44 protein-coding genes and 1 pseudogene (2 of these 45 cut by a window edge) are annotated in these 57,671 nt (G+C 70.4%); 20 read left to right on the forward strand and 25 right to left on the reverse strand.

The window, feature by feature from the left end; genetic code table 11:
* The 4 genes from ACLJWH_RS09615 to ACLJWH_RS09630 all read right to left on the reverse strand — a co-directional run.
* Positions 1-66 carry the beginning of a hypothetical protein gene (locus ACLJWH_RS09615; RefSeq protein ID WP_411141168.1) on the reverse strand. 1,845 nt of this gene lie to the left of the window's left edge, so 66 of the gene's 1,911 nt are visible here — the first part of the coding sequence; the start codon lies at positions 64-66; its stop codon lies off the left edge, out of view.
* Positions 67-530: 464 nt separating this feature from the next.
* The gene (locus ACLJWH_RS09620) at positions 531-1,028 is read right to left on the reverse strand and encodes a DUF6113 family protein (protein ID WP_411141169.1); all 498 of its coding nucleotides are present in this window, start codon (positions 1,026-1,028) and stop codon (positions 531-533) included.
* Positions 1,025-1,969, reverse strand: coding sequence for an N-acetyl-1-D-myo-inositol-2-amino-2-deoxy-alpha-D-glucopyranoside deacetylase (mshB, locus tag ACLJWH_RS09625; RefSeq protein ID WP_411141170.1), 945 nt, complete (start codon positions 1,967-1,969; stop codon positions 1,025-1,027). The genes ACLJWH_RS09620 and mshB overlap by 4 nt, the downstream gene beginning before the upstream one ends.
* Before the next feature lie 128 nt (positions 1,970-2,097).
* Positions 2,098-2,292 carry a hypothetical protein gene (locus tag ACLJWH_RS09630; protein ID WP_052861700.1) on the reverse strand — a complete coding sequence of 65 codons (195 nt, stop codon included), beginning with the start codon at positions 2,290-2,292 and terminating at the stop codon, positions 2,098-2,100.
* Positions 2,293-2,554: 262 nt separating this feature from the next.
* Between ACLJWH_RS09630 and ACLJWH_RS09635 the strand changes: the two genes are divergently transcribed.
* From ACLJWH_RS09635 to ACLJWH_RS09660, 6 genes are all read left to right on the forward strand, one after another.
* Complete coding sequence (locus ACLJWH_RS09635) at positions 2,555-4,708, forward strand: prolyl oligopeptidase family serine peptidase (protein ID WP_411141171.1); 2,154 nt, start codon at positions 2,555-2,557, stop codon at positions 4,706-4,708.
* Positions 4,709-5,200: 492 nt separating this feature from the next.
* A complete protein-coding gene (locus ACLJWH_RS09640) occupies positions 5,201-6,235 on the forward strand; it encodes an ABC transporter permease (RefSeq protein WP_411141172.1) in 1,035 nt (344 codons plus the stop codon).
* A 104-nt stretch (positions 6,236-6,339) separates the two neighbouring features.
* Positions 6,340-8,142 (forward strand): ABC transporter substrate-binding protein, encoded by a 1,803-nt coding sequence (locus ACLJWH_RS09645; protein WP_411141173.1) that lies wholly within the window; start codon positions 6,340-6,342, stop codon positions 8,140-8,142.
* Between the two features lie 127 nt (positions 8,143-8,269).
* A complete protein-coding gene (locus ACLJWH_RS09650; RefSeq protein WP_411141174.1) occupies positions 8,270-9,241 on the forward strand; it encodes an ABC transporter permease in 972 nt (323 codons plus the stop codon).
* Positions 9,242-9,252: 11 nt separating this feature from the next.
* Positions 9,253-10,314 carry an ABC transporter ATP-binding protein gene (locus tag ACLJWH_RS09655; protein ID WP_411141175.1) on the forward strand — a complete coding sequence of 354 codons (1,062 nt, stop codon included), beginning with the start codon at positions 9,253-9,255 and terminating at the stop codon, positions 10,312-10,314.
* Between the two features lie 12 nt (positions 10,315-10,326).
* Positions 10,327-11,481: an ABC transporter ATP-binding protein gene (locus ACLJWH_RS09660; RefSeq protein ID WP_411141176.1), complete on the forward strand. Its 1,155-nt coding sequence runs from the start codon at positions 10,327-10,329 to the stop codon at positions 11,479-11,481.
* 93 nt (positions 11,482-11,574) lie between these two features.
* On the opposite strand, the gene ACLJWH_RS09665 is transcribed toward ACLJWH_RS09660, so the two are convergent.
* The 5 genes from ACLJWH_RS09665 to ACLJWH_RS09685 are packed head-to-tail and all read right to left on the reverse strand — an operon-like array spanning position 11,575 to position 17,254.
* On the reverse strand, positions 11,575-12,639 hold the full coding sequence (locus ACLJWH_RS09665) for an ABC transporter ATP-binding protein (protein WP_411141177.1): 1,065 nt from the start codon (positions 12,637-12,639) through the stop codon (positions 11,575-11,577).
* A complete protein-coding gene (locus tag ACLJWH_RS09670) occupies positions 12,632-13,672 on the reverse strand; it encodes an ABC transporter ATP-binding protein (protein ID WP_411141178.1) in 1,041 nt (346 codons plus the stop codon). Before ACLJWH_RS09670 ends, ACLJWH_RS09665 begins: the two co-directional genes overlap by 8 nt.
* Before the next feature lie 11 nt (positions 13,673-13,683).
* Positions 13,684-14,661 carry an ABC transporter permease gene (locus ACLJWH_RS09675; protein ID WP_411141179.1) on the reverse strand — a complete coding sequence of 326 codons (978 nt, stop codon included), beginning with the start codon at positions 14,659-14,661 and terminating at the stop codon, positions 13,684-13,686.
* Positions 14,654-15,577: an ABC transporter permease gene (locus tag ACLJWH_RS09680; protein ID WP_411141180.1), complete on the reverse strand. Its 924-nt coding sequence runs from the start codon at positions 15,575-15,577 to the stop codon at positions 14,654-14,656. The genes ACLJWH_RS09675 and ACLJWH_RS09680 overlap by 8 nt, the downstream gene beginning before the upstream one ends.
* A 51-nt stretch (positions 15,578-15,628) precedes the next feature.
* Positions 15,629-17,254 carry an ABC transporter substrate-binding protein gene (locus ACLJWH_RS09685; RefSeq protein ID WP_411141181.1) on the reverse strand — a complete coding sequence of 542 codons (1,626 nt, stop codon included), beginning with the start codon at positions 17,252-17,254 and terminating at the stop codon, positions 15,629-15,631.
* A gap of 269 nt (positions 17,255-17,523) precedes the next feature.
* Between ACLJWH_RS09685 and ACLJWH_RS09690 the strand changes: the two genes are divergently transcribed.
* Complete coding sequence (locus ACLJWH_RS09690) at positions 17,524-20,040, forward strand: ATP-dependent Clp protease ATP-binding subunit (protein ID WP_411141182.1); 2,517 nt, start codon at positions 17,524-17,526, stop codon at positions 20,038-20,040.
* A gap of 118 nt (positions 20,041-20,158) precedes the next feature.
* On the opposite strand, the gene ACLJWH_RS09695 is transcribed toward ACLJWH_RS09690, so the two are convergent.
* The 7 genes from ACLJWH_RS09695 to ACLJWH_RS09725 form a co-directional block, all read right to left on the reverse strand.
* A complete protein-coding gene (locus ACLJWH_RS09695) occupies positions 20,159-21,217 on the reverse strand; it encodes an ABC transporter ATP-binding protein (RefSeq protein WP_411141184.1) in 1,059 nt (352 codons plus the stop codon).
* Positions 21,210-22,247 (reverse strand): ABC transporter ATP-binding protein, encoded by a 1,038-nt coding sequence (locus tag ACLJWH_RS09700; RefSeq protein WP_411141185.1) that lies wholly within the window; start codon positions 22,245-22,247, stop codon positions 21,210-21,212. Before ACLJWH_RS09700 ends, ACLJWH_RS09695 begins: the two co-directional genes overlap by 8 nt.
* Positions 22,248-22,258: 11 nt before the next feature.
* Positions 22,259-23,203 (reverse strand): ABC transporter permease, encoded by a 945-nt coding sequence (locus ACLJWH_RS09705; RefSeq protein WP_411141186.1) that lies wholly within the window; start codon positions 23,201-23,203, stop codon positions 22,259-22,261.
* On the reverse strand, positions 23,196-24,119 hold the full coding sequence (locus tag ACLJWH_RS09710) for an ABC transporter permease (RefSeq protein ID WP_411141187.1): 924 nt from the start codon (positions 24,117-24,119) through the stop codon (positions 23,196-23,198). Before ACLJWH_RS09710 ends, ACLJWH_RS09705 begins: the two co-directional genes overlap by 8 nt.
* Before the next feature lie 167 nt (positions 24,120-24,286).
* On the reverse strand, positions 24,287-25,915 hold the full coding sequence (locus ACLJWH_RS09715) for an ABC transporter substrate-binding protein (protein WP_411141188.1): 1,629 nt from the start codon (positions 25,913-25,915) through the stop codon (positions 24,287-24,289).
* Positions 25,916-26,347: 432 nt separating this feature from the next.
* Entirely contained in the window at positions 26,348-28,219 is a 1,872-nt protein-coding gene (gene typA, locus ACLJWH_RS09720; RefSeq protein WP_411141189.1) for a translational GTPase TypA, read from the reverse strand.
* A gap of 231 nt (positions 28,220-28,450) precedes the next feature.
* Entirely contained in the window at positions 28,451-30,901 is a 2,451-nt protein-coding gene (locus ACLJWH_RS09725) for an ABC transporter substrate-binding protein (RefSeq protein ID WP_411141190.1), read from the reverse strand.
* Between the two features lie 385 nt (positions 30,902-31,286).
* On the opposite strand from ACLJWH_RS09725, the gene ACLJWH_RS09730 reads away from it, so the two are divergent.
* The 4 genes from ACLJWH_RS09730 (at position 31,287) to ACLJWH_RS09745 (ending at position 35,267) form a co-directional block, all read left to right on the forward strand.
* Positions 31,287-31,586, forward strand: coding sequence for a hypothetical protein (locus tag ACLJWH_RS09730; RefSeq protein WP_411141191.1), 300 nt, complete (start codon positions 31,287-31,289; stop codon positions 31,584-31,586).
* A 74-nt stretch (positions 31,587-31,660) separates the two neighbouring features.
* Positions 31,661-32,488, forward strand: coding sequence for a hypothetical protein (locus ACLJWH_RS09735; RefSeq protein ID WP_411141192.1), 828 nt, complete (start codon positions 31,661-31,663; stop codon positions 32,486-32,488).
* A gap of 26 nt (positions 32,489-32,514) precedes the next feature.
* On the forward strand, positions 32,515-34,476 hold the full coding sequence (locus ACLJWH_RS09740; protein ID WP_411141193.1) for a fumarate reductase/succinate dehydrogenase flavoprotein subunit: 1,962 nt from the start codon (positions 32,515-32,517) through the stop codon (positions 34,474-34,476).
* Positions 34,473-35,267 (forward strand): succinate dehydrogenase/fumarate reductase iron-sulfur subunit, encoded by a 795-nt coding sequence (locus ACLJWH_RS09745; protein ID WP_411141194.1) that lies wholly within the window; start codon positions 34,473-34,475, stop codon positions 35,265-35,267. The genes ACLJWH_RS09740 and ACLJWH_RS09745 overlap by 4 nt, the downstream gene beginning before the upstream one ends.
* A 53-nt stretch (positions 35,268-35,320) precedes the next feature.
* On the opposite strand, the gene ACLJWH_RS09750 is transcribed toward ACLJWH_RS09745, so the two are convergent.
* The 6 genes from ACLJWH_RS09750 to ACLJWH_RS09775 all read right to left on the reverse strand — a co-directional run bounded on the left by ACLJWH_RS09750 (position 35,321) and on the right by ACLJWH_RS09775 (position 43,014).
* Positions 35,321-37,987 (reverse strand): SpoIIE family protein phosphatase, encoded by a 2,667-nt coding sequence (locus ACLJWH_RS09750; RefSeq protein ID WP_411141368.1) that lies wholly within the window; start codon positions 37,985-37,987, stop codon positions 35,321-35,323.
* A 170-nt stretch (positions 37,988-38,157) separates the two neighbouring features.
* Positions 38,158-38,619 carry an ATP-binding protein gene (locus ACLJWH_RS09755; protein WP_411141369.1) on the reverse strand — a complete coding sequence of 154 codons (462 nt, stop codon included), beginning with the start codon at positions 38,617-38,619 and terminating at the stop codon, positions 38,158-38,160.
* A 679-nt stretch (positions 38,620-39,298) separates the two neighbouring features.
* Positions 39,299-39,721: a (deoxy)nucleoside triphosphate pyrophosphohydrolase gene (locus ACLJWH_RS09760; RefSeq protein WP_411141195.1), complete on the reverse strand. Its 423-nt coding sequence runs from the start codon at positions 39,719-39,721 to the stop codon at positions 39,299-39,301.
* Between the two features lie 71 nt (positions 39,722-39,792).
* A complete protein-coding gene (locus ACLJWH_RS09765; protein ID WP_131126407.1) occupies positions 39,793-39,972 on the reverse strand; it encodes an SPOR domain-containing protein in 180 nt (59 codons plus the stop codon).
* A 203-nt stretch (positions 39,973-40,175) separates the two neighbouring features.
* Positions 40,176-41,858, reverse strand: a complete 1,683-nt coding sequence (locus ACLJWH_RS09770; protein WP_411141196.1) for an APC family permease — start codon at positions 41,856-41,858, stop codon at positions 40,176-40,178.
* Between the two features lie 403 nt (positions 41,859-42,261).
* The gene (locus tag ACLJWH_RS09775; RefSeq protein WP_411141197.1) at positions 42,262-43,014 is read right to left on the reverse strand and encodes a GntR family transcriptional regulator; all 753 of its coding nucleotides are present in this window, start codon (positions 43,012-43,014) and stop codon (positions 42,262-42,264) included.
* A 491-nt stretch (positions 43,015-43,505) separates the two neighbouring features.
* On the opposite strand from ACLJWH_RS09775, the gene ACLJWH_RS09780 reads away from it, so the two are divergent.
* The 4 genes from ACLJWH_RS09780 to ACLJWH_RS09795 all read left to right on the forward strand — a co-directional run bounded on the left by ACLJWH_RS09780 (position 43,506) and on the right by ACLJWH_RS09795 (position 49,576).
* The gene (locus tag ACLJWH_RS09780; protein WP_411141198.1) at positions 43,506-44,732 is read left to right on the forward strand and encodes a cytochrome P450; all 1,227 of its coding nucleotides are present in this window, start codon (positions 43,506-43,508) and stop codon (positions 44,730-44,732) included.
* A 329-nt stretch (positions 44,733-45,061) separates the two neighbouring features.
* Entirely contained in the window at positions 45,062-48,202 is a 3,141-nt protein-coding gene (locus tag ACLJWH_RS09785; protein WP_411141199.1) for a BTAD domain-containing putative transcriptional regulator, read from the forward strand.
* A 214-nt stretch (positions 48,203-48,416) separates the two neighbouring features.
* The gene (locus tag ACLJWH_RS09790) at positions 48,417-49,277 is read left to right on the forward strand and encodes a hypothetical protein (protein ID WP_411141200.1); all 861 of its coding nucleotides are present in this window, start codon (positions 48,417-48,419) and stop codon (positions 49,275-49,277) included.
* The gene (locus tag ACLJWH_RS09795) at positions 49,274-49,576 is read left to right on the forward strand and encodes a hypothetical protein (protein WP_411141201.1); all 303 of its coding nucleotides are present in this window, start codon (positions 49,274-49,276) and stop codon (positions 49,574-49,576) included. Before ACLJWH_RS09790 ends, ACLJWH_RS09795 begins: the two co-directional genes overlap by 4 nt.
* A gap of 232 nt (positions 49,577-49,808) precedes the next feature.
* Here the strand turns inward: ACLJWH_RS09795 and ychF are convergent, their stop codons facing one another.
* Positions 49,809-50,897 carry a redox-regulated ATPase YchF gene (gene ychF, locus ACLJWH_RS09800; RefSeq protein ID WP_411141202.1) on the reverse strand — a complete coding sequence of 363 codons (1,089 nt, stop codon included), beginning with the start codon at positions 50,895-50,897 and terminating at the stop codon, positions 49,809-49,811.
* Between the two features lie 626 nt (positions 50,898-51,523).
* Between ychF and ACLJWH_RS09805 the strand changes: the two are divergent.
* Positions 51,524-51,862 (forward strand): annotated as a pseudogene (locus ACLJWH_RS09805) (DUF6542 domain-containing protein); the annotation flags it as partial.
* A gap of 13 nt (positions 51,863-51,875) precedes the next feature.
* On the opposite strand, the gene ppgK reads toward ACLJWH_RS09805, so the two are convergent.
* Together ppgK and ACLJWH_RS09815 are read right to left on the reverse strand one after the other, a co-directional pair.
* Positions 51,876-52,760 carry a polyphosphate--glucose phosphotransferase gene (gene ppgK, locus ACLJWH_RS09810; protein WP_411141203.1) on the reverse strand — a complete coding sequence of 295 codons (885 nt, stop codon included), beginning with the start codon at positions 52,758-52,760 and terminating at the stop codon, positions 51,876-51,878.
* Positions 52,761-52,857: 97 nt separating this feature from the next.
* Positions 52,858-53,880 carry a 4-hydroxy-3-methylbut-2-enyl diphosphate reductase gene (locus ACLJWH_RS09815; protein WP_411141370.1) on the reverse strand — a complete coding sequence of 341 codons (1,023 nt, stop codon included), beginning with the start codon at positions 53,878-53,880 and terminating at the stop codon, positions 52,858-52,860.
* 92 nt (positions 53,881-53,972) lie between these two features.
* On the opposite strand from ACLJWH_RS09815, the gene ACLJWH_RS09820 reads away from it, so the two are divergent.
* The 4 genes from ACLJWH_RS09820 to ACLJWH_RS09835 all read left to right on the forward strand — a co-directional run.
* The gene (locus ACLJWH_RS09820) at positions 53,973-55,478 is read left to right on the forward strand and encodes an APC family permease (RefSeq protein WP_411141204.1); all 1,506 of its coding nucleotides are present in this window, start codon (positions 53,973-53,975) and stop codon (positions 55,476-55,478) included.
* 125 nt (positions 55,479-55,603) lie between these two features.
* Positions 55,604-56,839 carry an exodeoxyribonuclease VII large subunit gene (xseA, locus tag ACLJWH_RS09825; RefSeq protein WP_411141205.1) on the forward strand — a complete coding sequence of 412 codons (1,236 nt, stop codon included), beginning with the start codon at positions 55,604-55,606 and terminating at the stop codon, positions 56,837-56,839.
* 10 nt (positions 56,840-56,849) lie between these two features.
* The gene (locus ACLJWH_RS09830) at positions 56,850-57,146 is read left to right on the forward strand and encodes an exodeoxyribonuclease VII small subunit (RefSeq protein WP_411141206.1); all 297 of its coding nucleotides are present in this window, start codon (positions 56,850-56,852) and stop codon (positions 57,144-57,146) included.
* Positions 57,147-57,512: 366 nt separating this feature from the next.
* Positions 57,513-57,671 carry the start of a malonic semialdehyde reductase gene (locus tag ACLJWH_RS09835; RefSeq protein WP_411141207.1) on the forward strand. It continues 435 nt past the right edge of the window, so the window shows 159 of its 594 coding nt (coding positions 1-159); its start codon is at positions 57,513-57,515; the stop codon falls past the right edge of the window.

A 57,671-nucleotide genomic window follows, 5' to 3' on the forward strand; every position in this document is an offset into this window, starting at 1 on the left:
TCCACGAGCGGGGCGCGGCGTACCTGCGGGACCGGCGGAACCGCCGGAACCAGCTGATCCGTTCATGCCGGACTCCTCACCGACGGGCTTGCGCACGACGACCGGCGGGATGGGGCGCGACCCCGGAATGTTGATCTTGATCCGCGTCGTCAGCGTGGTCTCGGTCTTCGGCTCCTCCGGCCGGGCCGCGGCACCGGGCGCCGGCGCCTCGTCGGCATCTCCCCGGGGCGTGCCGTACGGCGGCGTGCCCGAGGGGTACGCGGCTGCGCCACGGCCTGGGAGGCCGGAGGACGAACTGTCAGATTCACGACTCAAAGCAGGTTCTCCCGGTTGGCTCCGCCGCTCGTCAGAGATGATCCCCGGCCTGACGCCGGCAGGTGCCCCCAGGGCGGCGCGGCGGCGCGCACCACCATACTGTCCGCCGCAGGCCGGCACCCTGGGAGCGTCCGGGCACCCCCGGCCCGGACGGACCCCCGGCAGCGGCGCAGGTCACCCGGTCCGGCACACCTTGCGTCCTGGTATGGGCCACGTCATCCGCCAACTCGGCCGTGCGCTACACCCGTAGCGCGCATCTGGGCCGCGGTGGTACAGATCACAGCCACCACGATGCCGCCCACCAGGAAGACATACGAGCCGGTCCCCGCCCCGAAGAGGAAATCGCCCTCCGGCCGGGTGTCGCTGATCAGCAGGAACACCGTCACCAGCCAGGCCGCGCCGGGCACCAGCGCACCGGCCGTGGTGCCGGTCGCCAGGGCGCCGCCGTGGAAGAGTCCGCCGAGGGCGAGCAGCGCCAGCACCAACCCGCCCGGGAACCACGCCGCTTGAACGAGCGCCCCGGCGATCGCCACCAGCACGCCCGCGACCAGCAACAGCGCATGCGTGCCCACCCGGGCCGGGGTGCTCTGCGGGGCCGGTTCGGGCGCCGGCGCCGCCGAGGCACCCGGCAGTGGCCCGGAGGTACCGCCCGCGCCCGCCCGCGCCCGCCGGGCACCGTTGCCCGCCGCCGCGCCGCCCTTCGCTCCACTCATGTCGCCGCCTCCTCGTTCCGGGCACTGCCCGCCGTCGCCGTGCTCCCGGATGTCCCCGCGACCCCCGCAAACAGATCGTCCTCGCGCTCGCCGTCCGCCGCACCCCGGACGCCGTGCACGAGCTGGTAGTGCTCGGTGGTGAACAGCGGCTGGCCCAGGTCGTTGGAGAGCGCGAAGAACGGCCCGTCGACCGCGACCTGGGTGGCGTGGGCGCGCATCGCCGCGGACTTCGCCGCCGCGTGTTCCGCGCGTGCCGTGATCGACGCGGCGATCTCGGCGTCCGGCACCACGCCCGGCACATCGTCCACGGAGGCCACTCCGGGGAAGGCATGGCCGGCCGCGCGCAGCTGCGCGAAGCCCTCCTCGGCCTCCGACCGGGCGTTGCAGTTCCAGTAGATTTTCCCGATCGCATACGACGCGCCAAGATCTGGCCGGAAGTCGGCCCGCGCGGCGAGCTCGGCGCCGCGCATCGCGACGCGGTGCGCCTGGATGTGGTCGGGATGGCCGTATCCGCCGTTCGGGTCATAGGTGACCAGAACCTGCGGCCGGACCTCCCGGATGACCGCCACCAGATGGGCGGCCGCCTCGTCGAGGCCGGCCCGCCAGAAGGCGGTCGGCCGGTCGTTCTGCGGGGCGCCCATCATCCCGGAGTCGCGGTAGCGGCCCGCTCCGCCGAGGAAGCGGTGGTCGGTGACGCCCAGGGCCGCCATCGCGGCGGCCAGCTCGACGGCGCGGTGCGGGCCCAGGGTGTCGTCGCGGTCGGGGGCGAGATGCGCGAGCTCGGGCGGGATGACCTCGCCCTCCTCGCCCAGGGTGCAGGTCACGAGCGTGACCAGCGCGCCCTCGGCCGCGTACCTGGCCATGGTGACGCCGTTGTTGATCGACTCGTCATCCGGGTGGGCATGCACCAGCAGCAGACGGCGGGCGGGTAGATCGGTCATGCAGACAGCGTACGAGCCGACCGCACCGTGCCCGGCACCCGAGGGCGGGCACGGCACAGCCGCCCGGCCACGGGGCCGGGCGGGCGGTCACGGTGCGGCGGCGGACCGGGCGGGAGCGGACCCGTCCGTCAGAACTTGATGCCTCCGAGCATCCCGGCGACGTTCGTCGTCAGCTGCTTGATCGTCGGAGCGATGGACGAGCTGGCCAGGTAGAAGCCCAGCAGCATGCAGACGAATGCATGCCCGCCCTTCAGTCCGGACTTCCTGACGAGCAGGACGACGATGATCACCAGCAGCAGCACCACCGAAATCGAGAGTGCCACGGCGGCTCACCTCCAAGTACGCACGGACCGGACAGAGTTGACGGGGCACGGACCGTGTCGATGGTCCCGCGTCCCGGGTATGCCAAGGGCTCTTTACCCAGTACCCACTACGCGTTACTCCGTACCCACCTACGCGCATGGGATCATAACTTTCCGAGCGCGCGCATATGTCGGTGCACGGAAGCAGAGCGGGGGCGCACACCGGTTTCGCGAAGGGCGGACACCACCCCGGCGAACCGCGGCCCGCCGTAGGCTCGGCGGCATGACCGGACAGCTCTCGTTTCCTCGGCAGCACGCGCGTACCCAGCGCTTCACGCTCGGCGCGCCACGCGACTACGCCGTCTCCCCCGACGGCGCGCGCGTCGTCTTCCTCCGCTCGCCGTCGGGCACCGACCGCGCCCAGCGGCTGTGGGTCCTGAACCTGAACGAGGGACGGGAGTTCGCCGCCGCCGACCCGTCGGCCCTGCTCGCCGGCGCCGACGAGGAGCTCTCCCCGCAGGAGCGGGCCCGCCGCGAGCGGACCCGCGAGGGCTCGGCCGGCATCATCGGCTACGCGGTGGACTCCGCCGTCGAGTTGGCGGCCTTCACCCTCTCCGGCCGGCTGTTCGTCTCCGAGCTACGGGCCGGTACGACACACGAACTCCCGGCCCGGGGACCGGTGGTGGACCCCCGGCCGTCGCCGGACGGCCGGTATGTCGCCTACGCGGCCGAGGGCCGACTGCGGGTGATCGCGGTCGACGGCGCGGCGGACGGGCACGGGGACCGCGCGCTGGCGGAGCCGGACGGGCCCGATGTCACCTGGGGCCTGGCCGAGTTCATCGCGGCCGAGGAGATGGCCCGTCACCGGGGCTTCTGGTGGTCGCCGGAGAGCGACCGGGTGCTGGCCGCGCGGGTGGACGAATCGCCCGTGCGGCGCTGGTGGATCGCCGACCCCGCGCATCCGGACCGCGAGCCCGCGCGGATCGCCTATCCGGCGGCCGGTACCCCCAACGCCAAGGTCACGCTGGCGTTCCTCGGGCTGGACGGCTCGCGGACGGACGTCGTCTGGGACACCGAGCGCTACCCCTATCTGGCGCGGGTCCACTGGTCCGCGGCCGGGCCGCCGCTCCTCCTGGTCCAGTCCCGCGACCAGCGCGCCCAGCGCTATCTCACGGTCGACACCGGGACCGGCGCCACCAGCACGGTGCACGCCGAGGAGGACGCGGTGTGGCTGGAGCTGTTCCCCGGGTCGCCCGCCTGGACGCCGGACGGCCGGCTCGTGCGGATCGCGGACGAGGGCGGCGCCCGGAAGCTGTTCGTCGGGGACCGCCCGCTGACCGCGGCGCCGCTGCACGTCCGCGCCGTGCTGGACATCGGCGAGGACGATGTGCTCTTCGCCGCCAGCGGCACCGAGGCGCACGACATCGGCGTCTACCGCGCCTGGTTCCGCGGCAGCGGCGACCAGGGCGGCTGGGAACGGGTCGGCGAGCGGCCGCATCCGACGGTCTCCTCGGCGGTGCGCTCCGGCGCGGTGGCGGTGCTGTCCCAGGCGTCCCTGGAGCGGCCCGGTGTCCGGGCGGAGGTGGTACGGCTGGACGCGGACGGCAGCGAGAAGACGCTCGCCACGATCGGTTCGTACGCCGAGGAGCCGGTACTGACCGCGCGTCCCCGGCTGGTCCTGGCGGGCGAGCGGGAGATCCCGTGCGCGGTGCTGCTGCCGTCCGGCTACACGGAGGGCGACGGTCCGCTGCCGGTGCTGCTGGACCCGTACGGCGGTCCGCACGGCCAGCGGGTGGTCGCCGCGCACAACGCGCATCTGACGTCCCAGTGGTTCGCCGACCAGGGGTTCGCGGTGCTCGTCGCGGACGGCCGGGGCACCCCGGGCCGCTCCCCCGCCTGGGAGAAGGCGGTCTCCAGGACCATCGCGGAGGTCGCGCTGGCGGATCAGGTGGCCGCCCTCCACGCACTGGCCGGATCCTTGCCCCTGGACCTGACGCGGGTCGCCATCCGGGGCTGGTCCTTCGGCGGCTATCTGGCGGCGCTGGCGGCGCTGCGCCGCCCGGACGTCTTCCACGCGGCCGTGGTGGGCGCGCCGGTGAGCGATCTGCGGCTGTACGACACCCACTACCAGGAGCGCTACCTCGGCCACCCGGACGAGGAGCCGGCGGTCTACGCCGCCAATTCGGTGATCACCGACGAGGGCCTTTCGGGGGCGGCGGACCAGCACCGCCCGATGCTGATCGTGCACGGTCTCGCGGACGACAACGTCGTCGTCGCGCACTCCCTGCGGCTGTCCTCGGCGCTGCTCGCGGCGGGCCGTCCGCACGAGGTGCTGCCGCTGTCCGGGGTGACCCATATGACGCCGCAGGAGCAGGTGGCGGAGAACCTGCTGCTCCTTCAGGTCGACTTCCTCAAGCGGCATCTGGGGATGGCCTGACACCGCGTCATCGCGTCCCTCACCGCCCCCGCCGATGACGCCGCCGCCCGCCCGCCTCTCGCGGGGCGGGCGGCGGCGTCGTTCCGGCGGGGGCCGCGTCGTCGTCAGGGGGCGCCGGCGGGCCCGGCGCGGCGGGGGGCGAACGGCGACCGGCCGGGGCGCTCGATGGCGTCCCGGCCGGTCCACGGCACCCGCACGGCCGTACGGTGTCCAGCATGCCGCGTCCGTATATCGGTGTTGCGACAGGCAAGTTGCCGTCTCGTTAACACAGTTGGTTGCGATATGTCTCCCATGCCGCATATCGCAGCCGGTTGTCAAGCACGCCTGTGCGTCAATCTGCGTAATGTTCGCTCAAGAAGCGGGCCACCTGCGCATCAGCACTCCTCATCCCCTTGACTCCGCCATAAATCACTTGCGAAAGTCCGCTCATCCAGCGGTACGAATCGGTGCCGCTTCACGTTCCAAGAGAACTCGGCGCGGGGGCACTTCGCGATGACTAGTCCATCCCAGACCTCGGCTACCAAGACCGACACCCCAGGGCTTGGCACCGATGGTCTGAAGAAGGAGAAGGACCACAAGGGCGGTGAGCTCGTCGGCCGTTCCCCCGGCCAACTGATGTGGACACGCTTCAAGCGCGACCGCACCGGAATGATCTGCGCGATCGTCGTGCTCGCGTTCTTCGCCATCTCCGCACTGGCTCCGGTCATCGCCAAGCTGTACGGGAAGAATCCGTACACGCTCTACGGCAACGACAATTTCAACCTGCTGGACGAGTTCGGCTATCCGGCGGCCCCCAACGGCGGCATCTCCGGCGACTTCTGGTTCGGCATCGAACCGTCGCTCGGCCGCGATGTGTTCACCCAGCTGCTGTACGGCATGCGCACCTCCCTGGGCATCTCGGTGGCGGTGACCATCCTGGTCGTCGTCACCGGCACCATCCTCGGTGTCACGGCCGGCTATGTGGGCGGCCGGACCGACTACTGGCTCGGCCGGGTCATCGACTTCCTGCTCGCCTTCCCCAGCCAGCTCACCTTCGTGGCGTTCATGCCCGTCGTCGTGGCGATCTTCGTGCCGCCGTCGGACGAGACCCCCACCTACATCCGGGTGACGGCACTGGTCATCGTCCAGTGGGCGCTCGGCTGGATGGGGCTGGCCCGTCTGCTGCGCGGCCAGGTGCTGTCGCTGCGCGAGCGCGAGTTCGTCGAGGCCGCGAGGATCACCGGCGCGTCCCCCTGGCGGATCATCCGCAAGGAACTGCTGCCCAACGTCGTCACCCCGATCCTCGTGCAGACCACCTACATGCTCCCGCTGTTCGTCACGGCGGAGGCCGGTCTGTCCTACCTGGGCGTCGGCATCATGGAGCCGACCCCGGACTGGGGCCGGATGTTCCACACGGCCGGCAGCGTGTACGAGAACGACCCGACCTACTTGCTCTTCCCCGGCGCCGCGATGGTGATCTTCGTGCTGTGCTTCAACCTTCTCGGGGACTCGGTCCGGGACGCCTTCGATCCCAAATCCGGGCGTTGACCGTCCATTTGAGGGGGGCTGCTGTCACCCCCGCGCCGGGCTGGTACCGGATGCGTCAGACAGCACATCTGGACAACAACTGACAGGCAGGTGCTTGGAACGTCATGAACACTCTCTCTACGCGCAGAGCACGCGCGGCGATCGTGGCCCTCGCGGCCGGCTCGCTCGCGCTGACCGGATGCAGCAGCGGCGGCAGCAGCAACGGCAAGGACAAGTCGAAGTCGGACAAGGACGCCGCGTCGCAGTCCACGGCGGTGGCGTTCGGCACCGCCGCCGAGTCCACCGGTCCTGCGCCCGCGGTGAAGGATGCCAAGTCCGGCGGCACCATCACCGTCTACCAGCGTGACAGCTTCAACCACCTCGACCCGGCGCAGATGTACGTCAGCGACATGAAGGTCCTGGCGAACCTGGTCTTCCGCGGTCTGACCAGCTTCCGGCAGGACGACAGCGGCAAGCAGACGGTGGTCGGCGACCTCGCCACCGACTCCGGCCAGATGTCGGACGGTGGCAAGACCTGGAAGTACACGCTCAAGGACGGCGTCAAGTTCGAGGACGGCAAGCCGATCACCTCGGCCGACATCCGCCACACCATCGAGCGCACCTACGCCAAGTTCATCACCGACGGTCCCACCTATGTGCAGCAGTGGCTGTCGGGCAAGGGCACCGCGTACCGCAAGGCGCTGCCGGACGGTCCGTACAAGGGTGACCACCTGCCCAAGACGGTGCTGGACACCCCGGATGACAAGACCATCATCTTCCACTTCAACGAGCCGCAGTCGCAGCTCCCGTACGCGCTGACCATGCCGGGCTACAGCGTGGTCCCGGACAGTGCGAAGGACACCCAGGACAAGTACGACGTCGCGCCGGTGTGCACGGGTCCGTACAAGATCGCCTCGTTCAAGTCGGGCAAGTCCATGAAGCTGGTGAAGAACACCAACTGGGACCCGAAGACCGACGCGATGCGCCACCAGTACGCCGACGGCTTCGACATCAGCTTCAACCACCAGGCGTCGGACTCCACCAAGCGTCTGGAGGCCGACCAGGGCGAGGCCAAGAACGCGATCAGCTTCAGCAACGCGGTGGACCCGACGCTGACCAAGCAGGTGCTGGACGACCCCAACGCCAGCAAGCGTCTGGTGCAGGGCTACCAGCCCTACGTCTGGCAGATGAACATGAACATGGACCGCCTCAAGGACAAGAAGATCCGCGACGCGATCACCTACGCGCTGCCGAACGGCCAGATCGTCCGGGTCAACGGCGGCAGCTACGGCGGTGAGATCGCGGGCGGTCTGCTCGCCCCGACCGTCGCCGGTTACGAGAAGGGCTACGACCCCTACGGCAAGCTGAGCCACCCGAACGGCGAGCCGGAGAAGGCCAAGAAGCTCCTCCAGGAGGCGGGCAAGACGGGCATGAAGCTCGTCTACGCGTACTCCAACACCGAGGCCCGCCAGAAGGAAGCCGTCGTCATCGTCGACGCGCTGAACAAGGCCGGCTTCGACGTGCAGAAGAAGGAGGTCGACTCGGCCTCCTGGTACGAGCAGATGGGCAAGGTCGACAACGGCTTCGACATCTACATGACCGGCTGGGGCCAGGACTGGGCCGACGCGTCGACCGTGATCCCGCCGTCGTACGACGGCACCCAGATCCAGGACGGCTCCTCGAACTACTCGCACATCAACGACCCGCACGTGAACTCCGAGATCGCGCGCATCAGCAAGCTCACGGACGTCACGAAGGCGACCACGGAGTGGCAGAAGCTGCACAAGTACATCGTGGAGAAGGTCAACCCGGCCGCCCCGGTGTTCTACACCAAGACGCTCCAGCTGTACGGCTCCAACATCGGCGGTGCCCGCTACAGCAGCGACATCAGCTACATGGACCCGAACACGCTGTTCCTCAAGAAGTAGGCACTTCACCAGGTATCGCAGAAGGCACCCCGGAGAGCGCGCGTACGGCGGAGCGCGCGCCCTCCGGGGCCTTCCCCGCCACCCCTCACACCCACTGCCGCCGCCGTCCTGAGAGCAGCGAACTGCCATGCTTCAATTCCTATTTCGCCGGACGTTCGGCGCGGTCGTCACCCTCATCCTGCTGAGCGCCTTCACCTTCTTCGTGTTCTTCTCCGTGGGCGACCCGGCACTGATGTCCTGCGGCAAGAACTGCACCGCGGACAACATCGCCCTGATCCACCAGAACCTCGGCCTCGACAAGCCCCTGCCGACGCAGTACTGGGACTTCCTCGCGGGCATCTTCACCGGCCGCGACTACAGCATCGGCCACTGCAGCGCCCCCTGCTTCGGCTACTCCTTCGCCACCAAGCAGGACGTCTGGTCGACCCTGATGGACCGGCTGCCGACCACAGCGTCGCTGGCCCTCGGCGGTGCCATCGCCTTCCTGGTGATCGGCCTGGGTGCCGGCCTGCTCGCCGCCTGGAAGCGCGGCACGGCACTGGACAAGGCCGTCACCGGCGTGTCCATGGTCCTCAGTTCGGTGCAGATCTACATCCTCGGCCCGATCGTGCTCGGCATCTTCGTCTACAGCGGTGTGATGGCCTCGCCGAAGTACGTGCCCTTCGCCAGCAGCCCCGGCGGCTGGTTCATGGGCCTGCTGCTGCCCTGGCTGGTGATGGCGACGATCTTCACCGCGCAGTACACGCGTATGTCGCGCTCGACGATGATCGAGCAGCTCCAGGAGGAGCACGTCCGCACGGCCAAGGCCAAGGGCATGCCCGCGCGTTATGTCTTCCTGCGCTACGCCTGGCGCGGTTCGCTGATCCCCATCGTCACCATCCTCGGCATGGACCTGGGGTCGCTGTTCGGCGGCGCCATGATCACCGAGTTCACCTTCTCGCTGGCGGGCATCGGCCGGCTGGCGATCAACTCCGTCACCACCCTCGACCTGCCCATGGTGCTGGGCGTGCTGATCTTCAGCGCGGCCCTGATCCTGGTGTTCAACATCATCGTGGATGCGACGTACGCCTTCATCGACCCGCGCGTGCGCCTGTCCTAGGAGAGCCTGAAGTGACCACACTCACCACGACCGAGGGCACGCCGGTCCCGACCGGATCGGACCCCTTCCTCGCCGTCCGCGACCTGCACGTGCGGTTCTCCACCGAGGACGGCATCGTCAAGGCGGTCGACGGCCTCTCCTTCGATCTGGAACGCGGCAAGACGCTCGGTATCGTCGGCGAGTCGGGATCCGGCAAGTCCGTCACCAACCTCGCCGTTCTGGGGCTGCACAACCCCAAGTCCACCGAGATCACGGGCGATATCACCCTGGACGGCGAGGAGCTGACCAGGGCCCGGGAGAAGTCCCTGGAGAAGCTCCGCGGCAACAAGATGGCCATGATCTTCCAGGACGCGCTCACCGCGCTGTCGCCGTACTACACGGTCGGCCGGCAGATCGCGGAGCCGTTCATCAAGCACACCGGCGCGAGCAAGCGCGAGGGCCGGCAGCGCGCGATCGAGATGCTGACCAAGGTCGGTATCCCGCAGCCGAACCTGCGGGTGGACGACTACCCGCACCAGTTCTCCGGCGGTATGCGCCAGCGCGCGATGATCGCCATGTCGCTGGTCTGCAACCCCGAGCTGCTGATCGCGGACGAGCCGACCACCGCCCTGGACGTCACCGTCCAGGCGCAGATCCTGGACCTGCTCAAGGACCTCCAGCAGGAGTTCGGCTCCGCGATCATCCTGATCACCCACGACCTCGGGGTGGTCGCCAACATCGCGGACGACCTGCTGGTGATGTACGCGGGCCGGGCCGTGGAGCGCGGCTCCGTCAAGGAGATCCTCACCCGGCCCCAGCACCCGTACACCTGGGGCCTGCTCAGCTCCATGCCGCGGCTCTCCTCGGACGTCAGCGAGTCGCTGCACCCGATCCCCGGCACCCCGCCGAGCCTGCTCAACCCGCCCTCGGGCTGCGCCTTCCACCCCCGCTGCGGCTTCACCGACGAGGTCGGCGGCGCGCGCTGCACCGACGAGCGGCCGCAGCTGCCGCTCGGCCGGGCCGCCGCGTGCCACCTCAGCGCCGAGCAGAAGCAGACCCTCTTCACCGAGCAGATCAAGCCCCGGCTGGGCTAGGGAGCCACCACCATGACAGAGAACGTCACCCTCCCCGCGCCCCGCGACGCCGCGCCCACGCCGGGTGAGCCCCTGCTCACCGCCGAGGGGCTGACCAAGCACTTCCCGATCTACGGCGGCTTCCCGTTCAAGCGGAAGGTCGGCGCGGTCCAGGCGGTCGACGGCGTCGACCTGACGGTGCACGCGGGCGAGAGCTTCGGCCTGGTCGGCGAGTCGGGCTGCGGCAAGTCCACCACCGGGCGGCTGCTCACCCGGCTCATGGAGCCGACCTCCGGCAAGATCACCTACGCGGGCCAGGACATCACCCACGCCAAGCGCAAGGAACTCGCGCCGGTCCGCTCCGAGATCCAGATGATCTTCCAGGACCCGTACGCCTCGCTGAACCCGCGGCAGACGGTCGGCACCATCATCGGCGGCCCGATGGAGATCAACGGGATCAACCCGCCCGGCGGCCGGGAGAAGCGGGTCCGCGAACTCCTGGAGACCGTGGGCCTCAACCCGGAGCACTACAACCGCTTCCCGCACGAGTTCTCCGGCGGCCAGCGCCAGCGCATCGGCGTGGCCCGTGCGCTCGCCCTGGAGCCGAAGCTGATCGTCGCGGACGAACCGGTCTCCGCGCTGGACGTCTCCATCCAGGCGCAGGTCGTCAACCTGCTCCAGCAGCTCCAGCGTGACCTGGGCATCGCCTTCCTCTTCATCGCCCATGACCTGGCGATCGTGCGGCACTTCAGCGAGCGGGTCGCGGTGATGTACCTCGGCAAGATCGTCGAGGTGGGCACCCGGGACGAGATCTACCACCGGCCGCGTCACCCGTACACCCACGCGCTGCTCTCGGCCGTCCCCGAGGCCAAGCTCGTGGAGTCCGACGAGGAGGACCGCGAGCGCATCCGGCTCGCCGGCGACGTGCCCTCCCCCGTCAACCCGCCGTCCGGCTGCCGGTTCCGTACCCGCTGCTGGAAGGCGCAGGACAAATGCGCATCGGAGGCGCCGCCGCTCGTCCAGATCACCGGGAACCCGGCGGGCCATCTCACCGCCTGCCACTTCCCCGAAGAACCGACGACCGCGGCGCGGGACGAGGACATCATCCTCGACCCCGCACTGGCCGCGATCGAGGAGGCGCCGGCCGCGCCGTCCGGTAAGGACGGCGAGGCCGACAAGACCCCTTGACCCGGTCTCAACAAGCCTCCGTTCGGAGCCAGGGCCCGCCTCCCACACCCCAGCACCACGGGAGGCGGGCCCTGGCCTGTGTGCACCGCCGCGCTACGTCCGGTCGCTCCCCACCACCTGCCGCTCCGCCGCGAAATGGCAGGCCGAGGGGTGGCGGGCCGGTCCTTCGGTGTCGCGGAACGCGGCGGGTACGTCCAGCGGCGGGACCACGTCGGCGCACTTCTGCTCGGCCTTCCAGCAGCGGGTGCGAAAGCGGCAGCCGGACGGCGGGTTCGCCGGGGAGGGGACGTCGCCGGTCAGCAGGATGCGCGTGCGGCCCTCGCGGGCCTGCGGGTCGGGGACGGGGACGGCGGAGAGCAGCGCCTGGGTGTAGGGGTGGGTCGGGTGGTCGTAGATCTGCTCGTCGGTGCCGGTCTCGGCCATCCTGCCGAGGTACATCACCGCGACCCGGTCGGAGATGTGCCGGACGACGGACAGATCGTGCGCGATGAAGACGTAGGAGAGGTCGAACTCGTCCTGGAGGCGCTCCAGGAGGTTGACGACCTGCGCCTGGACGGAGACGTCCAGCGCGGAGACCGGCTCGTCGGCGACGATGATCTCCGGCCGGAGGGCCAGGCCGCGGGCGATGCCGATGCGCTGGCGCTGGCCGCCGGAGAACTGGTGCGGATAGCGGTTGACGTACTCGGGGTTGAGACCGACGACGTCGAGGAGGTCCTGCACCTTGCGGCGCCGGTCGCCCTTCGGTGCCACCTCGGGGTGGATCTCGTACGGCTCGCCGATGATGTCGCCGACCGTCATCCGGGGGTTGAGCGAGGTGTACGGGTCCTGGAAGACCATCTGGATGTTGCGGCGGACGGCCTTCAGCGCGCGGCCGGACAGCTCGGTGATGTCCTGGCCCTGGTAGCGGATCCGGCCGGCCGTCGGGCGCTCCAGGCCGACCAGCAGCCTGGCCACCGTCGACTTGCCGCAGCCCGATTCGCCGACGATGCCCAGCGTCTCGCCCTTGCGCAGCGTGAACGACACACCGTCCACCGCGCGGACGGCGCCGACCTGTTTGCGGAAGACGATGCCCCGGGTGAGGGGGTAGTGCTTGACGAGGTCGCGGACCTCCAGGATCGGCTCGCGGGGGCCGGCGGGCGGCCGGGACGGTTCAGCCATGGAGCGTCTCCTTCCAGAAGTGGCAGGCGCTGGTCCGGCCGGGAGCCACCTCGGCGAGCGGCGGCAGTTCGCTGCGGCAGATGCCCTGGGCCAGCGGACAGCGGGGGTGGAACGGGCAACCCGGCGGAATGGCCGTCAGGTTGGGCGGCAGGCCCTTGATCGCGTACAGCTCCCGGCCCTTGTGGTCCAGGCGCGGGATGGAGTCGAGCAGTCCGCGGGTGTAGGGGTGCGCGGGCGCCCGGTAGAGGTCGTGGACGGGTGCGGTCTCGACGATCCGGCCCGCGTACATCACCGCGATGGTGTCGGCGACGTCCGCGACCACCCCGAGGTCATGGGTGATCAGGATCAGGCCCATGGTGAACTCCCGCTGGAGCTCGGCGAGCAGATCCATCACCTGCGCCTGGACGGTCACATCGAGGGCCGTCGTCGGCTCGTCCGCGATGATCAGATCCGGCTCCAGGGCCAGCGCCATCGCGATCATGATGCGCTGGCGCATCCCGCCGGAGAACTGGTGCGGATAGTCCCCGGCCCGGTCCCGGGCGGCGGGGATGCCGACCCGCCGCATCAGCTCCACGGCCTGGTCGCGGGCGCGCCGGCGCGGCATCTTCCGGTGGACCTCGTACATCTCGCCGAGCTGCGCGCCGACGGAGAGCACCGGGTTCAGCGCGGAGAGCGCGTCCTGGAAGATCATCGCCAGCTTCGCGCCGCGGACCCTGCGCCGCTCCTCGCGGCTCAGCTTCAGCAGATCGCGCCCCTGGAAGAGGATCTCGCCGCCGGTGACGAACCCGGGCGGCGAGTCGAGAATGCCCATCACGGCCTGTGCGGTGACGGACTTGCCGGAGCCGGACTCGCCCAGCACGGCGAGCGTCTCGCCCGCCGCGACGCGGTAGCTGACGCCGTTGACGGCCTTCGCGACGCCGTCCCGGGTGCGGAACTCGACGTGCAGATCGCGGACTTCGAGCAGCGGGGCGCCGTGCTCGTCGGCGGGTACGGGTCCGGGGTGCGGCCCCGTCTCGTCGGTGGTGGTCGTCATCGGCCCGCTCCTCAGCGCAGCTTGGGGTCGAGGGCGTCGCGCACCGCGTCGCCCAGCATGATGAACGCCAGCACCGTGACGCTCAGGGCTCCCGCGGGCCACAGCAGCATGTGCGGGGAGTTGCGGACGTAGGTGGACGCGGCGGAGATGTCGATGCCCCACGAGACGGTGGGCGGTTTCAGGCCCGCGCCGAGGAAGGAGAGCGTGGCCTCCAGCGCGATGTAGGTGCCCAGCGCGATGGTGGCGACGACGATGACCGGCGCGACGGCGTTCGGCGCGATATGCCGCAGCAGCATCCGCCCGTTGCCCGCGCCCAGCGCCCGCGCGGCCTGGACGTAGTCGTTCTGCTTGGCGGTGACGACGGAGCCGCGGGCGATCCGGGCGATCTGCGGCCAGCCCAGCAGCACGATGAAGCCGATCACCGGCCAGACGGTGGAGCTGGTGACGACGGAGAGGAAGACCAGGCCGCCGAGGAGGATCGGGATGCCGAAGAAGATGTCGGCCAGCCGGGAGAGCAGCACGTCCCACCAGCCCCCGAAGAATCCGGCGACACTGCCCAGCAGGCTGCCCAGCAGCGCGGCGCCCGCGGTGGCGCAGACGCCGACGGTGATGGAGGCGCGGGCGCCGTAGATCACCCGGGTGTAGACGTCCCGGCCCTGGGTGTCGTAGCCGAAGGGGTGGCCGGCCTCCGGGCCCTGCTGCGCCTTGGCCAGATCCGCGCGGTACGGGTTGCCGTCGGCGATCAGCTGCGGCCAGATCGCGATGATCACCAGGAAGACGATGACCAGCGCGGAGACCACGAAGACCGGATTGCGGCGCAGATCGTGCCAGGCGTCGCTCCACAGGCTGCGGGCGCGGGCACCGGGCGCGCCGCCGGGCGGCCCCGCGCCGGGTGCCGTCGCCAGCGACTCCGCCTCGCCGATGGCCAGTGCGGCGGTGCCGCCGTCGCCGTGGGTGACGGCTTCTCGGGGGACGTACGGCTCAGGCATAGCGGATCCTCGGGTCGAGGACGGCGTAGAGGAGGTCGACGAGGAGGTTCGCGGCGAGGAAGACCAGCACCAGGATCGTCACGAAGCCCACGACGGTCGGTGAGTTCTGCCGGAGGATGCCCTGGTAGAGCTGGAATCCGACGCCGTGGATATTGAAGATCCGCTCGGTGACGATCGCGCCGCCCATCAGCGCACCGATATCGGTACCGATGAAGGTGACGACCGGGATCAGTGAATTGCGCAGCAGATGGCGGGTGACGACCCGGCGCCGGGGCAGCCCTTTCGCCACGGCGGTGCGGACGTAGTCGGCGCGGGCGTTCTCCGCGATGGAGGTCCGGGTCAGCCGGGTCACATACGCGAGTGAGACCAGCGCCAGCACCAGTCCCGGCAGCAGGAGTTCGTTCACCGGGGCGTCGGGTGAGACGGCGGGGGTGGCCCATTGCCATTTCACCCCGAACAGGAATTGCAGCACATAGCCGCTGACGAAGGTCGGGATGGAGACCACGACCAGGGTGAACACCAGGACCGTGGTGTCGATGCCCCGCCCCCGCCGCAGCCCGCTGAAGACTCCCAGCACGATGCCCACGATCATTTCGATGACGATGGCGACGAGCGTGAGCCGCAGGGTGACGGGAAAGGCCGTCGCCATGAGTTCGGTGACCGGCTGGCCGTTGAACGCGGTGCCGAAATTCCCCTGGAAGATCTGCGCCATGTAGTGCGGATACTGTTTCCACAGCGGCTGGTCGAGATAGAGATCGGCGCGGATCTGTGCGGCGGTGGCGGGATCGGAGGCCCGGTCGCCGAACATCGCGGCCACGGGATCGCCCAGCGCGTACACCATGAGGAAGATCAGGAACGTGCTGCCGATGAACACCGGGATCATCTGGAGCAGCCGCCGGATCACATAGCGTCCCATGATTGCTCCGGGTTCTGGGGAACGGTCGGTGGGGCGCCGTGGGCCCTGCCGTCACTTGACCTTGATGTCGCTGTAGACGGGCACGCTGAAGGGGTTCAGCGACACATTGCTGATCCGGTCGGAATAGCCGCCGCTGCCGTTCTGGTACCAGAGCGGAATGGTCGGCATCTGCGCGGCGAGTATCTTCTGGGCGTCCTGGAACTTCGCGATGGCCGCGCTCTTGTCCGTCGCGGCATTCGCCTCGTTGACGAGTCTGTCGAAGCCCGCGTTGCTGAATTTTCCGTCGTTGGAGGAGGCGTTGGTGTAGTACATCGGTTGCAGGAAGTTCTGGATCAGCGGGTAGTCCATCTGCCAGCCGGCGCGGAACGGGCCGGACATCTGCTTCCGGCTGATCCTGTTGCGGAAGTCCGCGAATGTCCCGACCGGGGCGCCGACGCACGCCTTGTCGTTGTCCAGCGAGGTGTTGATGCTGTTGCAGACCGCGTCCACCCAGTCCTTGTGCGACCCGGTGTCGGCGTTGTAGCTGATGGTCATCTTCCCGCCGGGCAGCCCGCCGCCCTCCTCGACCAGCTGTTTGGCCTTGGCCGCGTCGAAGGCGCAGGCGTCACCGCAGAGCCCCGCCTGGTAGCCGCCCGCCGCCTTCAGCACCGGTGAGGTCCAGTCCGTCGCAGGCGTCCGCGTCTTCTGGAAGATCTCGTCGGTGATCTGCGCGCGGTCGATCGCCATCGAGATACCGCGCCGCACCTTCTCCTTGCCCGCGCCACCCCAGTCCGCGTCGTACATCGGGAAGGTGAGGGTCTGGATGATCCCGGCGGGCTGGTTGATATAGCGCTTTCCGAGGTCGGTCTTGACATTCTTGAGCTGGGCGGCCGGCACATCGTCGACGAGATCGAGATTGCCCGCCTGGAGATCGGTGTAGGCGGTGTTGTTGTCGGTGTAGACCCGCAGGTCGATGCCGCCGTTCTGCGCCTTGTCCGGCCCCGGGTACCCGTTCCATTTGCGCATCTTCAGGACGGAGCCCCTGGTGTACGACGCCACGGTGTACGGCCCGTTGCCGACCGGCTGCTTCAGCCATTCGGCATGCTCCGAGAAGAACGTCCGCGGCAGCGGCATGAAGGCCGAGTAGCCGAGCGTGTCCGGCCAGCTGGAGAACTTCTGGTGGAGCTTCACCGTGAAGGTCCGGTCGTCCTGCACCGTCAGCCCGGACAGCGTCTTCGCCTTCGCCGCGCCGCTCTCCGGGTGCACCTGGTCGAAGCCGTCGATGTACTGGAAGAACGCCGCGTTCTTCTGCTTGTTGTCCAGCAGCGCGCCGTAGTTCCACGCGTCCACGAACGATTTCGCGGTGACCTTCTCCCCGTTGCTGAAGGTCCAGCCGTCCTTCAGTTTCACGGTGTAGTGCTGCGAGTCCTTCGTATCGATCCGGTCCGCGAGGACATTCTCGGCGGCGCCGGTTTTCGGGTCGTACCGCCTGAGCCCCCGGAAGAGCATTTCCAGGACCTTTCCGCCCTGGACCTCATTGGTGTTGGCGGGCTCCAGCGGATTCTGCGGATCGCCCCAGGAGGCGCTGACGATCCCGGCACCGTCCGAGCCGCTGGTCCCCCCGCCGCCGCAGGCGGTGGCCGCGAGGGCGCCCGCCGCCACCCAGATGCCCCACTTCGCGCGCGAGGTTCTCCGCATGGCAGCGCCTCCTCAGGTCCGGGTCCGCGGTTGCACTTAGGCGATATCAGAACGCACAGGGTGACATCGCGCACTTCAGCGGCGACCGCCGCTGCTCCGGACCCCGGAGAAACCCCCCGGATGCCCGATCGGCCGCCACCGGCGACCGCGCCGCCGTACACCCTTCCGGTCGCAGACCGGGGCCACCCGTCGAACAATGGCCGGGTACGGGCAATCGACTACGGCGGGCGGCACACAGCTGTCGTCCCGCCCGCCGGATGGGTGTTCCCATGACGACCTCGCCCTTCGGGTCCGGCGACCCGTTCTCCGATCTCTTCAACCGCTTCTTCGGTACGAGCCCGGCGGCCTCGCCACCGGCCGTGCAGCGCGTCCCCATCGGGCGGCTGCTCAGCGATTCCTCGCAGGAGCTGCTGGCGGCGGCCGGCAGCCGGGCCGCCGAGGACGGGTCCGACCTCGATGTCGTACATCTGCTGTGGGCCGCCACCCAGTCACCGGTCGCGCGGCAGGTGCTGGAGCAGGCCGGCGCGGACCCGGACCAACTGGCCGGGGAGGTGCGCCGGGCCCTGCCCGCGGGCACCGGCACCGGGGAGCCCGCGCTCACCCCGGCCGCGAAACGCGCGCTGCTCGCCGCCCATGCGCGCTCCCAGGCGGCGGGTGCCTCGTACATCGGTCCGGAGCACATCCTCGCCGCACTGCTGGACGACCCCCGGTCCCCCCTCGCGCAGGCGAGGGGGACCGACGGAGCCGCCCCCGGCACCCTGGGCGGGCCGGGGCCGGCGGCGGGCGGGCACGGCAGCACCCCGACCCTCGACGAGTACGGGCGTGATCTCACCGATGAGGCACGCGGCGGACAGCTCGATCCGGTGGTCGGCCGGGCGGCGGAGATCGAGCAGACCATCGAGGTGCTCTCCCGCCGGTCGAAGAACAACCCGGTGCTCATCGGGGATCCCGGCGTCGGCAAGACCGCCATCGTCGAAGGGCTGGCCCAGCGGATCGTCGCCGAGGAGGTGCCCAAGGCCCTGCGGGACCGACGGGTGGTGGCCCTCGACCTCGCCGGTCTGGTCGCGGGGTCCAAGTACCGGGGGGAGTTCGAGGAGCGGCTGAAAAAGGTGATCGACGAGGTGACCGAGTCCCGCAAGGGCATCATTCTGTTCATCGACGAACTGCACACGGTCGTCGGCGCCGGGAGCGGCGGCGAAGGTGCCATGGACGCCGGGAACATCCTCAAGCCCGCACTCGCCCGGGGCGACCTCAGCGTCGTCGGCGCGACCACCATCGACGAATACCGCAAGCACATCGAGAAGGACGCCGCGCTGGAGCGCCGCTTCCAGCCGGTGATGGTGCCCGAGCCCAGCGTCGAGGAGACCGTCGAGATCCTGAGCGGGCTGCGCGACTCCTACGAGGCACACCATCAGGTGCGTTTCACCGACGAGGCGCTGGACGCCGCGGCCGCCCTCTCCGACCGCTATGTCAGCGACCGCTTCCTGCCCGACAAGGCCATCGATCTCATGGACCAGGCCGGCGCCCGGGTGGGGCTGCGCAGTCTGGCCGGCCCCGCCGAGGCCACGGACCTGGAGGAGCGCCTCACCAAGCTCCGCCGGGAGAAGGACGAGGCCGTCAGCACCGAGGACTACGAGCGCGCCGGTCAGCTCAAGGAGCAGATCCAGCAGGCGGCGGAGGACCTCGCCGGGGTCGGCACGGAGCAGGAACAGGTGCGCAGTGTCACCGCCGAGGACATCGCCGAGGTGCTCTCCGCACGCACCGGCATTCCGCTCTCGCAGCTCACCGAGACCGAACGCCACCGGCTGATGAAGCTGGAGGAGACCCTGCACAAGCGGGTGGTCGGCCAGGACGAGGCGGTCACCGCCGTGTCCCAGGCCGTGCGCCGCGGCCGGGCCGGGATGGGCGACCCCGACCGGCCCACCGGCAGTTTCCTCTTCCTCGGCCCCACCGGTGTCGGCAAGACGGAACTCGCCAAGGCACTCGCGGAGCTGCTCTTCGGGGACCCGGACCGGATGGTCCGCTTCGATATGAGCGAGTTCCAGGAGAAGCACACCGTCTCCCGGCTCGTCGGCTCGCCGCCCGGCTACGTCGGCTACGAGGAGGCGGGACAGCTGACGGAGGCGGTGCGCCGCAAGCCGTACAGCGTGGTGCTGTTCGACGAGGTCGAGAAGGCTCACCCGGACGTCTTCAATCTGCTGCTCCAGGTCCTGGACGACGGGCGGCTCACCGACGCCCAGGGGCGCACCGTCGACTTCCGTCACACCGTGGTCATCATGACCAGCAACATCGCCTCGAAGCGGATCCTGGACCACCACGGGGCGGTCGACGAGATCAGGGAAGACCTGATGGCCGAGTTGCAGGCGCACTTCCGCCCCGAGTTCCTCAACCGCATCGACGAGGTCATCGTCTTCCACGCCCTGACCCGGGCTGATCTGGTGCGGATCGTCGACCTCCTGCTGGACCGCAGCCGGCGCAGGCTGCACGCCCAGCACATCGGCCTCCAGGTCACCGAGACCGCCAAGGAGTGGCTGGCCAACCGCGGTTACCGGCCCGAGTTCGGGGCCCGGCCACTGCGCCGCACCCTCCAGACCGAGCTCGACAACCGGCTGTCGAACATGCTGCTGGACGGCACGCTGAACCCCGGCGACACGGTCGTCGCCGACGTCAAGGACGGCGAACTGACGCTGACGCTGGGCGCGAAGGAGGGTTCGGACGGCCCCGGCGGTGCGGAGAGCGCGGCCGGTGCGGAGAGCGCGGGCGACGCGGCGGAGCCGGCGGGCTGACCCCGTCTCCCGGGGAGCACCGCCGCCCGGAACGCACCCGCGGGCGCCCGGGACCTCAGGGTCCCGGGCGCCCGCGCGACGGCCGGCTACGACGGTGCGTACGCCGTAGCCACTCTTCCTACGCCGCCCCCACCACGTCCTTCACCTCGGCGAAGTGGCAGGCCGACTCGTGCGCGGCCGGGGTGGAGGTGCCCTGGAACCGCTCCGGGACCGCCAGCAGCGGAGTCTCCGTCGCGCACTTCTCCTCGGCCTTCCAGCAGCGGGTGCGGAAGCGGCAGCCCGACGGCGGGTTGGCCGGGGAGGGGACGTCACCGGTGAGGATGATCCGCTCGCGGCCCTCGCGGGCCTCCGGGTCGGGGACCGGGACGGCGGAGAGCAGCGCCTGGGTGTACGGGTGGGTCGGGTGGTCGTAGATCTGCTCGTCGGTACCGATCTCGGCCATCCGCCCGAGGTACATGACCCCGACCCGGTCGGAGATGTGCCGGACGATCGACAGGTCGTGCGCGATGAAGAGGTAGGAGAGGGTGAACTCGTCCTGGAGCTTCTCCATCAGGTTGATGACCTGCGCCTGGACGGAGACGTCCAGGGCCGAGACCGGCTCGTCGCAGATGATGATCTCGGGGTTGAGTGCCAGGCCGCGGGCGATGCCGATGCGCTGGCGCTGGCCGCCGGAGAACTGGTGCGGATAGCGGTTGACGTACTCCGGGTTGAGGCCGACGACGTCGAGGAGGTCCTGCACCTTGCGGCGCCGGTCGCCCTTGGGCGCCACCTCGGGGTGGATGTCGAAGGGCTCGCCGATGATGTCGCCGACCGTCATCCGGGGGTTGAGCGAGGTGTACGGGTCCTGGAAGACCATCTGGATGTTGCGGCGGACGGCCTTCAGCGCGCGGCCGGACAGCTTGGTGATGTCCTGGCCCTTGTAGAAGACCTCGCCCGCGGTGGCCCGCTCCAGATTCATCAGCAGCTTGGCGACGGTGGACTTGCCGCAGCCGGACTCGCCGACGATGCCGAGGGTTTCGCCCCGGTAGAGATCGAAGGAGATGCCGTCGACGGCCTTGACCGCGCCGACCTGCTTCTTGAAGAGCACGCCCTGGGTGAGCGGGAAGTGCTTGACCAGGTTGCGGACCTGGAGGATCGGCTCGCGGTCGTCCGCGGCCCGCTGGGACGGTTCAGCCATTGACCGTCTCCTTCCAGAAGTGGCAGGCGCTCTGCCGGCCGGGAGCCACCTCGGCGAGCGGCGGCAGCTCGGTACGGCAGATGTCCTGGGCCTTGGGGCAGCGCGGGTTGAAGGCGCAGCCCTGCGGGATGTTCAGGAGGTTGGGCGGCAGACCCTTGATCGCGTACAGCTCCTGGCCCTTCTGGTCCAGGCGCGGGATGGAGTCGAGCAGACCACGGGTGTACGGGTGCGCGGGCGCCCGGTAGAGCTCGTGCACGGGTGCGGTCTCGACGATCCGGCCCGCGTACATCACCGCGATCTTGTCGGCGACGTCCGCGACCACCCCGAGGTCATGGGTGATCAGGATCAGGCCCATGGTGAACTCCCGCTGGAGCTCGGCGAGCAGATCCATCACCTGCGCCTGGACGGTCACATCGAGGGCCGTCGTCGGCTCGTCCGCGATGATCAGATCCGGCTCCAGGGCCAGCGCCATCGCGATCATGATGCGCTGGCGCATCCCGCCGGAGAACTGGTGCGGGAAGTCGTGCACCCGGTTCTTGGCGGCGGGGATCTTCACCCGGTCCATCAGCTCGATGGCCTTGGCGGTGGCGTCCTTCTTGGACAGGCCCTGGTGGACGCGGAACATCTCGCCGAGCTGGTAGCCGACGGAGAGCACCGGGTTCAGGGAGGAGAGCGCGTCCTGGAAGATCATGGCGATCTTGGCGCCGCGGATCTTCCGGCGCGCTTCGCCGGACATCTTCAGCATGTCCTGGCCGCGGAAGAGGATCTCGCCCTGCGGGATCTTGGCCGGGGGCATGTCGAGGATGCCCATCACGGCCTGCGCCGTGACGGACTTGCCGGAGCCGGACTCGCCCAGCACGGCGAGCGTCTCGCCCGCCGCGACGCTGTAGTTGACGCCGTTGACGGCCTTGACGACGCCGTCCCGGGTGTGGAACTCGACGTGCAGATCGCGGACTTCGAGCAGCGGGGCGCCGTGCTCGTCGGCGGGGCGCGGGGCGGGCCCGCCGGAGGTTCTGCTGTTGCTGGTCACGTACGCCTCCCTCAGCGCAGCTTGGGGTCGAGGGCGTCGCGCACCGCGTCGCCCAGCATGATGAACGCCAGAACCGTCAGGCTCAGCGCACCGGCCGGGTAGAGCAGCATGTGCGGCGCGTTGCGGATCTCGGTGGCGGCCGAGGAGATGTCGATACCCCAGGAGACCGTCGGCGGCTTGAGGCCGACGCCGAGGAACGACAGCGTCGCCTCCAGCGAGATGTACGTACCGAGCGCGATGGTCGCGACGACGATCACCGGCGCCAGCGCGTTGGGCGCGATGTGCCGCAGCAGCATCCGGGGCGTACCGGCGCCGAGGGCACGGGCGGCCTGGACGTAGTCCTGCTGCTTGGCGGTGATCACCGCGCTGCGGGCGATACGGGCGATCTGCGGCCAGCCCAGGATCGCCATCAGCAGCACGACGGTGAAGATCGAGCCGCCCTTGATGACGGAGAGGAAGACGATGCCGCCGAGCAGGATCGGGATACCGAAGAAGATGTCGCCGATCCGGGAGAGCAGCGAGTCCCACCAGCCGCCGAAGAATCCGGCCAGTCCGCCGAAGAGGCAGCCGATGACGGCGGCGAGGATGGTGGTGCAGATGCCGACGGTGACCGAGGCGCGGGCGCCGTAGACGGTACGCGCGTAGACGTCGCAGCCCTGGGTGTTGAAGCCGAAGGGGTGGCCGGCGATCGGGCCCTGCTTGGAGTGCGCGAGGTCGCAGGCGTACGGGCTGGTGCTGGTCAGCAGGCTCGGCCAGAGGGAGACGACGATCAGGAAGAGGATCAGCACCGCGGAGATGTAGAAGATGGGGTTGCGGCGCAGATCGCGCCAGGCGTCGCCCCACAGGCTGCGCGGTTTGGCCTGCTTGTCGGGGCCGTTGGCCGGGCCCGGCTGCTGGTCGGTGCCGGCGGCGCCCTGGGGGGCGGTCGCGGCGACCGGTTCGGTCATCTCAGGCATAACGGATCCTCGGGTCCAGGACCGCGTAGAGCAGGTCGACGATCAGGTTGGCGGCGAGGAAGACGACCACGAGGATGGTCACGAAGCCCACCACCGTCGGGGAGTTCTGCCGCAGGATGCCCTGGTAGAGCTGGTAGCCGACACCCTGGATGTTGAAGATCCGCTCGGTGACGATGGCGCCGCCCATCAGGGCGCCGATGTCCGTACCGAGGAAGGTGATCACCGGGATCAGCGAGTTGCGCAGCAGGTGGACGCCGACGACGCGGCGGCGCGGCAGGCCCTTGGCCGTGGCCGTGCGGATGTAGTCGGAGCGGATGTTCTCGGCGATGGAGGTCCGGGTCAGCCGGGCCACGTACGCCAGCGAGACACCGGCCAGCACGATGCCGGGCAGGATCAGCTCGTCGAGCCGTACGTCGACCGAGACGGCCGGTGACGCCCAGCCGAGCTTCACGCCGACGAAGTACTGGAGCAGGTAGCCGGTGACGAACGTCGGGATCGAGATCACCAGCAGGGTGAAGATCAGGACGCCGGTGTCCACGAACCGGCCGCGGCGCAGACCGGCGACGACACCGAGCCCGACACCCACCACGACCTCGATGGCGAAGGCCACCAGGGTCAGCTTGACGGTGTTGGGGAAGGCCGAGCCCATCAGTTCGGCCACCGGGGTGCCGTTGAAGGACGTACCGAAGTCGCCCTGGAAGATGCCCGCCATGTATTGGAGGTACTGGCTCCACAGCGGGTCGTTCAGGTGCAGGGACTCCCGGATCTGCGCGGCGGTGGCCGGGTCCGGGGTCCGGTCTCCGAACATGGCCGCGACCGGATCGCCGAGTGCGTAGACCATGACGAAGATCAAAAAAGTGGTGCCGATGAAGACGGGCACCATCTGGAGCAGTCGTCGTACGACGTAGCGCCCCATGTGTCCTCCAGAAAAGCGCCGACGCGGGGGCAGCCGGAACCGGTCGGACCGCATGGTCCGCTCCCGGGATTCCGGTTGCCCCCGCCGCCGTGAGCGGTTGAGTGGTGCGCCCCGCTCAAGAGGCGGCCGGGTGGTGGTCCGACCGCCTCAGGGGCAGCTGCGTCGGGTCAGCCCTTGGCCTTGATCTCGGTGAAGACCGGGAAGCTGAAGGCGTTGAGCTTCACGTCGGAGACCTTCTCGGACCAGCCGGCGGTGCCGTTCTGGTACCAGAGCGGGATGCTCACGACCTTGTCGAGGACGATCTTCTCGGCCTGCTTGTACAGGTCGGTCGCCTTCTTGGTGTCCGCCTCGGCGCCGGCCTGCTTGAGCAGCCCGTCGAACTTCGGGTCGCTGAACTTGGCGTCGTTGGACGGGCCGCCCGTGGCGTACAGCGGGGTGAGGAAGTTCTCAATCTGCGGGTAGTCCATCTGCCAGCCGGCGCGGAACGGCATGGCCATCTCGCCCTTGGTGATCTGGTTGCGGAAGTCACCGAAGGTGCCGACCGGGTTGCCCACGCACGCCTTGTCGTCGCCGACGACGTTGTTGATGCTGTTGCAGACCGCGTCCACCCACTGCTTGTGGGAGTCCTTGTCGGCGTTGTAGGAGATGGTCATCTTCCCGCCGGGGATGCCACCGCCCTCGGCGATGAGCTTCTTGGCCTCGGTCGGGTTGTAGGTGCAGGTGTCGCCGCAGATGTCCTTGCTGTATCCGTTGGCGTCACCGAGCACCGGCGAGGTCAGGTCGGTGGCGGGGGTGCGGGTGCCGTTGTAGACCTTGTCGGTGATGCTCTTGCGGTCGATCGCCATGGACAGGCCCTTGCGGACCTTCTCCATACCGTCCTTGTTCCACTCCGCCTTGTAGAGCGGGAAGGTGACCGCCTGCATGATGCCGGCCGGCTGCGAGAGGTAGTTCCCCTTCAGGTCCGACTTGGCGTTCTTGATCTGCTCGGCGGGGATGTCGTCGTCGACGTCGAGGTTGCCGGACTGGAGGTCGGCGTACGCGGCGTTGGAGTCCGTGTAGACCTTGAGCAGGACGCCCTTGTTCTGCGGCTTGTCCTCGCCGGTGTAGTTCTTGTTCGGGACAAGCTTCATCTGCTTGCCCTTGTCGTACGAGTCCACCGCGTACGGGCCGTTGCCGACCGGCTTGGCGAGGTACTCGTCGTGCTTCTCGAAGAACACCTTGGGCAGCGGCGAGAACGCCTCGTAGCCCAGGCGGACCGGCCAGGTCGAGATCTTCTGGTTGAGCTTGACCGTGAAGGTGTGCTCGTCGACGACCTTCAGCCCGGAGAGGGTCTTGGCGGTCGGCTTGCCCTCTTCGGGGGCGACCTTGTCGTAGCCCTCGATGTCGGCGAAGAAGTACGAGTTCTTCTGCGTGTTGGTGCTCAGCGCACCGTAGTTCCAGGCGTCGACGAAGGACTGGGCGGTGACGGGCTCACCGTTGGAGAACTTCTCGCCCTTCTTCACCTTGATGGTGAAGTTCTGCTGGTCCTTGGTCTCGATCGACTCGGCGACGTCGTTCTTCGCCTCACCGGTCTTGGGGTCGTACTTCTTCAGCTTGCTGAAGATGTTGTCCAGGACCTTGCCGCCGAGCACCTCGTTGGTGTTCGCCGGCTCCAGCGGGTTCTGCGGGTCGCCCCAGTTGGCCCGGATGACACCGGCCTCGGCGCTCGTACTGCTGCTGCCGCCGCCACAGGCCGTGGCCCCCAGGGCCACGACTATCGCTCCTGCGACCCAGGTGGCGCTCTTGGCACCGCGCATGGGACTGCCTCCTCATGAGTCCATAACTGCACATGGAAAGGGACCGGTCGCGGCTGACACCCCTGACAGCTCCAACCAGCCCCCGATGCTCGTGAGTCGGCGCTTCTTACGGCGCATGACCCATTGACCCGAGCTCAATAGAGCCCAGTCTTAGTCACGTCTGCGCCATAAGCCACGCGTAAGGGGTCTCGATTAGGTCACATCTACGCCATCTTCCGTTCGGAATCCGGACAAACCAAACCATCCAGACGGACACGAAACGGGACTACCGGCCCAGCGCGCGGATGATCTTGTTTCGCAATACGGACAACCACCGAACAGGTCGAGACCAAGGCGCCATTGACAGCCTTCCGCCGTCACGCTAAAGGGGCGCCCCGCCGGATCGAAAGCCCGGCGGGGCGCCCCTTCTGTCAGCTGTCCCCCGCGGGGGTGTTACCGCTTGGCGCGCGACGCGGTGCGGCCGCGCTCCTTCTGGTCCAGGACGACCTTGCGGATGCGGACGGTCTCCGGGGTGACCTCGATGCACTCGTCGTCGCGGCAGAACTCCAGCGACTGCTCCAGGGAGAGCTTGCGCGGCGGGACCACGTTCTCGGTGGTGTCCGCGGAAGCCGCACGCATGTTGGTGAGCTTCTTCTCCTTGGTGATGTTCACGTCCATGTCGTCGATGCGCGAGTTCTCACCGATGATCATGCCCTCGTACACCTCGGTGCCCGGCTCCGTGAAGATCACGCCGCGCTCCTGGAGGTTGATCATCGCGAACGGCGTGACCGAACCGGCGCGGTCCGCGACCAGCGAACCGTTGTGCCGGGTGCGCAGCTCGCCGAACCACGGCTCGTGGCCCTCGAAGAGGGAGTGCGCGATGCCCGTACCGCGGGTCTGGGTCAGGAACTCCGTACGGAAGCCGATCAGACCGCGCGAGGGGACGATCCACTCCATCCGGATCCAGCCGGAACCGTGGTTGGTCATCGTCTCCATACGGCCCTTGCGGGTCGCCATCAGCTGCGTGATCGCGCCGAGGTGCTCCTCGGGGGAGTCGATCGTCAGGCGCTCGATCGGCTCGTGCGTCTTGCCGTCGACCTCCTTGGTGACGACCTCGGGCTTGCCGACGGTCAGCTCGAAGCCTTCCCGGCGCATCGTCTCGACGAGGATCGCCAGCGCCAGCTCACCACGGCCCTGGACCTCCCAGGCGTCGGGGCGCTCGGTGTCCAGCACGCGCAGCGAGACGTTACCGATCAGCTCGCGGTCCAGCCGCTCCTTGACCTGGCGGGCGGTGACCTTGTGGCCCTTGCCGCCCTTGCCGACCAGCGGCGAGGTGTTGGTGCCGATGGTCATCGAGATCGCCGGCTCGTCCACCGTGATCAGCGGCAGCGCGATCGGGTTCTCCGGGTCGGCCAGCGTCTCGCCGATCATGATCTCCGGGATACCGGCGACCGCGCAGATGTCACCGGGGCCGGCCTTCTCGGCGGGCTTGCGGGTGAGCGCCTCGGTCATCATCAGCTCGGTGATGCGGACGTTGGACATCGTGCCGTCACGCTTGATCCACGCGACGGTCTGGCCCTTCTTCAGCTCGCCCTGCTCGACGCGGAGCAGCGCGATACGGCCGAGGAAGTTGTCCGCGTCGAGGTTGGTGACATGCGCCTGGAGCGGCAGCTCGTCGTCGTACTCGGGCGCCGGGACGTGTCCCAGCAGGGTGGTGAAGAACGGCTCCAGGTTCTCGCTGTCGGCCGGGACGGTGCCGTCCTCCGGCTTGGTCAGCGAGGCGACGCCGTCCCGGGCGCAGGCGTAGACGATCGGGAACTCGATCTGCTCCTCGTCCGCGTCCAGGTCCAGGAAGAGGTCGTACGTCTCGTTGACGACCTCGTCGATCCGGGAGTCCGGGCGGTCCGTCTTGTTGATGCACAGGATGACCGGCATCCGCGCGGACAGCGCCTTGCGCAGCACGAAGCGGGTCTGCGGCAGCGGGCCCTCGGAGGCGTCGACGAGGAGGACGACCGCGTCCACCATCGACAGACCCCGCTCGACCTCACCGCCGAAGTCGGCGTGGCCGGGGGTGTCGATGATGTTGATCGTGATCGGGTCCCCGCCGTCCTTGGGGTGGTACTTGACGGCGGTGTTCTTCGCCAGGATCGTGATGCCCTTCTCACGCTCCAGGTCGTTCGAGTCCATCATCCGCTCGTCGAGATGCTCGGCCGCGTGCGCGGCGAAGGCACCCGCCTGCTTGAGCATGGCATCGACGAGGGTCGTCTTTCCGTGGTCGACGTGGGCGACGATGGCTACGTTACGAATGTCGTGGCGCGTGGGCACTGCGGCGCTTCTCCCGGAATCGTGGGTGGCGGCGCGTACGGTCCGGTACGCGCGCCCGCCGGGCATAAAGACGCCACGGCCTCATCCCATCGTACGGGGCTGCGGCGGTATCGGCCGCCCCAGCCCGTACGCACCCTCTGTGACCTGGTATTTCTCACCAGTTGTTCGTCTCTGCTTCGCGCCCCGGATCCCTTCCGGACCGAATTGTCCCTCCCACCGGCCGGACCGCGGCTACTTCCGGTAGCCGATGTCCTGGAAGCGCGGCGTGGCGAAGCCGAAGGCGCCGACGTTGGCGAGCGATTTACGTGTGGCGACCAGCTCGGGCCGCTGATAGAGCGGAATCGATGCGGCGACGGCCCAGATACGGGAGTCCGCCCGCGCCATCAGACGGTGCGCGGCGTCCCCGTCCAGCTCGGAGGCGGCCTGTTCGAAGAGCTGGTCGATGCGGTCGGTGCCGACCCGGGTGTAGTTCTGCTCGACGGTCAGCGAGCCGTCGGCCGCCGGCTGCGGCTTGGCGTAGATCGGCCGGGCGTCGGTGGCCGGGTAGGCGGTGCCGGGCCAGGTGTACAGCGCCAGGTCGTAGTCACCGGACGCGATGTGGTCCCGGAAATAGCCGGCGTCGCCGACCTCCTGGACCGAGGTCTGCACGCCGATCCTGGCGAGCATCTCCGAGATCCGGTCGCCGACGGCGCGCAGCTGCTCGGCCCCCGGGCCGTCGGGGAGGACGAAGCGCAGGGTGAGCGGTTTGCCGTCCTTCTTGACGGTGGGCACCGCACCGGCCCTGACGCCCGCGCCCTTCTTGCCGGCCGGCTGCCCGGCGTCGTCGGACACGTCGCCGTCGGCGTCCGGCCCGGCGTCCTGCCCGGCGTCCGGCGGGTCGGCCGCCGGGAGCGCCGCCGGGGCTCCCGGCCGGCCGCCCTCCGGGGCGCCGCGGCCCTTCCCGTCGTCGGCGGCCTGCCCGGTCTCCAGCAGCTCGGCGGCGCCGAGCGCCTGCGCCGCGCGCCTGCGGTACCGCTGGGCGTCCGCGTACTCCGGCGCCCCGGTGTCACCGCCGGCCGCCGCCAGCCGGTCCGCGGCCGCCTCCTTGTAGAAGGAGGCGCTCTGCCGCAGCAGGGCGTCCTGCTGGAGCTCGGAGCCCAGCGCGCCCACGGCGGAGAGCGGGGCCACCGCGGCGACCGGCCGGGCCCGCTCCACACGGCCGCCGGGCGGGGCGTGCCGTGCCGGCGCCCCGGCCTTCGGCGGCGCGGCCGAACCGTGCCGCTCGGCCGGGGAGGCGGCACCGGGCGCCGGCAGCTCCGCCGGCTGCCCGGCCTGCTGGGGCCCGTCGCCCGGGGCCCGCCAGCCGGCGTCCGCGAGCAGCGCCCTGGCCGCCCGGGTGTCCTGGCCGCCGAGCACCTCGCTGTGGTCCTGGTAGCCCTGCTGCCCGGACATCAGCAGATGGCTGCCGAGCGGCCTCGCGGGCAGGTCGAGCGGTTTGAGGACGGTGTCGGCCAGCTGCTGCCGGTTGATGGCGCGGGCCACCGCGCGGCGTACCCGCGCGTCGGCGAGCGGGCCGGTGCCGCCGTTGAGGGCGAGCTGGGTGTAGGCGGGCTCCAGGCCCTTGCGGACGGTGTAACCGCGCAGCGACACGCTGTCCGCCGCCGTCCGGACATCGGCCCGCGCCTGGGCGGAGCCCGGCGCGCGGGGCGCCACGGCGGATCCCGCGCCGTCCGCGAGCGCGTCGTCCCGGCCGGCCGGCGGCGGGCCCGCGTTGCCGTCGGCCGTGTCCTTGGGGGCGTGGGAGGAGGCGGGGCCTCTGGCCGCGGCGACCCGCTGCGCGGCGGCGTGGTCGATCTCGGCCACATCGAGGGCCCCGGCCGCCAGCGCCGCGGCCCGTTTGTCCCCCGGCACCACCGTGAGCACCAGCCGGTCGAGCCGGGCGGGCGCGCCCCACCACTTCCGGTTCCGTACGAGGGTCACGGTCCCGTCGTCCGCGTCCCGCTCCTGGACCGCGAACGGGCCCGCCACGACAGGCAGTTGCTCGCGCGCGCCGTCGTTGAAGGCGTTCGGGTCGCCCATCACGCTCTTGGAGTAGAGCGGGGTGAACAGGGACTGCCAGTCGGCGTACGGCCGGCCGAAGGTGACCTTGACCTCGTGCGGGCCGGCGCCCTGTTCGACCTTGTCGATCCGGTCGTAGCCGGCGTTGCGGGCGGTCCAGTAGGCGTTGTCCTTACCGCGCAGCGCCTCCCACTGCGCCTGGAAGTCCGCCGCGCCGACCGCCCGCCCGTCGCTCCACCGCGCCCTGGGGTTGATCTTGTACGTGACGACCTGTCTGGGCTCGCGCGCGCTGATGTCCGCGGCGTCGAGGTAGTCGGCGTTGCGGTGCGGCACCCCGCGCCCGTCGACGGTGAACAGGGTGGGCAGCACGGCGCCGGTGATCCGCGCGGTGGCGCCGTTCGCGTCGGCCTGGAAGGCGTTGAAGGTGCCGGGCATCGCGTCCACGGCCCAGCGCACCGTGCCGCCGTCCTTCAGCCGGGCGCGGGCGGCGGGGGCGATGTCCTGGGACGCCGCGACGGCCTCCGCCGCGTCGTCGCGGTCACAGCCGGCCAGCGCCGGCAGCGGGAGCAGCACCCCCGCCGCCATCAGCGCGGCGGCGCGGCGCCCGCGGCGGGCCGCGCGGCCTGGTCTGACGTGGTCGGTCATGGCAGTTACCTCCGGAGCTCGCCCGCGCCGCGCCGAGCCGCCGCAACACGTTCGGCCGACTTTGCGGCTCATCACATCTATGGCTCCCCTACTGAAGGCGACCGCGCGCGGCCCGGCCGCCCGACACGTCGGCCGCCCCGCCAAGGCCACCCACCCGGCCCAACGCCCCGTCAGATCTCCGTCCCGGCGCCCGCGGTACGCACCCGCGCACCGGCCCGCCCGCTCCCCTCCCGCACCGGCGTTCGGCCCCGCCGCGGCGGTGACTGCCGAAAAGCACCGGTACGAGTCGTAAGCACGCAGGCCCCCTTCCCAACCCCTACTGTGACGCGCGACACTCACGGGCGCATGAGATCGCCCCTCACACCTTCGGAGGTGCGGGCACGTTATGTCCCTTCAGGATGAATTGACGGCGGTGGAGCGCAGCCTGGCCGAACTGGTCCGGTCGGTGGGACGGCTGGAGCAGCGCGTCGGGACCGGTCTGGAGATCCGCCGGGTGCGCAGCGACACGGACCATCTGCGCGAGAGCATCGCTCTGCTGAAGGAGGGCACCACCGGTACGCCGCCCGGCCGCGCGGGCGTCGCCGACGCCGACATGGTGACGATCCCCGACGCCCCCTACGACGCCACGCTGTGGACCGACGCCGAGGACGAGGGCCTCGGCGCCAAGGACCGGCACGCCCCTTAGGGGTGCCGCCGCAGCCCCGCCCCCCTGTCCGCCCCAGCCCCGCCTCGACGGAGCGCCGTTCACGGAGACCGACGTTGGCCACTGGCATCGACCCCGCCTCGCAAACGGGCGCGACCGGCGTGCATGACGCCTCGCGCGCCGCCATCCCCGCCCGCCATCTGCGCACCGACCGCTGGTGGCTGGCCCCGGCGGCCACCGCCGCCGGACTGTTCGTGTTCGTCGTCTACTCGACCTGGCGCGCGTTCGCGAACGCCGACTACTACCACGCGCCGTATGTCTCGCCGTTCTACTCACCGTGCCTGGCGGCGAACTGTCACCCCATGCACGGCGGTCCGAACTGGGAGATCTTCGGCAGCTGGTGGGGCCTGTCCCCCGCCCTGCTGGTCCTGATCTTCCCGCTGGGCTTCCGGCTGACCTGTTACTACTACCGCAAGGCGTACTACCGCGGCTTCTGGGCGTCGCCGCCGGCCTGCGCGGTGGCCGAACCGCACCGGAAGTACACCGGCGAGAGCCGCTTCCCGCTGATCCTCCAGAACGTCCACCGCTACTTCTTCTACTTCGCGGTGCTGGTCGCCGGTGTCCTGACCTTCGACACCGTGCTCTCCTTCCGCGATGAGCACCACGCCTGGGGTCATATGGGCCTGGGCTCGCTGGTCTTTCTTGTCAACATCGTGCTGATCTGGGCGTACACCCTCTCCTGCCACTCCTGCCGGCACATCGTCGGCGGCCGGCTGCGGCACTTCTCCAAGCACCCGGTGCGCTACCGGCTGTGGGGCTGGGTCGGCAAGCTCAACAAGCGGCACATGCTGCTCGCCTGGTGCTCGCTGGTCAGCGTGGGCGTCGCCGACCTCTACGTCTATCTCCTGGCCACCGGTGCGTTCAGCGATCCGCGCTTCTTCTGAAGGACAACGGAAAGGGTTCCTCTGTCATGGCGCATGTGGACCGGCAGACATGGGACGTGGTCGTGGTCGGGGCGGGCGGCGCCGGGCTGCGGGCCGCCATCGAGGCCCGCGAGGCGGGCATGCGGACGGCCGTGATCTGCAAGTCCCTGTTCGGCAAGGCCCATACGGTGATGGCCGAGGGCGGTATCGCGGCCAGCATGGGCAACGTCAACGAGGGTGACAACTGGCAGGTCCACTTCCGCGACACCATGCGCGGCGGGAAGTTCCTCAACCACTGGCGGATGGCCGAACTGCACGCCCGCGAGGCCCCGGACCGGGTGTGGGAGCTGGAGACCTGGGGCGCGCTCTTCGACCGCACCAAGGACGGCCGCATCTCACAGCGCAACTTCGGCGGCCACGAGTACCCGCGGCTGGCGCATGTCGGCGACCGTACGGGCCTGGAGCTGATCCGCACCCTCCAGCAGAAGATCGTCGCCCTGCAACAGGAGGACGAGCGGGAGTTCGGCGCGTACGACGCCCGGCTGAAGGTCTTCCAGGAGAGCACGGTCACTCGCGTCCTGAAGACCCCCGCCGAGCCCGGCGACGCGACCGGCGGCCGGGTCTGCGGGGCGTTCTGCTACGAACGGGAGTCCGGCCGCTTCTTCGTCCTGGAGGCCCCGGCGGTGGTGCTGGCCACCGGCGGTATCGGCAAGTCCTTCAAGGTGACGTCGAACTCGTGGGAGTACACCGGTGACGGGCACGCGCTGGCGCTGCTGGCCGGGGCACCGCTGATCAACATGGAGTTCGTGCAGTTCCACCCCACGGGGATGGTCTGGCCGCCGTCCGTCAAGGGCATCCTCGTCACCGAGTCCGTCCGCGGCGACGGCGGGGTGCTGCGCAACAGCGACGGCAAGCGCTTCATGTTCGACTACGTCCCGGATGTCTTCAAGGAGAAGTACGCCCAGTCCGAGGAGGAGGGCGACCGCTGGTACGACGACCCGGACCACAACCGCCGCCCGCCCGAGCTGCTCCCCCGCGACGAGGTCGCCCGCGCCATCAACTCCGAGGTCAAGGCGGGCCGCGGCTCCCCGCACGGCGGCGTGTTCCTGGACGTCTCGACGCGGATGCCCGCCGAGGTCATCAAGCGCCGGCTGCCGTCCATGTACCACCAGTTCAAGGAGCTGGCGGATGTGGACATCACCGCCGAGCCGATGGAGGTCGGGCCGACCTGCCACTACGTCATGGGCGGGGTGGAGGTGGAGCCGGACACCGCGGCGGCGCGCGGGGTGCCGGGCCTGTTCGCGGCCGGTGAGGTCGCGGGCGGTATGCACGGCTCCAACCGGCTGGGCGGCAACTCCCTCTCCGACCTGCTGGTCTTCGGCCGCCGGGCGGGGCTGCACGCAGCCGCGTACGCCGCGTCGGTGACCGATCTGCCGGCCCCCGACGAGGAGCAGATCGCCGTCGCGGAGGCGGAGGCACTGCGCCCCTTCCACGCCGGGGACGAGGAGCCTCCGGCCGGTGCGCAGCCGCCCGAGAATCCGTACACCCTGCACCAGGAACTCCAGCAGACGATGAACGACCTGGTCGGCATCATCCGCAAGGAGGGGGAGATGGCCGAGGCGCTGAAGCGACTGGCCGGGCTGCGGGCACGGGCCCGGCGGGCCGGTGTCGAGGGGCACCGGCAGTACAACCCCGGCTGGCACCTGTCCCTCGATCTGCGCAACATGCTGCTGGTCAGCGAGTGTGTGGCGCGGGCCGCGCTGGAGCGTACGGAGAGCCGCGGCGGGCACACCCGTGACGACCATGCGGCGATGGACCGGAACTGGCGCGACATCAACCTGGTCTGCGAACTCGCCGCTCCGTACGGCGGTCCACCGACCGCGGACCCGGCCGCGGACCAGATCAAGCTGTCCCGCCGCACGACCCCGCCGATCCGCCCGGACCTCCTCGAACTCTTCGAGCAGGAGGAGCTGGCGAAGTACCTGACGGATGAGGAGCTGAGCCGGTGAGCGAGCAGCAGACAGAGCAGTCCGGCGCGTACCAGGCGCACTTCAGGGTGTGGCGGGGCGACCCGGACGGCGGCGGGCTGACGGATTTCCGGGTCGAGGTGCACGAGGGGGAGGTGGTGCTGGACATCGTCCACCGCCTCCAGGCCACCCAGGCGCCGGACCTGGCCGTGCGCTGGAACTGCAAGGCGGGCAAGTGCGGTTCGTGCAGTGCGGAGATCAACGGGCGGCCGCGGCTGATGTGCATGACCCGGATGTCGGTCTTCGACCGGGCCGAGACGATCACGGTCACGCCGATGCGGGGCTTCCCGGTCGTCCGCGATCTGGTCACCGATGTCTCGTTCAACTACGCCAAGGCCCGCGAGATCCCGGCGTTCGTCCCGCCCGAGGAGCTCGCACCGGGTGAGTACCGGATGCAGCAGGAGGACGTGAGCCGGTCGCAGGAGTTCCGTAAGTGCATCGAGTGCTTCCTGTGCCAGGACACCTGCCATGTGGTCCGTGACCACGAGGAGAACAAGTCCGCGTTCGCCGGTCCGCGCTTCCTGATGCGTATCGCCGAACTCGACATGCACCCGCTGGACGCGGCCCCCGCCGCCGGTCTGGACCGCAAGCGCACCGCCCAGGACGTGCACGGTCTCGGCTACTGCAACATCACCAAGTGCTGTACGGAGGTCTGCCCCGAGGGCATCAAGATCACCGACAATGCGCTGATCCCGCTGAAGGAGCGCGCCGCCGACCGCAAGTACGACCCGCTGGTCTGGCTCGGCAGCAAGATCCGCCGCCGGAAGGAGTGAACCGGTGCGCGGGGACGGGGCGCGCCACCGCCCCCGCGCACCGGCCGCCGCCCTCAGAACAGGCTCAGCAGCGCTTCCGCCGGATCCGCCGGCTCCGACGTCCCGTCCGGCAGGGCCAGTTCGAACCAGACGGTCTTGCCGCGCGGGGTGCGGCGGCTGTTCCAGCGCTTGCTGAGCAGTCCGACCAGCTGGAGCCCGCGGCCGCCCTCGTCGGTGTCGCGGGCCCGGCGGCGGCGCGGCTGGGCGAGATCCGCGTCCCAGACCTCGCAGACCAGCGTGCGGTCCAGCAGCAGCCGCAGCCGGATCTCGCCGTGACCGTGCCGCAGCGCATTCGTCACCAGCTCGCTGACCAGCAGCTCCGTCGTGTCGGCCAGGGCGTCGAGGCCCCAGTCGGTGAGCTGGTCCCGGGCCAGCTCACGGGCCCGGGAGACCGAACGGGCCTCCGGCGCCAGATTCCAGTCCCCCACCGCGTCCTTGGGCAGCCCGTGCACCCGGGCCGTCAGCAGCGCGATGTCGTCCTGGCCGTGCGAGGTGTCCAGGGCGCTCAGGACGTGGTCGCAGACCTCCTCCAGCAGGTCGCCGGCGCCCGAGAGCGCCGCACGGAGCGCCTGCAAGCCCTCTTCCAGCGGCTGGTCGCGGGACTCCACCAGACCGTCGGTGTACAGCGCGAGCAGCGCGCCGTCCGGCAGGTCCACCTCGATCTCCTCGAAGGGCTCGCCGCCGACGCCCAGCGGCATCCCCGGCGGTACGTCGAGCAGCACCGCGCCCTCGCCCTCCTCGACCAGCACCGGCGGCAGATGCCCGGCGTTGGCGAACGTGGCGCGCCGGGTGACCGGGTCGTAGACGGCGTAGACGCAGGTGGCGAGGTAGACCTCGGACAGATCGGCGGTACGGGCCGAGCGGACCGGCTCGGGAGCGGCGCCGGACCGACTGCGCGGCGCCCGTCCGGTGGCCCGGCCGTCACCGTCACCGCCGCCGAGCCCGCGTGCGATCTCGTCCAGCGCCGAGAGCACCTCGGCGGGTTCCAGGTCCAGCAGCGCCAGTGTCCGGACCGCGGTGCGCAGTTCCCCCATGGCGACGGCGGCGCGCAGCCCGCGCCCCATGACGTCCCCGACGACCAGCGCCGTGCGGTGCCCCGGCAGCTCGATGACGTCGAACCAGTCGCCGCCGACCTCGGTGGCGGTGGTGCCGGGCAGATAGCGGCAGGCGATGTCGAGGCCGGCCGCCTCCGGGTCGCCGGGCGGGAGCAGGCTGCGCTGCAACATCAGCGCGCGTTCGTGCTCGCGGCGGTAGAGGCGGGCGTTGTCGATACAGACCGCGGCACGCGCGGCCAGCTCGACGGCGAGCGCCGTATCGCGCTCGCCGAACGGCTCGCTGCCCTTCGTCCGGGAGAACTGCACCAGACCGACGACGGTGTCCCGGGCGACCATCGGGACGGCGAGCGTGGAGTGCACCAGCGCGCCCAGCTCCGGCCCGTCGTCGCTGTCCCGGCCCGGCAGGATCTGCACCTGCGCGGTCCGCAGGGCGCCCGCACAAGGGGAGTTGAAGGGGTAGCGGTGCACGGCGCCGACGGCCACCGCGCCCGGTTCGCCCTCGGGGACGCAGTAGGCGGTGGCGAGCGGCCCGTCCGACACGGCGCTGGTGAACGCGACCCGGCGCAGCTCCGCGCTGCCGTCCGTCATACCGGGCGGGGCCTCGTCACCGGCGAGCAGCCCCTGGTAGAGGTCCACCGAGGCCAGATCGCAGAACTGCGGGACGGCGACGCTCAGAAGGGTGCGGGCGGTGGTCTCCAGGTCGAGGGAGTTGCCTATCCGGGCGCCGGCTTCGTTGAGCAGCGCGAGGTTGCGACGGGCGTTGGCGGCCTCCCGTTCGGCCCGCCGACGGCCGGTCACGTCCCAGGCGAGCGCGGCGACACCGATGGGGCGGCCGCTGGCGCCGTGCAGCCGGTAGACCGAGACGGACCAGCGGCGGCTCTCCTCCTTGCCGGGCGCCGTCCCGACCAGATGCATCTCGGTGACCGGCCGGCCGGTGTCCAGCACGCGGCGCAGCGCGGCGATCAGCCGCTCGGCCTCGGGGCGCGGCAGGAAGTCGTACGCGCTGCCGCCGCGGTACTTGCCCACCGGGCCGCCGAAGATCGTGGCGAACCGTTCGTTGACCCGCAGCAGCTTCAGATCCGTGCCGAACAGGGTGAAGCCCATGGGAGATTGACCGAAAACGGCCTGCGAGGCGGCGAGGTCGGTCTCTATGCCGCGCAGCGCCCGGACATCGACGACGAGACAGAGCGCGCCCCGCCCGCCGTCCGCCGCCTCGGACGGCATCACATAGATCTCGGCGAGCCCGTCGGCGCCGCCGCCCTCCTCCTTGCGGTAGGGCACCAGCCCGGTCCACTCCCGGCCGTCGAGGATCTCGGAGACCTTGCGGTACCCGGTCTCGCGCAACTCGGCGGGGACGAACGCCGCTACGGGGTCCCGGCCGATGGCGTGGCGGGCGGGGATGCCGAGCATCTGGGCGGCCCGCTCGCTCCACTGGTCGATGCGCCCGTCGGGGCCGAGCGAGAAGGTGGCGACGCGGATGTAGTCGTAGATCGATCCGGGCGGACTGCTCTGCCAGACGGACGGGCCCTGCCGCTCGCGCACCGGCCGCCGTCCTCCCGGAACATCCGGACCGTCCACCCCGCTGTGGCCATCGGTCTGCGTGAATCCCGCCCCGCCGGCTGACATCTCGCTCACGAGCCCCGTCCCCTCCAGCTCATCGTGCCCGGACCGGACCTGCCGAGTATCCAGCACTTCGGCTATCCGGAACACGGTCTTCACGATCACAGCACAGTCTCGATCGCAGCCTCTCCACAGATCTGCGACGACATGGCAACGATCAGGACTCCCCTTGTCTCCTAACCAGCCACCGGCAGCTCGAACCACACAGTCTTGCCGCTCTTTCCGCGCCGCGTCCCCCAGCGCCGCGCACTGCACGCCACCAGCTGCAATCCGCGGCCGCCCTCGTCGTCCGGGGCGGCGGCGCGTTCGCGCGGCGGGTCGGGCAGCGGATCGGACACCTCGACGAGCAGCCCATCGCTGCCGAGCAGCGCCATCCGGACGCCGATCGGCCCGCTGGCGTGGCGCAGGGAGTTGGTGACGAGTTCGCTGACGAGCAGTACGGCCACGTCGACGGCGCCGTTGAGCCCCCGGTCGGACAGCGCCGCGCGGACCCTCGCGCGGGCGGTGCGCACCGCGCCCGGGTCGGCCGGGAAACTCCATTCGGCGATCGGTGAACCGGAGACCTTACCGCGCCCGCGGACGTAGACGGAGGCCGACTCTGGGTCCCCTGCCGCTGCGCTGTCGCTCACGCCGATCACTTCCCAGCCCGCTGCGATCCCCGTCGAATGACCCACCCAGAAAGCGGGTTAATCAGGACATACCCGGTATCGAGCCCGGAATATCGCCTTCAACCGCGCACTGTGGCACAAATAGCGCGGCTCGGCACAGTCGGGGGCCGGGGAGGTACGAGGGGATGGGGGCGGACGCGGACACGCACGGTGCCGGCACACGGCCGACACCCGTACCGACGCAGGATCCACGCGTACGCACAAACGCACGGTGCCGGCACACGGCCGACGCCCGTCCCGGCCCGGGATCCACACGTATACAGAGGGGCTCGCGAGCTGCCGGACGGAATCAGGCGGCCGCCGGACGGAGTCGCGGGGCAGGGGCCGAAAGCCGCGCCGGAGGTGCCCTACGAAGACGGGAGTCCGGAGCCGTACGGAGCGAGGCGGGCACGAGGGGCCCCGGCCCACATGCCGACGGGCGGCCGGTGGCCTTCAGCGGCACCGGGCATCGGCCGTCCGCCGACGGCGGTCAGCGGTCAGCGGCGGTCAGCGGTCAGCGGCAGCCGACAGCGCTCACGACCGCGCCGACAACCGGCACCGACACCGACAACCAGCGACCAGCGCCGACGGCCCCACGACGGGACCACCCGCTGACGAACCCGCTGACAAACCCCGCACGGCCGCACCCCCGCCCCGCTTACGACCGTGCTTACGACCGCGCGCGCTCCGCCCCGCTCCCCGCAGCCAGCCGTCGCATCGCCTCGGCGACCGCCGGGCGGTCCTGGTCCAGCCAGTCGACCTGTCGCTCCTGTGTGGGCAGCAACCAGCGCAGCTCATCGTGATCCTGAAGCGGCTGAGGCTCCCCGGACACCAGACGGGCCGTCCACACCTGGAGCACGAAGCCGGGCCCCAGTGGCCATTCCCCCGGAATCCGCTCCATCGCCGCCACCTCGACGCCCAGTTCCTCGTGCAGTTCGCGCTCCAGCGCCTGCTCGGGCGTCTCCCCGTCCTCCACCTTGCCGCCGGGCAGCTCCCAGCGGCCGGCCAGGGAGGGCGGCGCGCTGCGCCGGGCGGCCAGCAGCCGCCCCCGGTCGAACACCGCTCCACCCACCACCACGCGCACCGTCGTCATGCGCGCAGCCTACGTCCCACTCCCGGCCGGGAGCCGCCGTGTCCTGTCGCCGTCCGGCCGGCCGCCGGCCCTCAGCCGGTGGCCTGCCCCGCACGCTCGACCACGTAGAGCCGCTGGTGGCCACGGGTGTCGAGCCGGTCGGCCACCTTCTCCGCTTCCGCCCGGGTCGCATAGCGGCCGACGCGATAGCGGTTGCCGCCCTCGTCCTGGCGGATGACCAGCCAGGGCAATACGGCCCCACCGTCGGTCATCGCGCCCCTCCGTCCGCCGCGCAGCGCGCCGTCATGCGCCCCTCCTGTGCTGGTGCCGAAACCGCAATCCGCATATGCCCGAGCCTACGCCCGACCTTTACGCACCGGATATGGATTTACACAAAGAGAAGCCGAACCGGCCACCCGCGGCCCCGGATACCGGGAAACCTGCGAGCGGCCGGTGGGCACGGCTCGGACCGGACTCAGGCGCCGACCGGCTCCTTGCCCTCTCCCGCCGGCTGTGCCGCCTCCGCCGCGTTCACCTCGGCCTCGACCTGGACCAGCGACGGGTTACGCCAGGAACTGCGCACACCCCAGTAGTAGAAAGCGAGGCCGATCACCGCGACCACGGCGAGGTCCCAGCCCGCCGGCAGATAGCCCCGGCCGCCGAACTCCTTGCCGCCCGCGTACGAGACAGCGGCCATCACCAGCAGATACGCCACCATCCAGGCACCCGCCTTGAGGTGCGGACGCAGCTGGGCCCACGGCTTGCGGCCCTGGGTCAGCGGCTTGCCGATCTCGTACCAGGCCCAGACCGGCAGCCCGACGGCCATGATCAGGATGACCTTGCCGGTGAGCGGCCAGCGGCCCCAGTACAGCACCAGCGAGCCGAAGACCATCGCGACCGGCGCGATGTACGGCATGGCCCGGAGCTTCACCGGACGCTTGAGATCCGGTGCGAGACGGCGCAGCGACATCACCGCGACCGGGCCCGTGATGTACGAGATGACCGTGGCGACCGACACGATCTCGGCGAGCGACCCCCAGCCCCGGAAGACCGCGAGGAAAAGGAAGGCGATCACGAGGTTGAGCACCAGCGCCGGACGCGGCACACCGGTCTTCTTGTCCACCTTGCCGAAGATGCCGGGCAGGTGGCCGTTCTCCTGCACGCCCTGGATCATGCGCGAGGTGGTGGCGGCGTAGATCATGCCGGTGCCGGACGGCGAGACGAACGCGTCCGCGTACAGCAGCAGCGCCAGCCAGTTCAGACCCCAGGCCACGGCGAGGTCGGCGAGCGGCGAGTTGTAGCCGAGCTGGGCCCAGCCGCTGACGCCCAGCTTGTCGCCCGGGACCGCCATCAGGAACGCGACCTGAAGGGCGACGTAGATGACCAGCGCGATCACGATCGACCAGATGACGGCCTTGGGCAGCGACTTGCCGGGGTTACGGGCCTCGCCCGCGAGGTTCAGCGGCGACTGGAAGCCGTTGTAGGCCCAGACGATGCCGGAGACGGCGACCGCGGTGAAGACGGAGCTCCAGCCGTTGGGCGTGAAGCCGCCGTGGTCCGTGATGTTGCCGGTGTCGAAGTGCGCCAGCATCAGCGCACTCGCGGTCAGGATCGGGACGACGACCTTGAAGACCGTGATCGCGGTGTTGGTCTTCGCGAACAGCGAGATCGCGAACCAGTTCAGGAAGAAGTAGAAGATCAGCAGGATGCTGGCCAGCCCGACACCGGTGCCGGTCAGCTCCTTGCCGTCGTACAGCGCCTGCGCCCAGCCGAAGTCCCAGGAGCTCATGTACTGGACGGAGGCGGTGGCCTCACCCGGGATGACCGAGACGATCGCGATCCAGTTCGCCCAGGCCGCGAGGTAGCCGGCGAGCGAACCGTGCGAGTACTGGCCGTAGCGGACCATGCCGCCGGCCTTCGGGAACATCGAGCCGAGCTCGGTGTAGGTGAGGGCGATCGTGAGCGCGACGACCGCGCCGATGACCCAGGCCAGGATCGCGGCCGGCCCGGCAATGGCGGCGGCCCGCTCGGCCCCGAAGAGCCAGCCCGAACCGATGATGGACCCGAGACCCGTGGCGGTCAGGGCGATGGTCCCGAGGGACCGACGGTAATTCGAGTGCGAGGGCTGCTCCGCACCCGGGGTCTTCGTCGTGCTCACGTGCTTGGTCTCCTGGTCTTCCCCCGTGCCGTGCACAAACTTCGCCATCGTAAGAGCGATTCAGAAGATCGGATTCCCTCCTCGGGCCAAAAGTCCCTACGCACTGAGACTCTGTGAGGTTTCCAACACCAAGATCCATCCGCCACAACACCTGAAATGGGGGCAAACAGGGCAAGGAGATGGGGGTTACGGATCAGTAGGTGACGCAAAGATGGCCAACTCTGGACGCCGAAGCAGCCACCGCGGGCCACGAACACGTCGACGACGAAGCATCGAAACAGCGGCACGAGGCACGCCAACGACCCACCCTCCCCCCTCTCCACCCCGCCCCCGTCATCAGGAGGTGACCCGGCGCCCCTCCCCCAGGAGGTGGCCGGACATCCCTCCCCCGGGGCCGGCCCGGCTACTTCACCGGGAGGTGGTACGTGACCCGGTGGCGGTCCGCGAGCGTGACGACATCGGCCGTCTCGACCGGCCGCCCGCCCGCGAAGTACGTACGCGAGATGACCAGGACCGCATGGCCCGGCACGCCGCCGAGCGTCATGGCCTCCTCCGCCAGCCCCGGCCGCGCCCCGACCTCCTCCACGACGTTGTCCACCACGACGTCGATGGCCGCCATCCGCTCGACCACACCACGCCCGGCCAGCGGCCCCTCCTCCGGCAGCATCACCGGCGTCCGCCCGGTGATCTCCAGGGGCTCCCAGGACGTGGAGAGCATCGACGGCTCCCCCTCCGCGCGGTAGAGATAGCGCGTCCGCATCACTCTGGCCCCCACCGGAATCCGCAGCCGCGCCGCGACCTCCAGACCGGCCTCCCGCTGCCCGCTGCTGGACTCCCAGGTCCCTTTCACCCGCTCGTCCGTCTGCTCCTGACGGAACGGGCTGGAGCAGACGGACGAGTGGTAGCCGACGCGGGCGATACGGCGTGGAACGGGCTTTTCACGGACATAGGTCCCCGACCCCGAACGCCCCTCGACCAGCCCTTCCGCCATCAGCACTTTCCGCGCTTCCAGGGCGACGGTGTCCGAGACGCCGTATTCCTGGCGGATACGGGCCTGGGAAGGGAGGCGGGTATGCGGCGGCAGCACCCCGTCGACGATCTTCTGACGCAGGTCACCGGCGACGCGAAGGTACGCGGGCTGCTCACCGAAAGGCACGGGCCCCTCCCAACAGCTTGACAGTCAGCAACAGCCTGACAACTGCGCGTTGCCAATCGCAACCTTGGGCCAGAAATTCACCCAATGTGCTGACATCCAGCTCAACCGGCATACACCGCCAGATCCCGTGCCTCATACCCCTCCACCGCTGCCTCTCCCCCTTCGCCCGCCAACTCCCTCTCCTCTCCCTTTCCCTGAGACACGGCACTCCCGGCCATGACCGTGCGGCGGTCGATGCCGTGCGCACCGGAGAGGGACAGCCTTGGCTGATGACTCGCCCAAAGAAGAACCCGGGCTCCGTAGCAATTGATCACCACCAGCCGCGGGAGGCCATCCCACCCTCATCGGTCCTCCACAGACACCCGCAGAACACGCCCTGGCCGGCCGTGTCTCCGGCACGGTCGGTGTCGGAGCCGTGTCAGAGCCGTGTCAGTCGTATGTCAGGTCCGTCGGCGACTGTGGCCGCAACAGCCGCCACGAAAGGGCCTCCGATGAGTCATACGGTTCCCGTCCCGCACGGCCTCCCCACGGAGCGCGATGCGGGCCCCTTCGACCCGCCCCGCCACATCACCCGGCTGCGCGAGGCTCGCCCGGTCAGCCCCATGGTCTTCCCCGACGGTCACGAGGGCTGGATCGTCACCGGCTACGACGCCGTCCGCCGCCTCATGGCCGACACCCGGTTCAGCTCCCGCCAGGACATCGGCATTCTCCACGTGCCGTACGAGATCCCCGGCCTGCCCGCCATTACCGAACCGTCCCCGCAGACGCCGGGCGTGTTCATCGCCATGGACCCGCCGGACCACACCCGGCTGCGGCGCATGCTCACCGGCGCCTTCACCGTGAAACGCATGAAGCAGCTCGAAGAGCGCATCATCGACATCGCCGAGCGGCAACTGGACGAGATGGCGCGCCTCACCCCGCCGGTCGACCTGGTCAAGGAGTTCGCGCTGCCGGTGCCGTCCCTGGTGATCTGCGAACTGCTCGGCGTCCCCTACACGGACCGGGAGAACTTCCAGGTCAACTCCGCCAAGTTCTTGAACAAGGACTTGCCGTTCGACGAGCAGATCGCCGCGTACACCGAACTGTCCACGTACCTGGCCGAACTGGTCACGCACAAACGCGCCACCCCCGGCGAAGACATACTGTCCGACCTGGCCCGCCGTGCTGACCTCAGCATCGAGGAGCTGACCGGTATCGCCTTCCTGCTGCTGCTCGCGGGCCACGAGACCACCGCCAACATGCTGGCGCTGGGCACCTTCGCGCTCTTGGAGCACCCCGAGCAGCTTGCCGAACTGCGCGCCGACCCGGATCTGCTTCCCGGCGCCGTGGAGGAACTCACGCGCTACCTGTCCATCGCCGATATCCTCTATCGCTACGCCACGGAGGACATCGAACTCGGCGGCGAAAGAATCGGCCAGGGATCGACCGTCCTTGTCTCCACGCTGGCCGCCAACCGGGACCCGCGGCGCTTCGACAACCCCGACACCCTCGACATCCACCGCAAGGCCCGCGGCCACCTCTCCTTCGGCCACGGCATCCACCAATGCCTCGGCCAGCAACTGGCCCGCGTCGAGATGCACGCCGGTTTCGAGGGACTGCTGCGTCGCTTCCCGACCCTCGAACTGGCCATCCCCGCCGGCGAAGTGAAACTCAAGACCGACATGCAGATCTACGGCGTCCACGAACTGCCGGTCACCTGGACGGAAACGGCCCGCTAGAACCGCCGGCCGAGCACGTCATCCGCGCAGGAACGCGCCTTCGATGCCTGCCTCGTGGATCTTTCCCGTGGATCATTCCGATGGTTCATCCCCGTGGATCTCTCCGGTGAGCGGCGGAGCCCCAGCCCAGTTCCACTGGAAATCCCCTGGTCGAACGTGTGGAGGGGGCGGACCCGGAGAAGACGTGCTGCCCCTCGGCGAGAAGCGGGCAGCCGCGGTGGGCGCGCCTGCACAGGGCTCGTCACCACGACAACAACCCGCAGTACGTCGACGAGTTGGCTGCCTGCCGACAGGGGATGCCTGCCGAACGCCCATGGCAAAATCAGCGGGTGCAGATCGGAATGCTGGGTCCGTTCGAGGTGCGCACGGACGACGGCGGCTGGGCCGACGTGCCGGGCGCGCGGCTGCGCGGACTGCTGATCGCCCTCGCGCTCAAGCCGGGGCAGGTGGTCCCGAAGGCGTCGCTCGTCGACTGGATCTGGGGGGAGCACCCGCCCGCCGATGCGACGAACGCCCTGCACCGCTTGGTTTCCCGGCTGCGGAAGGCACTGCCGGACGGGGTGATCGAGAGGCAGCCGGACGGCTACCGGTTGACGGTGGACCCCGACGCCGTCGACGCCGTGCGGTTCGAACGCCTCGTCGTCGCGGGCCAGGCCCGTACCGAGGACAGTTCCCGGCGGGTGCGGCTGCTGCGCGCGGCCCTCGAACTGTGGCGCGGTGCGGCCATGCAGGACGTCGGTCTGGACAGCGCCGCGTTCGACGCCGCGGCCGTCCGGCTGGCGGGGTTGCGCCTGACCGCCACGGAGGAACGGGTCGACGCGGAGGTCGCCCTCGGGCGCGGTGCGGAGATGGTCACGGAGCTGACCGACCTGGTGGCCGCGCACCCGGTGCGGGAACGGCTCGTCGCCGCGCTGATGCGCGCCCTCGTCGCGGCCGGTCGCGACAGCGAGGCGCTGCTGGTGTTCCAGCGCGCGAGGGAGGCCCTGGCCGACGCGCTGGGCGTCGACCCCGCGCCGGAGCTGGCCGCGTTGCATCTCGCGCTGCTGCGGGGCGAGTTGGGGCAGGGGAAGGTGAGCCGCAGAACCAACCTGCGCGCCGAGCTGACCACCTTCGTCGGCCGGAGCGCCGATGTCGCCGCGGTCCGCGAACTCCTCGCCGGGCACCGGCTCACCACCGTGATCGGGCCGGGCGGCTCGGGGAAGACCAGGCTGGCCACGGAGACCGCGCACGCGCTGCTCGGCGACCTGCCGGACGGGGCCTGGCTGGTGGAGCTCGCCGCCATCGGCGCGGACGGCGACGTGGCGCAGTCGACGCTCGCCGGGCTGGGCCTGCGGGACGCCCTGCTCGGCGGGGCCCCGAATACGGAGCCGACGGACCGGCTCATCGCCGCGATCCGCGAGCGGGAGGCGCTGCTGATCCTGGACAACTGCGAGCACGTGATCGAGTCCGCGGCGGTGTTCGCCCATCGGGTGCTCGGGGAGTGCCGGCGGCTGCGGATCCTGGCGACGAGCCGGGAACCGCTCGGCATCACCGGGGAGGCGCTGTGGCCGGTCGAGCCGCTGGCCTTACCGGAGGGGGACGCGGGACCGGACGAGATCGAGTCCGCACCCGCCGTCCAGCTGCTGCGCGACCGGGCCGGGGCGGTGCGCCGGGATCTCGCGGCCGATGCGCACACGCTGGCGACGATGGTGCGCGTCTGCCGGGCGCTGGACGGGATGCCGCTGGCGATCGAACTGGCCGCGGCCCGGTTGCGCACCATGTCCATCGATCAGCTCGCCCACCGGCTCGACGACCGGTTCCGCCTGCTGACCAGCGGCAGCCGGACCGCGCTGCCGCGGCACAAGACGCTGCGCGCGGCGGTCGACTGGAGCTGGGAGCTGCTCACCGACGCCGAGCGGATGGTCCTGCGCAGGCTCTCGGTGTTCTCCGGCGGGGCGAGCCTGGAAGCGGCCGAACGGGTCTGCGCGGGCGACGCGGTCGAACAGGAACAGGTGCTCGAACTGCTCACCGCGCTGACCGAGAAGTCGCTGCTGCTCGCCGAGGGCGACAGCGCGCCGCGCTACCGCATGATCGGCACGATCAAGGAGTACGCGGCGCACCGGCTCGCGGAGGCGGGGGAATCGGACCTGGCGCGCCACGCGCATCTGGCCTGCTTCACCGAGCTCACCGAGACCGCGGAGCCGCACCTGCGCCGCGCCGAGCAGCTGGTCTGGCTGGCCACGCTCAGGGCCGAGCACGACAACATCGGTTCGGCGATGCGCGGCGCGCTCGCGGCCGGTGAGGCCCAGGCGGCGATGCGGCTCGCGGCGGGCGCCGGCTGGTACTGGTGGCTCGGCGGGCACAAGACCGAGGGCATGGAGCTGATCACCGCGGCCACCAGGACGCCCGGCGCGGTGACCGACGAGGTCCGGGCCACGGTGTACGCCCTGGCCTCGATGTTCGTGAACTCCGGGTGGGGCGACGAACACCAGGCCGCGGAGTGGATCCACAAGGCGTACCGGTTCAGCCGGCGCAGCGAGCGCGGTCACCCGCTGATGGGGTTCGTCGCCCCACTGGAACGCATGCTGCACGCGCCCGACGCGTTCCTGCCCGCGTTCGAACCGCTGCTCGACGACGAGGACCCCTGGGCCCGTGCGCTGGCCCGGCTGCACCTGGGCAAGTTGCGGATCATGCTCGGCCGGGACGGGCGGGACGCGGACGCGTACCTGGAGATGGCGCTCGCCGAGTTCCGGGCGCTCGGCGAGCGGTTCGGGATCTCGTTCGCCCTGACCGAGCTGGCGGACCGGATCGCCGTACGCGGCGAGTTCGCCGGTGCGTGCGAGCACTACGAGCAGGCGATCGCAGTCGTCACCGAGGTCGGCGCCACCGAGGACGTCATCCGCATGCGGTCGCGGCAGGCGCAGCTGTACTGGCTGCTGGGCGACGAGGACGCCGGCACGGCCGCCCTCGCCGAGGCCCAGCGGTGCGCGGAGCGGGTCACCTGGCCGGACGCACTGGCCGAGCTGGCCCTCACGAAGGCGGAACTCGCCCGGTGGGGCGGCAACGCCACAGAGGCGCACCAGCAACTCGACGTCGCGAGGGCCATATTGGGCGACGAGGCGGAGCGGGCGAGCATCCGCGCGGTGACCCACGACCTGCTCGGCTACCTCGCCGACGACCTCGGCGAGGTCCGGGCACACCGCACGGCGGCCTGCGCGGCGGCCTCCGAGGCGGGACACGCACCCCTGATCGCGCAGGTCCTCGTCGGGGTCGCGGACCTGGCACTACGCCACGACGACCACGAACAGGCCGCACGACTGCTCGCGGCGAGCGCCGACGTACGCGGCCTGCCGGACCGCTCCCACCCGGACGTGGCCCGGATCGAGCAGACCGCACGACGCCACCTCGGCGACGCACGGTTCACCGAGGCGACTCAGGAGGGAACGCGGACCAGCTGGCCCCAACTGGCCGAGGTCACGCTCGCTTCCTGAACATGGGGACCGGAGGTAGGCCCCATCCGGACTGCACGTTCAACGGATCGCCTGACGCTAAGCACGCAACTGGTCACACATCGAAGCGGAACGTCGGGCGTAACGCTGTCACCTGCGGAAACGTGCCTTCCCGGGATCGCATCCAGCACAGATCCAGCACGGTCGCGATCCATCCAGCACACCCGCTGTCAGTGGTGGATGCTTCCATGACGCCATGAGCACTGTGCACGATGCCGCCGCCCGCCTCCCCGGCCCCGCCGAACTTCGCGCCCATCTTCGCGCGTTGGCCATTCTGGACGCCACGATCGGCGACGATCCGCAGTTCTGCTGCTACACCTTCGACACGGCCTGGGGCCCTGATGAAGAGGCGGCCTTGATGCAGAACGGCTCGGGAGACGACTTCTCCGTCCTCTTCACCCCGGCCGGCGTGCTCATACGCGGCTTCGACCACGAGTCGGAGATGAGCCCTTACGGGACGGATGACGAGCAGGTCTGGCCCGGCGTCATCGACGAAGTACCCGCCGCACTGAGCCCGCTCCTGAACGAACCCGCCTTCTGTGACGAGGGTATCGACGCCCCTCGCGTCACCGCCTGTCTATGGCGGGAGACCGGCGACACGGCATGGCGCACCGGCTCGGCCATCGCCTTCCCGCCGGGCAGCGAAGACCCGGACGGCTCCGGCTTCCTCTTTCACCTCCTCGCCGACCGCTCCCCCGAGACCGTCCAGGCCCACTTCGAGGATTACTACGAACGCCCCGTCCCCCTCGACGCCGTCCGCCACGTCCTCGCCGGACTTCCCCTCACTCCTGTGATCACCGCGACCCTCAATCCGACTGCCCTCTCGGGCTCCGCTCTGCTCCGCAGGATCACCGCGCATCCCGAGGTGGCCTCCTACCTGGCCTGCGACGGCGAGTTCGACCTTGCCCGCACCGACCCGATCGAGCCGATCGCCCTGCCCAACAGCCTGCCGGTGGAGCCCGTCGCCGGCTGTAACGCAGGCGGCACCCACTACCTCTGTGGCCCGGCCGTCCCCGCCCCGTCCTCTACACCGACTCCGAGGGCCGGGCATCCTTGATCGCCGAGTCCCTGGCCGAGGCTCTGACCCTCGCCGTCGTCCTCCCGTCCTGGCGCGACGCCCTGGCCGGCTTCCGCCCTCCTGCTCTCAACTCCGACTATCTCGACGACCACCCGGACCACCCCACCGTCCGCGACCAACTGCTCGCCGCCCTTCGGCTCCCCCCGGCCACCGAGCGGGAAGTCCTGGCCCGCCTCCTCGCCACTGCCGCCCGCACCGTCCCCGACGGCTTCCTCCCGCACGCCTCCGACGAAGAGGACTCCTCCTTCCAACCGATGCTCGAACCACTTGCCGGCTAGGGCCCCGGATGCCTTGTGAAGGGGGCCGACACACCGGGGCGGTGCTGTGTGCCTCCCGCCAGCCGCCAACGCCTCTGGGCGCCACCTTCCGGCCCATGCGCAGATGACCACGCGTCAGGAAATCCAGCACCCATCCAGCACGGGAAACAGCAAGGGGCCGACTCACGAAAGAGTCGACCCCTTCTGACCTGCACATTTACCAGGCCAGCCAACGTGGTGTTATTTCATCCGCTCACACGTTGAACCGAAACTCCACCACATCCCCATCCTGCATCACATAGTCCTTGCCCTCCATGCGGGCCTTGCCGGCCGAGCGGGCTTCGGCTACGGAGCCGGTTTCCACGAGGTCGGCGAAGGAGATGACCTCGGCCTTGATGAAGCCCTTCTGGAAGTCGGTGTGGATGACACCGGCGGCCTCGGGGGCGGTGGCGCCCTTCTTGATGGTCCAGGCGCGGGTTTCCTTGGGGCCGGCCGTCAGGTACGTCTGGAGGCCGAGGGTGTTGAAGCCGACGTGGGCGAGGGTGGCGAGGCCGGGCTCCTGCTGGCCGACGGACTGGAGGAGTTCCAGGGCCTCGTCGTCGTCGAGCTCGACGAGCTCGGACTCCAGCTTGGCGTTCAGGAAGATCGCCTCGGCGGGGGCCACCAGCGCGCGCTGTTCGGTCTTGAAGTCCTCGTCGGCCAGCTCGTCCTCGTCGACGTTGAAGACGTAGAGGAACGGCTTGGTGGTGAGCAGGTGCAGGTCGTGGAGGAGTTCGCCCTGCTCGGTGTCCTTGGTGATACCGGCAGAGAACAGCGTGCGGCCCTCCTCCAGGATGGCCTTGACCGCCTCGACGGCCTTGACCTGGGCCGCCTTATCCTTCTGGATCCGGGACTCCTTGACCAGGCGCGGCAGCACCTTCTCGATGGTCTGGAGGTCGGCGAGGATCAGCTCGGTGTTGATGGTCTCGATGTCGTCCTTGGGCGAGACCTTGCCGTCGACGTGGACGACGTTCTCGTCCTTGAAGGCGCGGATGACCTGGCAGATCGCGTCCGACTCGCGGATGTTCGCGAGGAACTTGTTGCCCAGGCCCTCGCCCTCGGAGGCGCCGCGGACGATGCCCGCGATGTCGACGAAGTCGACGGTCGCCGGGAGGATCTTCTGCGAACCGAAGATCCCGGCGAGGGTGGCCAGACGCGGGTCCGGGACGCCGACGACGCCGACGTTCGGCTCGATGGTGGCGAACGGGTAGTTGGCCGCCAGCACGTCGTTCTTGGTCAGGGCATTGAACAGGGTCGACTTGCCGACATTGGGCAGACCGACGATTCCGATCGTGAGCGACACGGTGGCGACTTCCCGGAGCGAGGAGGTGAAGGGCGAAAGGTCGGCTCCCTGAGGGGCCGATCCACCAGTCTACGGGGCGGCCGGGTTCGGCCGCTCAGCCCGGGGCCGTACACCGAACGGAGGGCCCAGCTGGCGAAACCGCGTGTCTCATGACCTATTAATCCCACTTAGCGGCCTACCGTTGGCGAGTGGAGCAACACGAAGCGCGCAGACATCAGCACAGCCCGCCGCGGCGTGACCGGCCGGCCGCGGGCCAGGAAGCCCGGCTGCCCCGTCCCGCGGAGGCCGCCGTCTCCGATCCCGACAGCGACTACTGGTCCGCGATGGAGGCCGCCGGGCTGACCTCGGCCCGCGGGCCGGCGCGGGCCGCCACCCGCGCGCCCGCCCGGCCCGCCGTACGCATCCCCGAGCGCCCGGCACCACCACCGGCGCGGGAGAAGGAGCCGGAACGGGAGCGGGAGCGGGCGGACGCTGCGGACGACCGGGCGGCGGCGGAGCCGTACGCTCCCCGGCCGGAGCCGGACGAGGATCCGTACGCCGAGACCGACGGCGCCGAGACCTCGACCGTCTACCGTGCCGGGCGGCGGCGCGGCCTGCTGGCACCGCTCGGTGCCCTGCTGCGCCGGATGCCCGCGCCGAAACTCACCGGTTTCGGCTGCTGGCTGCTGGCCACCCTCGCACTGTTCGCGTTCGGCTGTCTGGACACGCTGCTCCTCGGCGGCTCGCAGACCGCGTACGGCGTCTTCTTCGTGCTGGTCGGCGTGGGCGCTGCGCTGTGGGTACGGCCGTACGACCTGATCACCGCGCCGGTCTCGCTGCCCATCGCGTTCGCCGTGGGAACACTGCCGATCCAGCGCGGTTCCGGCGGGTTCGGCGGACTGCTGATCGGGGTGTTCACCGTCCTCGCGCTGAACGCGGGCTGGCTCTACGCGGGCACGCTGGTCTGCGCGCTGCTGACGCTCGTCCGCAAGACGGTGCTCATCGTCCGGCGTCGGGCCAGCCGACCGGCGAGTCGACCGCAGGGCCGGAGCCGGCCGGGCGAGCGGGCTGCGGACCGGGAGCCGCGACAGGCAGAGCCGGGGAGCCGTCCACAGCAGATGGCCCGGCAGTCCGAGCGGCGTGCGCAGCCATCGCGGCGCCCACGATCCCCGCACTGTTCTGAAGCTGCGCCGGCACGATCTCGGCCCTGATGCCCTCCACCAGCGGGAGGAACTTCTCCGCCTTGCGGCTCACCCCGCCGCCGATCACGAACAGCTCGGGCGAGAAGAGCATCTCCACATGGGCGAGGTATCTCTGGACGCGGTGCGCCCAGTGCTGCCAGTCCAGCTCCTCGTCCTCCTTGGCCTTGGTCGAGGCGCGCTTCTCGGCGTCGTGGCCGTGCAGCTCCAGGTGGCCCAGTTCGGTGTTGGGGACCAGCCGTCCGTCGCGGAAGACGGCGCTGCCGATGCCGGTGCCGAAGGTGAGCACGATGACCGTGCCGGTGCGGCCGCGGCCCGCGCCGAAGCTCATCTCGGCCAGGCCGGCCGCGTCCGCGTCGTTGAGCAGCGTCACCGGACAGCCGCCGGACTCGCCGCCCAGGCGGCCGGTGAGCAGGGCGGCGGCGTCCGTGCCGATCCAGCCGGGATCGACGTTGGCGGCCGTACGGGTCGTACCCCCGGTGACCACGCCGGGGAAGGTCGCGCCGACCGGCCCCGACCACTCGAAGTGGTCCACGACCTGCTTCACACAGTCCGCGACCGCCTCCGGGGTGGCCGGGTGCGGGGTCAGCACCTTGTAGCGGTCGTCCGCGAGGTCGCCGCGCTCCAGATCCACCGGGGCACCCTTGATGCCCGATCCGCCGATGTCCACGCCGAAGACCTTCATGGGAAAAGGCTAGGCGCGGAGCGGGCCGATCGCCCCCGGGATCACCCCGACGCACCCCTGGGCCGACCCTGAGGCGGCCCGGGGACCGCCCGCCGGCTCAGCCCTCGACGGCCGACCTGGCCTCCGCGCGCAGGTCGCGGCGGAGCTCCTTGGGGAGCGAGAAGGTGATGGACTCCTCGGCGGCCGTGATGGTCTCGACGTCGTCGTAGCCGCGCTGGGCGAGCCAGTCCAGGACGCCGCTGACGAGGATCTCCGGGACCGAGGCGCCGGAGGTGACGCCGACCGTGGTCACGCCCGCCAGCCAGCTCTCGTCGATCTCCTCGGCGTAGTCGACCAAATGGGCGTCGCGCGCGCCCGCGCCCAGGGCGACCTCGACCAGCCGGACGGAGTTCGAGGAGTTCTTGGAGCCGACGACGATGACGAGGTCGGCCTCGGCGCCCATCCGCTTGACGGCCACCTGGCGGTTCTGGGTGGCGTAGCAGATGTCGTCGCTGGGCGGTGAGAGGAGATTGGGGAAGCGGCCCTTGAGGGCGTCGACGGTCTCCATGGTCTCGTCGACGGAGAGCGTGGTCTGGGAGAGCCAGACGACCTTGTCCGGGTCGCGGACTTCGACGTCCGCCACGTCCTCCGGACCGTCCACGATGGTGATGTGCTCGGGGGCCTCGCCGCTGGTGCCGACGACCTCTTCGTGGCCCTCGTGGCCGATGAGGAGGATGTCGTAGTCGTCCTTGGCGAACCGGACGGCTTCCTTGTGGACCTTGGTGACCAGCGGGCAGGTGGCGTCGATGGTGGCGAGCTTGCCGCGCTCGGCCTCGTCGTGGACGACCGGGGCGACGCCGTGCGCCGAGAAGATGACGATGTTGCCCTCGGGCACCTCCGCCGTCTCCTCGACGAAGATCGCGCCCTTCTTCTCCAGAGTCTTCACGACGTACTTGTTGTGCACGATTTCGTGGCGTACGTAGACCGGCGCGCCGTACTGCTCAAGGGCTTTCTCGACGGCGATCACGGCTCGGTCCACACCCGCGCAGTAGCCACGGGGGGCGGCGAGCAGGACCCGGCGGGCGGCATCGCGGCGCGGCGCGTCCGTGCTCGGGGTGGCGGCGGGCGACGGGCTGGCCATAGCACTCATGCGCCCCATCGTACGGCCGTACTCCGACAGCCGGAGCGCGCACCGGTGACCCAGACTGGGGGCGAACGCACCAAGGAGGCACGATGCCGGGCACGATCGGCGACAGCAGCGACGGCGAGACGGGCGGCGGGGGCGCGCCTACCGGCGGCAGCGGCGCCGACGGCGGCGCCGGCTCGCTGCGGCGGACGCTGACCTTCCGGGACCTGATCGTCTACGGACTGCTGTTCATCGCCCCGATGGCACCGGTCGGCATTTTCGGCACGCTGCAAGCCAAGTCGCACGGCGCCATCGCCGTCGTCTACCTGGTCGCGACGGTCGCGATGGCCTTCACCGCCTATTCGTACGCGCAGATGGTGCGGGTCGCCCCGCAGGCCGGGTCGGTCTACACCTACGCCCGGGTGGGGCTGGGCGAGGGCGCGGGGTTCGTCGCCGGCTGGATGGCGATGCTGGACTATCTGCTGATCCCGGCGGTGGCGTATCTGTTCTCCGGGATCGCGATGCACGCCCTGGTGCCGTCCGTGGACCAGTGGGTGTGGACGGCGATCGCGGTGGTCGTCACCACGCTGCTGAACCTGTGGGGCGTACGGACCGCGGCGATCGTCGGGTTCGCGGTGCTGGCCATGGAGATCGCGGTGCTGGCGGTGTTCGTGGTGGCGGCGGTCGTCGAACTGGTCGCCCACGGTGCGCAGCGCGGCTGGGCCGTACCGCTGACCGGCGAGGGCGGCTTCTCGGTCGACGCGGTGCTCGCCGCGGTGTCGGTGGCGGTGCTGTCGTATCTGGGTTTCGACGCGATCGCGTCCTTCGCGGAGGAGGCGAAGGGCGCGCCGGGTGACGGGGACGGCGCAGGCGGAAAGGGCGGAAAGGGCGGTAAGGGGAGCAAGGGCGCCGGGGGGCGCGGTCTGCGCGGGTCGGACCGGGTGGCCCGTGCGGTGCTCACATGTCTGGCGGTGGCCGGTGTGCTGTTCGTCGTGCAGACCTATCTGGCGGCGCTGCTGGCACCGATGAGCGCGGCGGAGCTGGCGGCCCGGCCGGCGGAGCAGGGCGCCGCGTTCTACGCGACCGTCGACTCGGCGGTGGGCGGCTGGCTGCACGACCTGGTGGCGGTGAGCAAGGCGATCGGCGCGGCCTTCGCGGCGCTGGCCGGGCAGGCCGCGGCGGGCCGGCTGCTGTTCGCGATGGCGCGCGACCGGCGGCTGCCGGGGGCGATGTCGAAGGTGGACGCGGGGAGCGGGGTGCCGCGCCGGGCGCTGCTGGGCGCGGCCGTGGTGACGCTGGTGGCGGCGGTGTGGGCGGCCCGCAGGCCGGACGGTCTGGACCATCTGTCGTCGGTCGTCAACGTCGGGGCGCTGACCGCGTTCGGCCTGCTGCACGCGTCGGTGATCGGCTGGTTCCGGGTCCGCAAGCGGGCCGAGGTGCCGAGCGTGCTGCGGCATGTGGTGGTGCCGTTGCTGGGGCTCGCGGTGGTGGTCGCGGTGATCGTCGAGGCGTCCGGGACGGCACAGGTGGTGGGTGGGATCTGGCTGATGGTGGGGCTGGTGGTGCTGGCGGTGCAGTACGGGACGGGTCGGCGGGCGGCTGCACAGGGCTGACTGCCGGGCGGCCCGGGGCGATGCGGGCCGGGCACAGGTATGGGGCCCGGTCCGGGCGGGCCGGGCGCGCCCCGTCGGCCGCGGGCGGCGGGGCACTGTCGGTGCCCGCCGCTACGCTCCCTCGTATGGCTGTCACTACGTCCCCGCAGACGCCGATCCCGGTCGGCGAGGTGTCCCGGCTCATCGGCGGATGGATCGACCGGCTCGGCGCGGTATGGGTCGAGGGGCAGATCACCCAGCTCTCCCGGCGGCCCGGTGCGGGCGTGGTCTTCCTGACGCTGCGCGATCCGTCGCACGACATCTCGCTGAGCGTGACGTGCTACCGCCAGGTCTTCGACAAGGTCGCCGACGTGGTGAGCGAGGGCGCCCGGGTGGTGGTGCACGCCAAACCGGAGTGGTACGCCCCGCGCGGCCAGCTGTCGCTGCGGGCCGCCGAGATCAAGCCGGTCGGGGTCGGTGAACTGCTCGCGCGGCTGGAGCAGTTGAAGAAGTCGCTGGCGGCCGAGGGGCTGTTCGCGGCGGACCGCAAGAAGCCGCTGCCGTTCCTGCCGCAGCTGATCGGGCTGGTCTGCGGCCGGGCCAGCGCCGCCGAGCGCGATGTGCTGGAGAACGCCCGGCTGCGCTGGCCCGCCGTCCGCTTCGCGGTGCGCAATGTGCCGGTGCAGGGGGTGCATGCGGTGCCGCAGGTGATCGAGGCGGTCAAAGAGCTGGACGGGCTGCCCGAGGTGGACGTGATCATCGTGGCGCGGGGCGGCGGCAGCGTGGAGGACCTGCTGCCGTTCTCCGACGAACGGCTCATCCGGACGGTGGCCGCGGCGCGCACGCCCGTCGTCTCCGCGATCGGCCATGAGCCGGACACCCCGCTGCTGGACCTCGTCGCCGACCTGCGCGCCTCCACGCCCACCGACGCGGCGAAGAAGACCGTCCCGGATGTCGGCGAGGAGCTGGCCCGCATCCAGCAGCTGCGGGAGCGGGCGCTGCGGGCGGTGACCGGGTTCCTGGACCGCGAGGAGCGGGGGCTCGCGGCGGCGCTGCACCGCCCGTCGATGGAGCGCCCACAGCGCATGGTGGAGGACCGCGAGGAGCAGGTCACGGCGCTGCTGGCGCGCGGCAGACGGACCCTGGGGCATCTGCTGGACCGGGCAGATTCGGAGCTGTCGCACACCCTGGCGCGGGTGGTCGCGCTCTCCCCCAAGGCGACCCTGGAGCGCGGCTACGCGGTGCTCCAGAAGCCGGACGGGACGGCGGTGCGCGCACCGTCGGAGGTCGGCGCGGACGAGGAGTTGCGGGCCCGGGTGGCCGAGGGCGAGTTCCGGGTGCGGGTGGCCGGCGTCCCGGGCGCTGTCACACCCCCCGCATAGGGTGGGGGACATGGCGAAGACGGACGACGCGACGAAGGCGGAGCACGGGGCAGCGGCCGGCGCGCGGACCGAGGCGGCAGCCGCGGATTCCCCCCTCGGCTACGAGCAGGCGCGGGACGAGCTGATCAAGGTCGTCCGCAGCCTGGAGGCGGGCGGCACGACGCTGGAGGAGTCGCTCGCGCTGTGGGAGCGCGGCGAGGAGCTGGCGAAGGTCTGCCGGCGCTGGCTGGACGGCGCGCGGGCCCGGCTGGACGCGGCGCTGGCGGAGTCGACGGGCGCGGCGGTGGACGGCGGGGAGCGCGCGTAACGGCGGGCAGCGCGGAGAGCGGTCCCCGGCCGGGGACCGCCGGAACGGCGTACGCGACCCCCGGCGCAGCGCTCGTGCACCATCGGGCGGCCACCTCACGCCCACCGCACACGGGCGCATCACGCATGCGCCCATCCCCTGCATGCGCCCACCTCTCACACAGGGGCACCTCACCCCTCCCTCTGCACGCTCCTCACCTCTGCGGCCGCCCCACAGATGAATGGCATGTGAACACACTCACAACCCACACCGTTTTAGTTGAATGTTAATACATCTCCGCTACAGTGGTCCTCGCGGCGCTGCCCCAAGCGCCGCCCGCAGGACCTGATAAGCCCCCTGAAACCCAGTTGAACCCGAGGTGCCCCCATGTCTCTCACCCTTGACGCCGCCGCTCAGGACCTCCTGTTCCGCGAGGCCCAGACCGCCAACACGTTCACGGACGAGCCGGTGACGGATGAGCAGATCCAGGCCATCTACGACCTGGTGAAGTACGCACCGACCGCCTTCAACCAGTCGCCGCTGCGC

The sequence above is a fragment of the Streptomyces sp. x-80 genome (assembly GCF_046549095.1).
Taxonomy (GTDB): domain Bacteria; phylum Actinomycetota; class Actinomycetes; order Streptomycetales; family Streptomycetaceae; genus Streptomyces; species Streptomyces celluloflavus.

What these genes read in the sequence shown, in the direction of transcription:
- ACLJWH_RS09650 (WP_411141174.1), top strand. Translation starts at nt 8,270, where the DNA reads ATGCTTCAATTCCTATTTCGCCGGACGTTCGGCGCGGTCGTCACCCTC.
- ACLJWH_RS09830 (WP_411141206.1), top strand. Translation starts at nt 56,850, where the DNA reads ATGGCGAAGACGGACGACGCGACGAAGGCGGAGCACGGGGCAGCGGCC.
- ACLJWH_RS09820 (WP_411141204.1), top strand. Translation starts at nt 53,973, where the DNA reads ATGCCGGGCACGATCGGCGACAGCAGCGACGGCGAGACGGGCGGCGGG.
- ACLJWH_RS09645 (WP_411141173.1), top strand. Translation starts at nt 6,340, where the DNA reads ATGAACACTCTCTCTACGCGCAGAGCACGCGCGGCGATCGTGGCCCTC.
- mshB (WP_411141170.1), bottom strand. Translation starts at nt 1,969, where the DNA reads ATGACCGATCTACCCGCCCGCCGTCTGCTGCTGGTGCATGCCCACCCG.
- ACLJWH_RS09660 (WP_411141176.1), top strand. Translation starts at nt 10,327, where the DNA reads ATGACAGAGAACGTCACCCTCCCCGCGCCCCGCGACGCCGCGCCCACG.
- ACLJWH_RS09790 (WP_411141200.1), top strand. Translation starts at nt 48,417, where the DNA reads ATGAGCACTGTGCACGATGCCGCCGCCCGCCTCCCCGGCCCCGCCGAA.
- ACLJWH_RS09710 (WP_411141187.1), bottom strand. Translation starts at nt 24,119, where the DNA reads ATGGGGCGCTACGTCGTACGACGACTGCTCCAGATGGTGCCCGTCTTC.
- ACLJWH_RS09740 (WP_411141193.1), top strand. Translation starts at nt 32,515, where the DNA reads ATGGCGCATGTGGACCGGCAGACATGGGACGTGGTCGTGGTCGGGGCG.
- ACLJWH_RS09685 (WP_411141181.1), bottom strand. Translation starts at nt 17,254, where the DNA reads ATGCGGAGAACCTCGCGCGCGAAGTGGGGCATCTGGGTGGCGGCGGGC.
- ACLJWH_RS09635 (WP_411141171.1), top strand. Translation starts at nt 2,555, where the DNA reads ATGACCGGACAGCTCTCGTTTCCTCGGCAGCACGCGCGTACCCAGCGC.
- ACLJWH_RS09780 (WP_411141198.1), top strand. Translation starts at nt 43,506, where the DNA reads ATGAGTCATACGGTTCCCGTCCCGCACGGCCTCCCCACGGAGCGCGAT.
- ACLJWH_RS09765 (WP_131126407.1), bottom strand. Translation starts at nt 39,972, where the DNA reads ATGACCGACGGTGGGGCCGTATTGCCCTGGCTGGTCATCCGCCAGGAC.
- ACLJWH_RS09705 (WP_411141186.1), bottom strand. Translation starts at nt 23,203, where the DNA reads ATGCCTGAGATGACCGAACCGGTCGCCGCGACCGCCCCCCAGGGCGCC.
- ACLJWH_RS09640 (WP_411141172.1), top strand. Translation starts at nt 5,201, where the DNA reads ATGACTAGTCCATCCCAGACCTCGGCTACCAAGACCGACACCCCAGGG.
- ACLJWH_RS09665 (WP_411141177.1), bottom strand. Translation starts at nt 12,639, where the DNA reads ATGGCTGAACCGTCCCGGCCGCCCGCCGGCCCCCGCGAGCCGATCCTG.
- ACLJWH_RS09690 (WP_411141182.1), top strand. Translation starts at nt 17,524, where the DNA reads ATGACGACCTCGCCCTTCGGGTCCGGCGACCCGTTCTCCGATCTCTTC.
- ACLJWH_RS09715 (WP_411141188.1), bottom strand. Translation starts at nt 25,915, where the DNA reads ATGCGCGGTGCCAAGAGCGCCACCTGGGTCGCAGGAGCGATAGTCGTG.
- ACLJWH_RS09815 (WP_411141370.1), bottom strand. Translation starts at nt 53,880, where the DNA reads ATGGCCAGCCCGTCGCCCGCCGCCACCCCGAGCACGGACGCGCCGCGC.
- ACLJWH_RS09760 (WP_411141195.1), bottom strand. Translation starts at nt 39,721, where the DNA reads ATGACGACGGTGCGCGTGGTGGTGGGTGGAGCGGTGTTCGACCGGGGG.
- ACLJWH_RS09620 (WP_411141169.1), bottom strand. Translation starts at nt 1,028, where the DNA reads ATGAGTGGAGCGAAGGGCGGCGCGGCGGCGGGCAACGGTGCCCGGCGG.
- ACLJWH_RS09670 (WP_411141178.1), bottom strand. Translation starts at nt 13,672, where the DNA reads ATGACGACCACCACCGACGAGACGGGGCCGCACCCCGGACCCGTACCC.
- xseA (WP_411141205.1), top strand. Translation starts at nt 55,604, where the DNA reads ATGGCTGTCACTACGTCCCCGCAGACGCCGATCCCGGTCGGCGAGGTG.
- ACLJWH_RS09675 (WP_411141179.1), bottom strand. Translation starts at nt 14,661, where the DNA reads ATGCCTGAGCCGTACGTCCCCCGAGAAGCCGTCACCCACGGCGACGGC.
- ppgK (WP_411141203.1), bottom strand. Translation starts at nt 52,760, where the DNA reads ATGAAGGTCTTCGGCGTGGACATCGGCGGATCGGGCATCAAGGGTGCC.
- ACLJWH_RS09730 (WP_411141191.1), top strand. Translation starts at nt 31,287, where the DNA reads ATGTCCCTTCAGGATGAATTGACGGCGGTGGAGCGCAGCCTGGCCGAA.
- ACLJWH_RS09695 (WP_411141184.1), bottom strand. Translation starts at nt 21,217, where the DNA reads ATGGCTGAACCGTCCCAGCGGGCCGCGGACGACCGCGAGCCGATCCTC.
- ACLJWH_RS09750 (WP_411141368.1), bottom strand. Translation starts at nt 37,987, where the DNA reads ATGTCAGCCGGCGGGGCGGGATTCACGCAGACCGATGGCCACAGCGGG.
- ACLJWH_RS09725 (WP_411141190.1), bottom strand. Translation starts at nt 30,901, where the DNA reads ATGACCGACCACGTCAGACCAGGCCGCGCGGCCCGCCGCGGGCGCCGC.
- ACLJWH_RS09680 (WP_411141180.1), bottom strand. Translation starts at nt 15,577, where the DNA reads ATGGGACGCTATGTGATCCGGCGGCTGCTCCAGATGATCCCGGTGTTC.